The organism is Actinocorallia aurantiaca (assembly GCF_039533685.1).
GTDB lineage: Bacteria > Actinomycetota > Actinomycetes > Streptosporangiales > Streptosporangiaceae > Actinocorallia > Actinocorallia aurantiaca.
The window spans coordinates 196,096-253,356 of record NZ_BAAATZ010000013.1; the positions used below are offsets into that span (position 1 = coordinate 196,096).

Sequence of the window (57,261 nt, forward strand, 5' to 3'; positions counted from 1 at the left end):
ACCGGCGGCCGGCGGCCCGCGGCCCAGCGCGGCCCCACCGCGGACGAACTGGCCCAGCAGGCGGGCAAGGTGTTCGGCAAGGCCTGGGGCCGGGCCCGCAAGCTCGGCGGACGGCTGCTGGGCGGCGGGGAGCAGGACGACGTGCACTCCACCGGTCCGCTGGGCTTCGACCAGCCCGACGGTCCCCGCCAGCCTCCGATGCCCTCGCCCGGGGTCGAGCCCGCCGAACGCAGGCCGCCGGTGGCCGAGCACGGCACCCGGATCATGTCCGAGACGATGGTCGGCGACTTCCTGGACTACGCGCCGCTGCCCGCCCGCCCCGTCGACGACATCGCCCCGCCCGCGCAGGCGCCCGGCGAGGTGCCGACGGTGACCCGGCGCGGTGTCACGTTCGTGTACGGGCCGGAGGCGGACGCCGAGGCCTTCCTCGACGCGCTGCCCGTCCCCGGCATCGCCCTGGACGCCACCCAGGTGGCGGCGCGGCCAGGGCGGCCCCCCGTGACGGGACGGCCTCCCGCGACGATGCTGGACCAGAGCGCGGCGGCGCTGCTCGACGCCTCGGCCACGGTGCTGGACGCGTCGGGGGCCCCCGCGTCGTTCGACCCGGGGGCGACGATGCTCGACGGGCCTCCGCCCGAGGTGCCGACCAGGCCGGACCAGGGGCGGGACTTCGACCCGAACGCCACGATGATGGACCAGGGCGCCGGACGCCAGGTGGACCCGAACGCGACCGTGTTCGACCAGGGCGCCGGACGCCCCGTCGACCTGAACGCCACGATGATGGACCAGGGCGGAGCCCGTCCCGCGGGCCCTCCGGCGACCATGCTCGACCAGGGCGGCCCCGCCGGACCTTCGGGCCCGGCGGCGGTCTCGGTGCTGCTGGTCGGCGCCCCGCACACCGGGCAGCGCCGGTTCGCCCGCATGATCGCGGGGATCGTCGGCGACGGCCTGCTGCACGTCACCGACGCCGAGGAGCTGCGCGGCCTGGCGCTGGAACGGCTGGCGACGCTCTTCGACCAGCCGGGATCCGTCCAGCTGCTGGAACGGCTGGACGCCGCCGTGCTGGACGCCCAGGACCCCCGGGTCTTCCTCCGGACGCTGCGCACGGTGCGGGCCAGGGCCCGCACCCCGATGATCACCACCTGCGACCCGCGCTCGTTCCGGCGCTTCGCCAGGGAGTACCCGGAGCTGGAGCGCACGTTCCGGGTCTTCCACCTGCCGGAGCTGCGGGACGTCGAGGAGCGCACCACCCTGCTGCGGGTGCTCGCCGACGAGCGGCGGGCCTCGCTGGACACGGTCGCCTGGGACACCGCGCGCGAGGACCTCACCCGGCTGCGCGGCCCCGGCGACCTGACCGGGGCCCGGCTCGTCGAGGCCTACCTGGACCGCGCCTACCAGCGCGCGCTGGGCCGGGGCGGCGGGGCCAGGGACAGGGTCGTGCTCCAGGCGCAGGACTTCGCCGGCGTCCCCGAGACGATCGAGCCCGCGCTGCGGCCCGCGGGGGACGTGGACGGCTACCTGGAGACCCTGCACCAGATGATCGGCCTCGAGGAGGTCAAGGCCGAGGTGGACCGGCTGGCCGCCGAGGCCGACGAACCGGTCAACCTGGTCTTCGAGGGGCCGCCGGGGACGGGCAAGGCCACCGTCGCCGGGATCATCGGCGGCGTCTTCGGCGTGCTGGGCGTCCTGCCTTCAGGGCACCTCATCCAGTGCCGTCCCGAGCACCTGCTGGGACGCGACGGGCTGGAGACGGAGCTGCGCACCGCCGCGATGGTGCAGCAGGCCGAGGGCGGCGTGCTGCTGGTGCAGCAGGCCGAGAGGCTCACCCCCGAGGCGGTCGCCGAGCTGTTCCGCGGCTTCCGCGAGCACCCCTACCAGCTGGTGCTGGCCGGCCGGGACCTCGGTGACTTCCTGCGCGCCAACCCCGACATCGAGGCGACCTTCCTGAAGCTGGACTTCGCGCCGCCGACCGACCGGGAACTGGTGCAGCTGTTCACCAGGCTCGCCGAGGCCAAGCTGTACGTGGTCGAGGAGGAGCTGAGGGTGGAGCTGATGACCCGGATCGCCACGGCCAGGGAGGCCGAGGACGGGGACTTCGCGTACGGGCGGACCATCCACCGCTGGTTCGACGAGACGGTGGCGCGCCAGGCCCGGAGGCTGGCGGGGCTGGTCGGGGCGGACGCCATGACCGCGGCGCGGCTGACCAGCCGCGACCTGCCGGAATCGGGTCTGGAGCGCATCCTGGGCGAGCTCAACCAGACGCTGAGGGCCGAGCCGGAGCACTGACCCCGGGGGGGTCCTTCCGGGCCGCCGTTCCGGCCCCAGATCTGACTACCGGCACGCCAACGTGAATAGTCCTCGGGTAGCCCGCATGGGTCATGGGAACTTTTGCGACCGGCCAGTAGCCTGTACGCGGGTGTGTGGGGCCGGATGAACGGAGGTGGACGCGGTGCGCCTTTCGGAACTCGATCGACGTCTGCACGACGACGTGGCGCTGGGAGAGATCGAGCTGTACGCGGAGCTGCTGAGCGCGGTCGCGACGGCGGAGCGGCCGCTCACCGAGGCCGAGATAGACATCGTGCTCGGCGTGTGCGCCGAGCCGGTCTACGACTGACCGAGACCCTCGTCCGACACGTGAAGAAGCCCGTCCGGGAGAACCCGGGCGGGCTTCGTCGTATCCGCGGGGATCAGACCCCGAAGATCTTGAACACCGTGAAGACCAGTGCCGCCATCAGGCCGGCCGCCGGCAGCGTCAGCACCCATGCCATGAGGATGTTGCCCGCGACCCCCCAGCGCACCGCCGACAGCCGCTTGGTCGCGCCCACACCCATGATCGCCGAGGAGATCACGTGGGTGGTGGAGATCGGCGCGTGGAACCCGATGGCCGCCACGTAGAGGATGGACGCGGCGGTGGCCTCGGCCGCGAACCCCTTCGGCGGATCGAGCTCGATCACCCGGCGGCCCAGCGTGCGCATGATGCGCCAGCCGCCCGCGTAGGTGCCCAGTGACAGCGCGGACGCGCTGACGAAGATCACCCAGACCGGCACGTGGTCGGCGTGGGCCTGGTGCCCGGTGGCGACCAGCGCCAGCACGATCACGCCCATGGTCTTCTGCGCGTCCTGCAGGCCGTGCCCGAACGCCATGGCGGCGGCCGAGGCGGACTGCACGATGCGGAAGCCCCGGCTGACCCGGGCGGGCTTGGCCCGCCGGAACAGCCACAGAATGATCACCATGAAGAGGTAGCCCAGCGCGAAGCCCGCGAACGGCGAGATGATCATCGGGATGACGACCTTCTCCAGCACCTTGTCCCAGCCGACCGTGGTGGCGGCGGCCACGCCCGCTCCGACCAGCCCTCCGATCAGCGCGTGGGACGAGGAGGAGGGAAGCCCGAACCACCAGGTGATGAGGTTCCAGATGATGGCTCCGGCCAGCGCGGCGAACACCACGGCCAGGCCGCTGAGCCCCTGCAGGTCGGGCAGGATGTCGGCGATCGTCTTGGCGACTCCGACGCCGACGAACGCGCCGAGCAGGTTCATGATGGCGGCCATCATCAGTGCCGCCCGCGGTGTCAGCGCCCGGGTGGACACCGAGGTGGCGATGGCGTTGGCCGCGTCGTGGAAGCCGTTGGTGTAGTCGAAGCCCAGGGCGATGGCGACCACGGCCACCAGGGCGAAGGTCTCCACGGAGGGGCCCAGCGTCAGGATCGTGATGACACCGGCCACCAGGGCGACGAGAGCGCCGCCCATGGAGACGTAGGTGCTCAGCCGGTTCTGCTTCTGCTGAGGCTTGTCCAGATCATGACCGACCTGTACCGCGTCGATCAGTTTCTGAGGGTCCTCCACGGTCATGATTCCTTGACCGCGATGGTCTCGATGGTGTTGGCGACTTGCTCGAACGCGTCGGCCGCGTCCTCCAGGCGGTCGATGACCTCCTTGAGCTTCATCACCTCCAGGGGCTCGTACTCGCCGCCGAAGAGGTGGGCCAGCAGCTTGCGGTAGATCTGGTCGGCCTGGTTCTCCAGCCGGTTGATCTCGATCCAGTACTCGTTGAGCTCGCGCATCGCCTTGAGCCGGGGCATCGCCTCGGCGGTCAGCTCGGCGGCACGTTCCAGAACCTCCACCTGCCGGATGACGTCCGGTGGCAGCGCCTTGATCTTGTAGAGGACGACCAGGTCGGCGGCCTCCTCCATGTGGTCCATCACGTCGTCGAGGCGGGACGCCAGGTCGTAGATGTCCTCACGGTCGAACGGGGTGATGAAGCTCTCGTTGAGCCGGTGCATGATCGCGTGAGTGCACTCGTCGCCCGCGTGTTCGCAGGCGCGCATCTTCTCCGCGATGGCCCCCCGGTCTGCGCCGTCGCTGATGAGTTCCACGAGCAGCCGGGCTCCGGTGACGAGATTGTTCGCGGAGTCCGCGAACAAGTCGTAGAAGCCGTCTTCACGCGGCGTGAGACGCAATCGCACGTTTCTCTCCTAGTGCGGGAACTATCCGCAGCGATCGTAGGTGTAGTTCAACCGTATGACGAACTTTCACCTGTTTTTTTCCGGCGAGTCACCACCTCCTCTCCTGATGGTTGCCGTTGATCAACTCGCGTACACCCTTCGGGAAGGGGGTTTTCGCTGGTCATCGGACCTCCGGGACAGGCGATGAGAACCTTATGAGAACAACCCCGTACGGCGACACAGGGCCCCACCCGGAGGGGGTGGGGCCCTGTGTCGGGATCCGTGCCGGAGGGGTCAGCCGAAACGGCCGGTGATGTAATCCTCGGTCGCCTTCTCCGCGGGATTGGTGAAGATCTTCGAGGTCTCGTCCAGCTCGATGAGCTTGCCGGGCCTGCCCGTGCCCGCGATGTTGAAGAAGGCGGTGCGGTCGGAGACGCGGGCCGCCTGCTGCATGTTGTGCGTCACGATGACGATCGTGTACTGCGACTTGAGCTGGGCGATGAGGTCCTCGATCGCCAGGGTGGAGATGGGGTCGAGCGCCGAGCAGGGCTCGTCCATCAGCAGCACCTGCGGCTGGACCGCGATGGCGCGGGCGATGCACAGCCGCTGCTGCTGGCCGCCGGACAGGCCCGCTCCCGGCTTGTCCAGCCGGTCCTTCACCTCGTTCCACAGGTTGGCGCCCTTCAGGGAGGACTCGACGACCCCGTCGAGGTCGCTCTTGCGCTTGACCCCGTTGAGCTTCAGGCCCGCCGCCACGTTGTCGTAGATGGACATCGTGGGGAAGGGGTTGGGCCGCTGGAAGACCATGCCGACCACCCGGCGGACCGCCACCGGGTCGATCTTCTCCCCGTAGAGGTCCTGGTCGTCCAGCATGACCCTGCCCTCGACCCGGGCGCCCGGGATGACCTCGTGCATGCGGTTGAGCGTGCGCAGGAAGGTCGACTTGCCGCAGCCGGACGGGCCGATGAAGGCCGTGACCGAGCGGGGCTCGATGGTCATCGAGACGTTCTCGACGGCCAGGAAGCCGCCGTAGTAGGCGTTGAGGTCGGAGACCTCGATCCGCTTCGCCATGGTTCGGTGTTGCTCCGTTCTTCTCTTACCGGATCGAGGTCCTGCGGGCCAGGAGCCTGGCACCGAAGTTGAGGACCATGATGATGAAGATCAGTGCCAGGGCCGCGCCCCAGGCCCGGTCCACGGCGACCTGGTTGGGGTCGCCGGCCTGCTCCCAGATGTAGGTGGGCAGCGAGGACTGCGCGCCCTCGAACGCGTTGAAGTTGATGACCTTGGTCACCCAGATGGTCAGCAGCAGCGGGGCCGTCTCGCCCATGACGCGGGCGACGGCCAGCATGATGCCGGTGATGATGCCGGTGAACGCGGTGGGCAGCACCACCCTGGTGATGGTCCGCCAGCGCGGGACGCCCAGGGCGTAGGAGGCCTCGCGCAGGTCGTTGGGGACGAGCTTGAGCATCTCCTCGGCGGAGCGCACCACTGTCGGGATCATCAGGACGGCCAAGGCCAGCGCGCCGGCGAAGCCGGAGACCTCGAAGCCCAGCACCAGGATCCAGAAGGCGAGGACGAACAGGCCGGCCACGATGGACGGGATGCCCGTCATGACGTCGACGAAGAAGCTGATGACCTTCGACAGCCGGTTGCCCTGGCCGTACTCCACCAGGTAGACGGCGGTCAGCACCGCGATCGGGATCGACATCAGGCTGGCCAGGGCGACCTGCTCCAGGGTGCCGACCATGGCGTGGTAGATGCCGCCGCCCGCGTCCCGGCCGCCGATGCCGTTCATCGACTTGAGGAAGAAGTCGGCGCCGAGGACGCCGGCGCCCTCGCTGACGATCTTGAACAGCACGCTCGCCAGCGGGATGATCGCCAGGGCGAAGGCGACGTAGACCGCGACGAGGACGATGTTGTCCTTGAGCCTGCGGATGCCCGAGGTCTCCGGAATGGCCGGCTTGCCGGGGGTGTTGCGCTGCGGGGTCACGGTCGGGGCGCTCACACGAACTCCTTACGCCGGGCCACGATCGCGCGGGCCGCCATGTTGACCACCATCGTGATGACGAAGAGCACCAGGCCGGAGGCGATCAGGGCGCTGCGCCCGGTCGCCCCGGACTCGCCGAAGGTGCGCACGATGTTGGCGGCGAAGGTGTTGCCGCCCGGTTCCAGGATGTGCCAGTTGATGCCGGCGACCGTGGACAGCACCAGGGCGATCGCGACGGTCTCGCCCAGCGCCCGGCCCAGGCCGAGCATCATGGCGCTGATCATGCCGGACCTGCCGTAGGGCAGCACCGAGAGCCTGATGGTCTCCCAGCGGGTGGCGCCCAGGGCCTGCGCGGCCTCGATGTGGGCGGTGGGCACCTGGAGGAAGACCTCGCGGGTGATCGACGAGATGATCGGCAGGATCATGATCGCCAGGACCACCGAGCCGATGAAGATGGACTGCCCGCCGATGTTGTCGCCCGCGAACAGCGGGATCCAGCCCAGCGTGCTGTTGAGGAACCCCACCACGCCCTCGGAGTTGACCACCAGGAAGTGCAGACCCCAGAGGCCGTAGATGATGCTGGGCACCGCGGCCAGCAGGTCCACCGTGAACCCCAGGCCCTCGGCGAGCCTGCGCGGTGCGTAGAACGCGATGAACAGGGCGATGCCGATCGCGACCGGCGTCGCCATGAGCAGCGCCAGCGCGGCCGACATGACCGTGCCGAAGGCCAGTTGCGCCACGCCGAACCGCGGCGGGTCCCCGTTGGCGTTCCACTCGGTGTCGGTGAAGAAGTTCCCCTCGTTGGCCTGGAGCGCCGGGACGGCCTTCCAGACCAGGAACGCGGCGATCGCCGCCATGATCACCAGGACGAACACCCCGGAGCCCAGTGCCGCCGTGCTGAAGATCCGGTCGCCCCGCCGACCGGTGCTCATCGCACGCCTCTGCCCCTGCGCCCCGACGGCCCGAGCCCGGACCTCGTCGATGCTGGTCACCCCAGCTCCTCCCTCGGGATCTGTCATGTGAAGCCCGGAACCGGGCGTGGCCCCGCCGTCCTGCCGGACGACGGGGCTCGGGTGGTTCTCGCTGTTCAGTGCCGTTCTCGGTTCTTTACTTGATGGCGGCGACCGAGGCGCGGACCTTGGAGGCCACCTCTTCGGGCAGCGGGGCGTAGCCGAGGCCGGCGATGGCGTTCTGGCCCTCGGCCGAGGCGGTGTAGGTCAGGAAGGACTTCACGAACCTGCCCTCGTCGCCCTCGAGGCCGGACTCGCAGGCGATCTCGTAGGTCAGCATGACGATCGGGTAGGCGCCCGCGGTCTTGGTGTTGTAGTCGAGCTTCATGGCCAGGTCGTTGCCGGTGCCGACGACCTCGGCGCCCGCCAGGGCCTTGGAGGCGCTGTCGGTGGACAGCTCGGCGAACTCGCCGGCGCCGTTCTTGATCCTGGCGGTGGACAGGCCGGCGTTCTCGGCGTAGGACATCTCGATGTAGCCGATGGAGCCCTTGGACTGCTTGACCAGGGTGGTCACGCCGTCGGACTTGGTGCCGCCCTGGCCGCCGGGGGCGGTCCACAGCTTGCCGCCCTCGAACTTCCAGACGTCGGGGGCCGCCGCGGCGAGGTACTTGGTGAAGTTGTCGGTGGTGCCCGACTCGTCGGCGCGGTGGACCGTGGTGATCTTGTCGCCGGGGAGCTTGGCGTCCGGGTTGTCCTTGACGATCGCCGGGTCGTTCCAGGTGGTGATCTTGTTCGCGAAGATGCCCGCCAGCGTGGTGGGGGACAGCTGCAGGCCGTCCACGCCCTCCAGGTTGTAGGCGACCGCGACCGGGCCGACGACCATCGGCAGGTTCAGCGGAGTGCCGCCCTTGCAGCGCTGCTGGGCGGCCGCGACCTCGTCCGGCTTGAGCGCGGAGTCGGAGCCCGCGAAGGCGGCCTGACCGGAGCTGAAGGCCTCGATGCCCGCGCCCGACCCGCTGGGGTTGTAGTTCAGGGTCGCGCCGGCGCAGTTGGCCGTGTAACCCTTGATCCACTCGTCCACCGCGTTCTTCTGGGCGCTCGAACCGGCGGCGTTGACGGTGGCCTCGACGCAGTCGCCCTTGTTGGCGGTGGCCGCGGTGTTCCCGTCGGTGTTGTCGTCGGAGCCGCAAGCCGACAGCGCGAGGGCGCCAGCGAGGATGACGCCGCCCAGGGCGGAGAGCCGGATGCCGTTCTTCACGGGGTGTTCCTCCTGATCAGTGCGGTGAACCCCGTGCTAGGTCAGGGAGGTGGGGCCACCGTCTGATCCGAAGGTAGAAAGCCCAGGTGAACGGCTCGGAGCGCTCCAGGTGAACTGAGGGTGAACAGGACGGGGCGGGATCCGGAAAGGCATCTCGACCGGGAGTGGCCGGAAGGTTAACGAGGCCACACCCGGCACATTCAGGAGCGGCTGTACATGACGTCCGTCTGGTGGCGGGTGAAGCCGAGGGACTCGTACAGGCGGACGGCCGAGGTGTTGCCGCCGTCGACGTAGAGCAGCACGGTCTCCAGGCCCAGGGACTTCAGGTGGTGCAGTCCGGCCAGGGTCAGTGTGCGGCCCAGGCCGACGCCCTGGGCGGACGGGTCGACACCGACGACGTAGACCTCGCCGAGTCCGTCGGGGTGGACCTTGGTCCAGTGGAAGCCGACCACGCGGTCGCCCTTGCAGGCGAGGAAGAAGCCCTTGGGGTCGAACCAGGGCTCGTCCATGCGCTGGCGGAGGTCCTCCATCGTCCACTGGCCCTGTTCGGGGTGGTCGGAGAAGGCCAGGTGGTTGAGCCTCAGCCAGGTCTCGGCGTCCCGCGGTTCGAAGGTGCGCAGGGAGAAGCCGGCGTGGATCCGTTGGACGGGGAGCTCGTCGCCCAGGGGGCGGCGCATCTGCAGCAGGGTGCGCACCGGCGCGAGTCCCAGGGACGCGGCCAGCCGAGGGGCGCCGGGGAGGTCGCCGTGCGCCCAGATCTTGACCCGCTCGTTCCCCGCCAGCAGGGCGGAGACCAGGGCCCTGCCGATGCCCCGGCGGCGGAACCCCGGGTCCACCACGACCTCGGCGGACTCGCCGTCGGTGTAGGCGTAGCCCGCGAGCGACCCGTCCGCGTGGTGGAGGTGGTGATCGCCTCCGCCGTGCCTGACGTCGAGCAGGGTCTGCTCGGAGAGCGGAGCCACTCCGTCGCTCTCGGTGGCGCGGGACGCCAGTTCGAGAACGGAGGCTGACTGTTGGGCGGACAATTCGTGCACGGCGGCCATAGATCCCCAGCTTATGCGGACGGTCAATGGTAGGAGATCACAAGATGGGGGAGATCGTGGAGGCCGGGTTCTCACGTATCTCCAAGTGACACGTCCGATCTTCTGTCTCTAAGGTCCGGATGGATCCTCCTGCCCCCTTCGACCTGCCAAGGATGAGCGAATGCCGCGTAAAGGTACGAAGGTCGTGCTCGCAGGAGCGCTGACCACCGCGATGCTCGCGGTGGCGGCGCCCGGCGTGACGGCCGCGCCCCCGGACCGGGGGAAGAGCGTCCCCGTCCGACTGCTCGCCCTCAACGACTTCCACGGGCACCTCGAGCCGCCCACCGGGTCCTCCGGCCGCTTCGTCGACGAGAACGGCCAGACCGTGGCCGCGGGCGGTGCCGCCTACGTCGCCGCCTGGATGGAGCGGATGACCGACGAGAACACGCTGAAGGTCGCCCAGGGCGACCTGATCGGCGCCACGCCCCTGATCTCGGCCGCCTACCACGACGAGCCGAGCCTCGAGTTCCTCGGGAACCTGGGCATCACCGCCTCCTCGGTGGGCAACCACGAGTTCGACGAGGGTTACGACGAGCTCAAGCGCCTCCTCAAGGGCGGCTCCCACCCGGTCGACGGCGACTCCCCGGCCGGCCCCTGGAAGGGCACGGAGTTCGCCTACCTGGGCGCGAACGTGCTGCTGGAGGACGGGAAGAAGCTCCCCGACCTGCCCGGCAACGAGATCCTCCGGCAGGTGCCGCGCAAGAAGCTCGCCGCGCTGCTGAAGAGTCACGGGGTTCCGGCCGTGCCGCCGATCGCGGTCAGGAGGATCAACGGCCAGCGGATCGGGTTCATCGGCGCCGTCACCGAGACGACCCCGACGATCGTGACCGCCTCCGGCATCAAGGGCCTGAAGTTCGAGAGCGTCGTCAAGTCCGCGAAGTTCGGCTCGCAGCTGCTGAAGCTGCTGGGCGTGGAGTCCCAGGTCCTGCTGGTCCACGAGGGCGACAACGTCACCGCGGGCAGGTCCCCGGACGTCTGCAGCACCGCCGCCGACCCCGACGGCAGCGCGGGTTCGGGCACCGAGATCGCCACCAGGGTGGACCCGGAGATCGACCTGGTCCTGTCCGGGCACTCCCACCAGGCCTACGTCTGCGAGGTGAAGGACCCCTCGGGCGCCACCCGGCTCTACAGCCAGGGCGGATCCTTCGGCCGGGTCATCTCCCAGGTGGACCTGCGGATCGACAAGAGCTCCAAGGACGTCGTCCGCGCCTCGGTGAAGATCGACAACCAGGTCGTCACCCGTGACATCAAGCCGCACGAAAAGACCGAGGATTTCGTCCAGACCTGGAAGGACCGGGTCGCGGTGGTCGCGAACAAGAAGGTGGGCGAGATCACCGCGGACCTGGACCGGAAGGCGACCCCGACCGGCGAGACGCTGCTGGGCGACCTGATCGCCGACGCTCAGCTGGCCGCCACCAAGGACGAGGGCGGCGCGCAGATCGCGCTGATGAACCCGGGCGGGGTGCGGGATGACCTGCTGTACGCGCCCGACGGCGTGGTGACCTACGGCGAGGCGTTCGCCGTCCAGCCGTTCAACAACCTCATGCAGGTGGTGACCCTGACCGGCGCCCAGCTCGACGCCCTGCTGGAGCAGCAGTGGACGGCGGCGCGCACGGCGGTGCTCCAGCCGTCGGCGTCGCTGAGCTACACCGTGACGCCGGGCAACGCGTTCGGGGACAGGGTGTCGGGCATCGAGGTCGACGGCGCGCCGATCTCCGAGACCGCGGCCTACCGGGTCGCCGCCAACAACTTCCTGGTGGGCGGCGGTGACGGGTTCTCCGTCTTCACCCAGGGCACGAACCTGTGGAGCGGCCCGATCGACCTGGACGCCTTCACCGACTACCTCGGCGCCAACTCGCCGGTGACGCCTCCGGAGACCGGCCGGATCAAGCTCGGCTGACCGTGTCCGTCCGCGGGGCGACCCCCGGACCCCCGTGAGGGGAACAGCCGATCCTCGCTTCGCCGCGGTCGTCTGTTCCCCGCGAATCCCCGCGAACCGGGAACAGCCCCTGCGCTTCTTCGCGTGGGGGCTGTTCTCCGGGTACGGGGCGTTCCTACCGGTGGGTAGGAACGTTCCAGGCCCGCGGGGGCGCGGTCAGGGACGCGAGGCCAGGGCCTCTTCCTGATCGCCGGACCGGTGGTCGGGGACGAACCGGTAGCCGACGTTGCGCACGGTGCCGATGAGCGACTCGTACTCGGCGCCGAGCTTGGCCCGCAGGCGCCGCACGTGGACGTCCACGGTGCGGGTGCCGCCGAAGTAGTCGTAGCCCCAGACCTCCTGCAGCAGCTGGGCGCGGGTGAAGACCCGCCCCGGGTGCTGCGCGAGGTACTTCAGCAGCTCGAACTCCTTGAAGGTGAGGTCGAGCACCCGGCCGCGCAACCGGGCGGTATAGGTGGCCTCGTCGATGGTCAGGTCGCCGCTGCGGATCTCGCCGGGCTGGTCCTCGGCCTCGCCGGCCGACGAGCGGCCGATCGCGAGCCGGAGCCGGGCCTCGACCTCCGCGGGTCCGGAGGCCTGCAGCAGGACGTCGTCCAGACCCCACTCGGGGGTGAGCGCGGCCAGGCCGCCCTCGGTGACGACGGCCAGCAGCGGGCAGTCCAGGCCGGTGGTGCGCAGCAGCCGGCACAGGCTCTTGGCCTGCACCAGGTCGCGGCGCGCGTCGACGAGGATCGCGTCGGCTGGGGGTGCGTCGATCAGGGCAGATGCCTCCGCCGGAGCGACGCGAATCGAGTGCAAGAGCAAACCCAACGCCGGAAGAACCTCATCTGACGGTTCCAGCGCGTTGGTGAGCAACAACAAGCTGCTCAACGGCCGCCTCCCTCTCTTGCCCTTTCGGGGTGATACGTCCCCTTAAAGACGTCAAGGATCCGGGGGCCTCGTTGCCCGGATCCTTCGCTAGAAGCTTATACGAGGGGCGGAAAGGGGCAACGGGCACCCGACTGATTCATTACGGGCGATACATGAATGAGATCCTTGGACGATGGCCAAGGGAGTGATCAGATACTGGGCCGCGGCGAAGGCCGCGGCAGGGGTCGCCGAGGAGTCCTACCAGGCGGAGACCCTCGCGGAGGCCCTCCAGAACGCCGGTGCGGCGCGAGGCGGGGAATTCGGGAGGGTCCTGGCGCGGAGCTCGTTCCTCGTCGACGGGCTGCCCGTGGGGACCCGTCCTCATGAGGGCGTGGAACTGACGGACGGCGCGGTGGTGGAAGTATTGCCTCCGTTCGCGGGTGGCTGATCTCACATCGCGAACTTTGCCGGGTGGGTCGTTCGTCTCACACTCTGAACAGTTAAGGGGTGTCATGCGTAAATTCCTGATCGTCCTGCTCGTGCTGGCGGTGGCGGGGCTGATCGGTGCCGACCGCTTCGGCAAGGCCCGCGCGGAATCCGAGGTGGCCCGCCAGGTGGCCGCGCAGTACCGGCTGCCGGAGCAGCCGTCGGTGAAGATCGGCGGATTCCCGTTCCTCACCCAGGCGATCAACGGGCGGTACGAGCGGATCGACGTCGTGATCGGGGACTACACCCAGCAGGGGGTCACCGTCCAGGACGTGCGGATCCGGCTGAACAACCTGAAGGCGCCGCTCTCCGACCTGCTCAACGGCGACCAGAGCAACGTCCGCGCGGAGACGGCCACCGCCTCCGCCGTCATCCCCTACGACGTCCTGCAGAAGGCGGTCGCCGACAAGGGGGTGCAGAAAGTGTCACGCAAGGGTGAGGACGTCCTCCTGGAGGGCACCTTCTCCTTCGTGGGAATCAGCGCTCCCGTCGGCGTGACGGTCTCCGTCGAGCCCACCGTCAAGGGCATCGTGATCACCCCGCGGACCGTCCAGACCTCCGGGATCCAGGTGCCGCTCGACCTGGTGAAGCGGGACCTGACCTACACGGTGCCCGTCACCGGCCTGCCGATGGGCTCGCGGATCACCGCGGCCGACCCGGAGGACGCCGGCCTGCGGATCACCGGGACCGCCGAGAACGTCGACCTCAGCGGGGTCACCCAGCAGACCGCCGGCTGAGTCCGCGACGGGTGGTGCCGGTGGCGTAGTTTCGGGACATGACCGGAGTGATGGCCGTCATCGGCACGCTGGGCCTGGCCACGGTGTTCGGGCTGGTCTGGCAGCGGCGGACGGGGCGGCTGAAGGAGCAGGACGTGCGCGGAGAATGGGCCTTCGAACTGGGCGCCCTGGGCGAGCGGGCGACCCTCGTCCAGTTCTCCAGCGCCTTCTGCGCGCCCTGCCGGGCCACCAAGCGCGTCCTGGCCGAGGTCGCGGAACTGGTCGAGGGGGTCCGGCACGTGGAGATCGACGCCGAGTCGCGGCTGGATCTCGTCCGCGAACTGAACATCCTCAAGACCCCGACCGTCCTGGTGCTCGACGCCTCGGGGCGGATCGTGCAGCGGGCGGCCGGACAGCCGAGGAAAGCCGATGTCATAGCGGCGCTGGGGCGGCTTCCCGGGCTCTGACGGGCCGCCCACCAGGCCAAACGTGATCATGGGGCCCGTCTCGTCAGGCGAGACGGGGGTGACAGCTCGAGAGAAGTTCCGTAACATCGTGTCCGTGCGTTACTGGACAGAACAGATGCTGACGAAGCGACGGGCAGTCGACTACTGCCGCGTTTCGACCGCGCTCTGTCGCATGGCCTGAGAACAGCCGTAGCCGCTGTCGCGGGGACTCTTCCCCCGCACCCGCCAGGCGTCCGCACCCCCGCCCCGTAAGGGAGCGTGTTCCCCGCATGAAAGTCGACCCGCGAGGACAACGGTTCACCGCCGCCCTCACTTCGATCGTCTTGGTGGCGGTACTGCTCACCGGGAACTGGGTACTGCTCGCCGCTCAGGCCATGGTGTTCGCGATCGGAGTCTTCTTCGGGCTGCGTCGCCATCCGTACGGGCTGCTCTACGCGGGCCTCGTACGACCGCGCTTGAGCCCTCCGGCAGAACTCGAGGACGAGGCCCCTCCGCGTTTCGCGCAGGGGGTCGGTCTCGCGTTCGCGCTGGTGGGCGTGGCCGGATACAGCCTGGGGCTCGGGTGGCTGGGAATCGCGGCCACCGCCTTCGCGCTCGGGGCGGCCTTCCTGAACGCCGTGTTCGGGTTCTGCCTCGGCTGCGAGATGTTTCTGATCATCAAGCGTGTCATCCCGAAGTCATTCTCCGAGGAGGTTCCTTAAATGAGCCGTAGTGACGTCCTGGTGGACGCGGCCTGGGTCGAGGCCAACCTGGACGCCCCCGGCGTGGTGCTGGTCGAGGTGGACGAGGACGTCTCCGCCTACGACAAGGGCCACATCCGCGGCGCCGTCAAGATCGACTGGTCGAAGGACCTGCAGGACCCGGTCCGCCGCGACATGGTCGACAGGGTGGGCTTCGAGCAGCTCCTGTCCTCTCGCGGCATCGCCAACGACGACACCGTCATCCTGTACGGCGGCAACAACAACTGGTTCGCGGCCTACGCGTACTGGTACTTCAAGCTGTACGGCCACGAGAACGTCAAGCTGCTCGACGGCGGCCGCAAGAAGTGGGAGCTGGACTCCCGCGAGCTGGTCGTCGACGTGCCGACCCGCCCCGCCACCGACTACAAGGCCAAGGAGCAGGACCTCGACATCCGCGCCTTCCGCGACGAGGTCGTCGACGCGATCGGCACCAAGGTCCTCATCGACGTGCGCTCGCCCGACGAGTTCACCGGCAAGCTGATGGCCCCGGCCCACCTCCCGCAGGAGCAGGCGCAGCGGGCCGGCCACGTGCCGACCGCCCGCAGCATCCCGTGGTCCAAGGCCGCGAACGACGACGGCACCTTCAAGTCCGACGAGGACCTGAAGAAGCTCTACACCGAGGCCGGCGTGGACCTGAACAAGCCGATCATCGCCTACTGCCGCATCGGCGAGCGCTCCTCGCACACCTGGTTCGCCCTGCGCGAGCTGCTGGACCTGCCCGACGTCAAGAACTACGACGGTTCCTGGACCGAGTACGGCTCGCTGGTCGGCGTGCCGGTCGAACTCGGCGAGCCCAAGTAGCCGCAAGACCGGTACGACCAACCTCAAGGGAGAAAAGCCATGTCCCAGGGATGCGCCGCCCCGGCCCAGACCGCTCACCTTCCGGCGACCGTCGACCTCAACAACGAGGCCGTCATCCAGGGCACCGTCGCGCGTGACGGCGCCCCGGTCTCCGGCGCCTACGCCCGCCTGCTCGACTCCTCCGGCGAGTTCACCGCCGAGGTCGTCACCAGCGACGAGGGCGTGTTCCGCTTCTTCGCCGCCGACGGCGACTGGACCGTCCGCGTGCTGGCCCCCGGCGGGGTCAGCGTGGACAGCTCGGTGACCGCCAGGACCGGCGAGATCGCGGGCGTCGAGGTCTCGATCTAGCCTGGTCACGACAGGAAGGACCCTGTGGTTTATCCCACAGGGTCCTTTTTGTTTTCAACTTTTACTTTCTGGTAATGCGATGGATAGTGCAGGGTAAAGTCACCTTTCATGGCTAACTGGACGCCGCCGCCTCCGCCGCAGGAACCCGATCCCCGGAACGGGGGAGACCAGCCGGGCAACTACGACCCGTTCGCGCAGCAGCAGCCTCCGCAGCAGCCGGAGTACTCCGACCACACCAACCTGGGCACGCCGCTGATGCAGCCCGGCGCGGGGACCCCGCCGCCGTTCGCCCCGCCCCAGCAGGACGGGCAGGTCCCCGGCCAGCCGCCCTTCCAGGGCCAGGGGACGCCGCCGCCGTTCATGCCGCCGGGCCAGTTCGGTCAGCCGGGCCAGTTCGGCCAGCCTGGTCAGTTCGGTCAACCCGGCCAGTTCGGCCAGCCGGGCCAGTTCGGCCAGCCCGGTCAGTTCGGTCCGCCCGGTCACCCGATGCAGCCGCCCAAGGGCATGAACCCGCTGCCCGCCATCGTGGCGGTGCTGGTGCTGGTGGTCTGCGCCGGAGCCTTCGCCGCCGTCAAGGTGCTGGGCAAGGACGAGAAGAAGCGGACGATCGCCATCCCGACGGTCTCGGCGGACGTGCCGACCGTGGAGGTCCCGACGTTCACCCCGCCCTCGATCACCGTCCCGCCGCTGCCCTCCACCACGCCGACTCCGCCGGTGACCACCAAGCAGGTGCCGGCCAACGCGATGAAGGCGACGATGAAGACCGCCTTCGGGACGACGTTCCGCCGGGTCGGCGGGTCGTCCGGGCCGTGCGCCAAGGCCGCGCCGAGCGAACTGAAGCGGTTGCTCGTCAAGTACCCGTGCATCGGGAACTTCCGGGGCGCCGTCTACACCGACTCGAAGAAGAAGGCCGTCGTCACCGTCATCGTCATGCCGCTGAAGAGCGCGTCGGCGGTCTCGGCCGTGAAGAAGGCCAGTGCTTACCCCTACCTCATCAACCCGGACAAGGGCAGCGGGGCGCGCTCCATCGGCGACAAGAGGGTCGCCACCTGGAGCCGGATCTACGAGCAGAGCAATCTGATCGTCTTCTCCATGGCCTACCGCAGCGACCTCGCGAAGAAGGACACCGGCGAGATCGCGAGCACCGCCGCCCACCAGATCGGGGCCGAGGTCACCGGCGTGCTCATCTGGAGCTGACCCGGTTGCGGGAGGATCTGCCCGGACGGTGATCTACCTGCGGTTCCTGGTGGTTGCACCGCAAACTGTGTGATGATTTGCAATCTTTGTGCGCTTTGCCCTTTTGGACCACTCTTTCTGTGCCCAGTAGGGTCAGCCGCGTGCTTTTCGCCTTCACGGGGAGCGATGGATGAACCAGGAACCGGATCCCGCACCGCAGTTCGGTCAGGATCGGCCGCAGCAGCCGAACCAGCCGCAGCAGCAGCCGGGCCAGCCGCCGCAGGGCGTTCCCCAGTGGGGCGCGCCTCCAGGGCAGTTCGGGCCTGGTCCCGGTGCTCCGGGCGGTCCCGGCGGGCCCAACGGCCCCGGCTTCCCCGGCGGTCCCGGTTTCCAGGGCGGGCCCAACGGTCCGGGCTTCCCGGGCGGACCCGGCTTTCCCGGCGGACCCGGTTTCCCCGGCGGTCCGGGCGGGCCCGGCCTTCCGCCCCGGCAGCCGGGGGGCGTCGACAAGAAGGTGCTGGCGATCGGCGGCGCCGCGCTCGGCGTGGTGCTGCTGGTCGGCCTGGTGTTCGCGTTCGCCTCCGGCGGCTCGGACGAGCCGGTCGCCGGGCCGCCCTCGATGCCGGCCCTCTCCGACGGACCCGCCGCCCCCGACGGGCTTCCGACGGCCCCCGCCGCCCCCGCGGCCACCGGCCCGTACACCAAGGTGACCAGCCCGTGCGGCTGGGTCTCCAAGGACACGGTCTCCAAGCTGGTCCCGTACACCGAGTCCTTCTCCGGTGCCTCGAAGGACGGCGCGAGCGAGGACAACGCCTTCACCTCCTGCACCTGGCAGAGCAAGTACCAGAAGGGCTCGGCCCTGCAGATCAGCCGCGAGCTCAAGGTGCTGGTGCGGCTGCGCACCTCCTCCGAGCACAAGGACGCCGTCGGCGAGACCGCGGACGACCTGCAGTACGAGCTCGGGACGGCCAAGGACAACGAGAACAAGGACGACGGTTCCGGCTACAAGTACGGCGCCGTCACGGTCCCGCAGGTCGGTGACGAGGCGTTCACCTACTCGCGGCTGTCGAGCAAGAGAGTGCAGTACGGCGAGACCGTGTTCCGCACGGGCAACTACCTCGTGAAGGTCACCTACCACGGCTACGACCACCCGACGAAGAACTTCCTGGACGACAGCAAGGACGTCCCGCTGCCGGAGGCGAAGGCCCGCGAGGGCGCTGAGGAGGCGGCCACCCAGGTCGCGGCGGCCATCAAGGCCTGCACCGACCAGTGCACGGGAGCCCCGGCGGCCCCGCAGACCGGTCCGGAGGACGCCCCCGTGCAGGCGGCGAAGCCCTCGTGGTCCAAGGGAGTGCTGAAGGGCCTGGTCGACCCGTGCGCCCTGGTGAAGCCCGAGACGCTCGCCCGGCTGATCCCCACCGCGGGGATGCAGCGGATCGCCGACCAGGGTTACACCTCCGGCAAGGACATGAGCAACGCCACCTGCGTCTGGAGCTCCGGCAGCTCGCCCGACGCGCCGATGAGGAAGATCAGCGTGCGGCTCTGGTACCGCACGACCGTCGCGAAGGCCCAGCAGTCCTTCAAGAGCCCGAAGGAACGGGCGGAGGAACAGGCGAACAAGACCGACGTGATCGGCATCAAGTACGGCCCGGTGGAGGAACTGGTCAGCGTGGGGGACCAGGCCTACGTGCAGCCGTCCGTCACCACGACCCCGCTCGGCAAGGCGCTCCTCTCGGTGCGGGTGGGCAACGTGAACGTCGACGTCGAGTTCTCCGGCGGGGACGGCGTGAACCCGATGGTCCCGGTGCCCGCCGACACGGCCGTCGCCGAGGCGAAGGCCGTCACCCAGGACGTTCTGAGCATCCTGCGCCCGTGATCGCACCGAACATCGAAGCGCTCCTCCCCGAGGACCCCCGGGAGCTGGGGACCTACCGGACGCTCGGCCGGCTCGGCGCGGGCGGCATGGGCGTCGTCTACCTGGGCCTCGGCCCGGACGGGCGGCAGGTCGCCATCAAGGTGATCCGCCGCGAGTTCGCGGCCGACCCCGGCTACCGGGCGCGGTTCGAGAGCGAGGTCGCGAACGCCCGGCGGGTGGCGTCCTTCTGCACCGCGGCCGTCCTGGCGTACGGCGAGCAGGAGGGCATGCCCTTCCTGGTGACCGAGTTCGTCCCCGGCATGTCCCTGAAGGAGTACGTCGAGACGCAGGGGGCCTTCCCCGCCGCGCAGCTGCGCGGCCTCGTCATCGGCATCGCCACCGCGCTGCTGGCGATCCACACGGCGAGGCTCGTCCACCGCGACCTCAAGCCGCACAACGTGCTGCTCGCCGCCGACGGTCCGCGCGTCATCGACTTCGGCATCGCGCGGGCGACGGACTCGGCGAGCCAGCACACCGCGACCGGCGTGGTCGTCGGCAGCCCCGGCTGGATCGCGCCCGAGCAGCTCTTCGAGAACAGGGTCTCCACGGCGGGCGACATCTTCGCCTGGGGAAGCCTCGTCGCCTACGCCGCGACGGGGCGCCACCCGTACGGCACGGGCAACATGATGGTGCTGGCCGTCCGGGCCCAGCAGGGCGCGCACGACCTCTCGGGCGTGCCGATGGACCTGCTGCCGCTGGTGGAGGCCGCGCTCGACCCGGACCCGGACCGGCGGCCCACGGGGGAGCGGATCCTCACGGAGCTGATGGGCGTCGCGGCCGAGCAGGAGGCGCACACCCAGATCAGCTCGGTGTGGACTCCAGGCTTCCTTCCGGAGGAGCCCCGGAATCCCGTCGTTCCGGCCTCGACCCTGCCGTCGGGGGCCCAGGGACGCACCCCGCCGCCGTATCCGCAGCCGTCCGGGGCGACGTGGATGACCAGCCCGGGCGGGGCGTCCCAGCACCAGTACCAGCAACAACCCCAGTACCGGCAGCCGGACTTCGCCGCTTCGGTCGCGGCTCCGCTGTTGCAGGGCACGCGCCCCGGGGCGGGTGCGCCGCCCCATACGCCTCCTCCCATTCCGCTGCCGCCGTCGGGGCCTCCTTCACGCCGCCGCTGGATCGTCCCGGTGGCCTCGGCCGCGGCGGTCTCCCTGGTCGCCGGCCTGGGTTACCTGGGGAAGGGCCTGCTCCAGGACGAAGAGGGTTCTCCGAACCCGAACACCCCGGAGGTGGTCGTGCAGGAAGGAGCGCTGACGGCGCCCGAGGCGGCGGCCAAGGCCCTGAGCGGTGCGGTGCCGACCGTGGAGGCGCTCTACGGCTACGACCACAAGGACAAGGGCTCCTTCGCGGACCAGGGGCTGCCCGTTTCGCCGTCCTTCCTCCAGCAGTGGACCCTGGCTCACGGATCGCCGGAGACGATCGAGAACGCCAAGACCGACAAGGCGTCGGCCGTCCTGAGGCTGTCCACGCTCGGAGTGATCTCCGTGGCGGACGACAGGATCGAGGCCCTGGTGTCGGGAACGCGCCGGACGACCTCCGCGTACGGCCCGACCGAGGAGTCGGTCGAGGCCCGGGTACGACTCGTCAAGGAGGGCGCGAGCTGGCTCGTCGCGGACGTCTCGAACGTCGACGAGAACCAGGAGCCCGTCCTGGACACGGCTTCGTCCTGGCCGGGGACGGACGGGAAGGCGCTCACGCAGGACGCGTCCAACTGCCTGATGAACTACCTCGACTTCTCGTACAGCACGAAGGACACCCACAAGAGCGCCATGCGGATCTGCCTGGCGGAGCAGGCGCTGACCTCGGACCTGCCCGCCTGGCAGAACCAGATCGGCCAGGAAGTCGCGGTGCACGGCACGATCCTGGACGTCGCGTTCCAGACGTTCCCCGCTCCTTCGCGGGACCCGGTGCTGATGGTGAGTACCAGGACGTCCAAGCGCTCCGGCGCCGGCTCCGAGCAGCTCTACGGGGTGATCTGGCGGATGACGATGAAGCAGGCGGACGGGGTGTGGCGCGCCGTCCGCGTCGAGCAGCTGAGCAGGTTCGAATGAGGTCCACGGGAAGCCGGGCCGCGACGGCGGCCTTGGCGGTGCTGGTCCCGCTCCTGCCGGTCCCCGCGCACGCGGCGGCGCCGGAGCGGTGCACGGTTCCGCCCGGGCAGCCGCAGATGGGCGGGGAGCCCTGGGCGCAGCAGGTGCTCAACGTGAAGGCGGCCCACCGGTTGACGACCGGGCGCGGGGTCGTGGTGGCCGTCGTGGACAGCGGAGTGGACTTCGGGAACCCCCAGTTGAAGGGGCAGGGCGCGGGGGCGTTCGACCTCACCCGGACGGGGCCGGCGGACTGCGCCGCGCACGGGACGGGAGTCGCGGGGATCATCGCGGCGCGCCAGACGACCAGGGCGCCGTTCGTGGGCGTCGCTCCGGGAGCGCGGATCCTGTCCGTCAAGGTGGCCGCCGACGCGCAGGACAACTCCGACCTGCTGATGGCGAAGGGCATCATCACTGCCGTCAGGAAGAAGGCGCGGGTCATCAACGTCTCGGCGCAGACGGGGCAGGACAGCAAGCCGCTGCGGCAGGCCGTCGCGTACGCCGTCAAGCACGACGTGGTGGTCGTGGCGGCGGCCGGGAACGTCGACCCGGAGGACACCGGGACGGCCAGGCCCGCCTACCCCGCGCAGTACGAAGGGGTGCTGTCCGTGGGCGCGGTGGACAGCACGGGCAAGGTGACGGCCTTCTCGGACGTCGCGACGCGCGTGTCGGTCGTCGCGCCGGGGGTCGGGGTCACCAGCACGTGGCCGGGATCCGGCTGGTCGTTCGAGTACGAGGGCACCAGTTTCGCGGCGCCGTTCGTGTCGGGAGTGGTCGCGCTGGTGCGGTCGGCTTACCCCAAGATGACCGCCGCGCAGGTGATCCGGCGGGTCGAGGCGACCGCGGACGGCAGCAAGGGGATCGGCAGCGGCTACGGGCTGGTCAACCCGCTGCAGGCCGTCAGCGCCCAGGTCCCCGCCGAGCCGGTGACCGCGGACGCGCGGGCCGTGTCGATGCCCGTCCCGGTGAAGGAGGACGGGCGGCCCAGGAACATCGCGCTGGGGGTCATGGGAGCCGCGCTGGCGGCGGCGGCCGTGGCGCTCGCCGTCGGGATGACGGTGCCGCACGGCCGTCGCCGCCGCTGGGCTCCGGGCGGTCACTCGCCCCGGTAGGCGGTCTGGACGAGCCGGACGCCCGCGCGCCGGTCCACCAGCCGACCGCGGCCGGGCGGCAGCGCCTCGGGTCGGATGTTGCCCAGCAGCGCGCCTTCGTCCTTGCTGCCGGACATGATCAGGCCGGGCGAGCTCATCTCGCGCACGCGCTGCACGGCCGGGTCGTACATGGCCCGGCCCGCGCCGCCGCCCGCCCGGGCGAGAATGAGGTGCAGCCCGATGTCGCGGGCCTGCGGCAGCAGCTCCACGATCGGGCTCAGCGGGTTGCTGGAGGTGGCGACCAGCTCGTAGTCGTCGATGACGACGAACAGGTCGGCGCCAGACCACCAGGAGCGCTCCTTGAGCTGGGTGGGGGTCAGGTCGGCCGGGGGGAGCCGGTTGATCAGCGCGCCGTGGATGCCCTTGATCAGCGGTTCGGCCGCCGTCGAGGAGGCGGCGTAGCCGATCTGGTGCTCGCTGGAGGCCTCCTCCAGCAGCGAGCGCCGGTAGTCCAGGAAGATGAGCCGCGCCTCCTGGGGGGTGAACCGGCCGGTGATGCCCTCCACGACGAGGCGCAGCAGGTTGGACTTGCCGCACTCGGTGTCGCCGAAGATCAGGAAGTGCGGATCGGCGGTGAAGTCGAGCAGGACCGGAGCCAGGGAGTCCTCGTCGATCCCGATGGGGATCTTCTTGCCGGTGTCCGCGGGCATCTCGTCGACCCTCAGCAGGGACGGCAGCAGCCGCACCTTCGGCGCGGGCGGACCCTGCCAGGAGGCCGAGAGCCGGTTGACGAGGTCGCCGACGCCCGCGGCCAGGTCGTCGGCGTCCTGCACGCCGTCCAGGCGGGGGAGCGCGGTGAGGAAGTGCAGTCCCTCCCGGGTCAGGCCGCGGCCCGGGGTGTCCTCGGGGACGTTCGCGGCGAGCTTGCGGTCGATCTCGGACTCGTACGGGTCGCCGAGGCGCAGTTCGAGGCGGGTGCCGAGGAGGTCGCGGATGGACATCCGGAACTCCGACCACTTGTGGGTGGCGGCGACGACGTGGATGCCGTAGCCGAGTCCGCGTGACGCCAGCTCGGTGATGGCCTCCTCCAGCGCCTCGTAGTCCTGGCGGAGGGTGAGCCAGCCGTCCACGACGAGGAAGACGTCGCCGAACGGGTCGTCGGCGAACTCCCCGGCGGCGCGCCTGCGGCGGTAGGAGTCCATGGAGTCGACGCCGAGTTCGGCGAAGCGCCGCTCGCGTTGCTCCATGAGCGTGGTGACCTCGGCGACGGTGCGCCGGACGCGGTCGCCGTCCAGGCGGGAGGCGACACCGCCGACGTGGGGGAGCCCGGCCAGCTGCGCGAGGGAGCCGCCGCCGAAGTCCAGGCAGTAGAACTGCACTTCGCGGGGCGTGTGCTGGAGCGCGAGCGAGCAGATGAGCGTGCGCAGCGCGGTGGACTTGCCGCTGCGCGGCGAGCCCGCGATCCCGACGTGTCCGGCCGCGCCGGAGAGGTCGAGCCAGAACGGGTCGCGACGCTGGTCGAAGGGGCGGTCGACGATGCCGACGACGGTGTGCAGGGGGCGCTTGCCGTCGCGGGGGACCAGGCCGTCCAGGGTGGGGGGTTCGGCCAGCGGCGGCAGCCAGATCGGGTGGGGGGCGGGCCCGAGCCCGTTCATCTGCCTGACGATGACGTCGAACAGGGTGTCCTGCGCCTCCTTGTGCTCGGGCGCCTCCGGGGAGGACTCCCTGTTCTCCTCTTCCACCAGCGGCACGTACGCCGCGGTGTAAGGGACGATCCTGCGCGTCTGGCCGGACGCCCCCGCCATGCCGGAGGAAGCCGCGATCTCCTCGGAGACGGGCCCCGACACGTACGCCGCGCGGAACCGCGTCATCTGGTCGGTGCCGACCTTCAAGTAGCCGTGGCCCGGAGCCTGGGGCAGTTCGTAGGCGTCCGGAACGCCCAGCACGACCCGTGATTCCATCGCCGAGAACGTGCGCAGGCCGATCCGGTACGACAGATGCGTGTCCAGGCCGCGCAGCTTTCCCTCCTCCAGCCGCTGCGACGCCAGCAGCAGGTGGACGCCGAGCGAACGGCCGAGACGTCCGATCATCACGAACAGCTCGGCGAACTCCGGCTTGGCCGACAGCAGCTCGCTGAACTCGTCCAGGACGAGGAAGAGCGTGGGCATCGGCTTGAGGTTCACGCCCTGCTCGCGGGCCTTCTCGTAGTCGCGCAGCGAGGCGTAGTTGCCCGCGGCGCGCAGGAGCTCCTGGCGGCGGACCATCTCGCCGTGCAGCGCGTCGTACATGCGGTCGACGAGGGGGAGCTCGTCCTCGAGGTTGGTGATGACCGCCGACACGTGGTGCAGCTCCTCCATGCCGAGGAAGGTCGCACCGCCCTTGAAGTCGACGAGCACGAAGTTCAGGACCTCGGAGGAGTGCGTCATCGCCAGACCCAGCACCAGGGTGCGCAGGAACTCCGACTTGCCGGCGCCGGTGGCGCCGATGCACAGGCCGTGCGGGCCGAAACCGCCCTGCGCGGCCTCCTTGATGTCGAGCTCGACGGGCCGTCCGGTCGGGTCCACGCCGACGGGTACGCGCAGCCTGCTGCGCGGCGGGCGGGGACGCCAGGTGGCGGCCAGGTCCACCCGGTGGGGGTCGGTGATGCCGAACAACTGGGTCAGCGTCGTCGCCCCGGCCAGCGCGTCCTCGGCGGCCTCCTCGGCGGCGCTGGCGCGCAGCGGCGCGAGCTGCCGGGCCAGCGCCTCGGCCTGGGGGACCGACACCTGGTCGGGGACGCCGATGCGGGTGGGCGTCTCCTTGCCGGCGTGGTCGCGGACGAGCATGGCCATCTGCCGGGGCGAGACCCGCAGCCGCAGCGTCAGGTCGTCGCTGATCGCCGGCAGCGCCTCGTCCAGGTCGAAGACGGTGACGCCCTCGATGCCCTCGGCGAGCTGGGTGTCGTAGGGAACCTGGCCGCCGTCGAGGATGACGACGTGGTAGGGCAGGTCGTCCAGGGACAGACCGCGGCTGAACCGGGGGCGGTTCTGGATCTCCAGCCGCTTCTCCAGGTCGCTCAGGTCGCTGGTGATGAGCCTGACGGGACCGGCGGCGTCCAGTTCGGTGGGGTGCAGCGCGTGCGGCAGCCATTTCACCCAGTCCCAGGCGGCGAGCCGCTCGGGCGAGGCGCAGACGGAGACGCGCATGTCGTCGGGGGTGTGGAAGGCGGCGAGGTGCAGGAGCACCGCGCGGGTCAGGCCGCGGACGGTCTCGGGGTCGCCGCCGGGCACGAACCGGGCGAAGGACCGCAGGGCCACGGAGACGGGCAGGTCGGGCACGGTGGAGTGGGTGCGGGTGAACCGGCCGAGCGCGCCGGCCGTCATCGGCTCCAGGTCCTCGACGGGCTTGGTGTCCGGCGGGATGAGCTCCAGGGCGAGCCGCTGCGGGCCGCGCGCGATGCGCACGTTGGCGAAGTCCTCGTCGGCGGGGCGGCGTTCCCACAGCCGTTCGCTCAGTACCAGGGAGGGCAGCGAGGCCGGGTCGGGGCTGCCCCATTCCAGCGAGTCCCGCTGCTCCTTGGCGGCGGTGCGGACCTTGGTCCTGACCTGGCCGAGGTAGCGCAGGTAGTCGCGGCGCTCGGCGTTCAGCTTCACCTTGCGCTCGCCGCTGCCCCGGCCCATCTGGCCGAGCATCATGCCCAGCATGGAGACGGCGAACAGGCCGCTGGACACCCAGGTGAGGGGGCTGGAGCCGGGCTGGGCGACCATGAAGACCATCGCCCCGGACCCGGCCATCATCGGCAGGTACATCAGTGCCTGCCGGCCGCCTTCGGAGACCTGCTCCGGGATTTCGGGCGGGGATTCCAGCAGGATCTCCCCACGTGGCATCTGGGGTGGTTTGCGACGTTCGCCGCGACGGACCAGCTCCGTGCTCATCGCTTTGACTTTCCCCTTGTCGTCCACTTTTGGTATGAACGGTCATCCTAGAGAACCGTGATCTTATGAACGCCCCCATGACTGGAGGAAACTGGTGGATCTGTGCAGGATCACCGTCGCCGGTCCTGCCCGCCGTATCGACCTGTCCCTGCCTGCCGACGTTCCCTTCGGCTCGCTGCTTCCGGTCCTGATCCGCAATTCCGGGCCCGACCTGGCCAATTCCGGACTGGCGCACGGCGGATGGGTACTGCAACGGCTGGACGAGGCCCCGTTCGACCTCGGGACGTCACCCCAGCAGGCGGGCGTCAAGGACGGCGAGGTGCTCTACCTCCGGCCGCAGATGGCGCCCCTGCCGGAACCGGCCTTCGACGATGTCCCCGACGTCATCGCGACCGCCGTCCGGGAACGGCCCGACCGGTGGAGACCCGCGATGACCAGGGCCACCGGCCTGGGCGTCGGCACCTTCATCCTGGTACTCGGCGCTTACCTGACCGTCGCCCGCGGCGGCGCGTGGGCGCCCTTCCTGACGGGCGGGATCGCCCTCCTGCTGCTCGGCGGCGCCGCGGCGGCGTCCCGGGCCAGAGGGGACGCCGGAGCGGGCGCCGTGCTCGGCCACCTCGCGCTGCTCTACGGCTTCCTCGCCGGATTCCTGAGCCCGGGAGCCGAACTCGGCGCCGCCCAGCTGCTGGCCGGAAGCGCGGTCCTGCTGCTGGTCGCCGTCCTCGCGGGCTTCGCGGTGAACGACGGCCTGTCGGTCTTCGCCGGATACGCCCTGGCCGGACTGATCGGCGTGCTGGCGGGCGGCCTCGGGCTCGGCTTTCCGAACCTCGGCGCGGCGGGCGTCGCGTCGATCATCATCGCGCCCACCCTGGCGCTGACCCCGCTCACCCCCACCCTGGCCTTCCGGCTGTCGCGGGTGACGCTGCCGCCCGTCCCGGCCAGCGCCGAGGACCTGCGCTCGGACACCCTCATGGTGGACGGGCAGGCCGTGCTCGAACGGACCGCCGTCGCCGACCGGATCGTCACCGGCGTCAACGCCGGGATCGGCCTGTCCGCCGCCGTCGCCATGTCCCTGCTGGTGCTCGGCGACGGCTGGTCCCCGCCGACCATGGCGGGCGTCGTCGCGCTGGCCCTGCTGCTGCGCGCCCGCGTCTTCGGCGGGCGCGGCCAGCGGCTGTGGCTCATCGTTCCGGGCCTGGCCGGACTCGCCCTGCTGACCGTCACCCTCTGCGCGGACCTCGACCCGGCCGTCTTCACCGGCGCCGCCCTCGCCCCCCTGGTCCTGCTGGCCGTCGCGGTCATCGTCCTCGGGCTGTGGCTGCCCGGCGCGCACCCGTCCCCGGTCTGGGCCCGGATGCTCGACGTCTTCGACCTCCTGCTGATCGTCAGCCTGATCCCGCTGGCCTTCGGCGTGGTCGGGCTGCTGGACAAGGTGCGCGGCATGGCCGCGTCGGTGGGCTGATGCTGACCCGCAAGGACCTCGTCCAGGCGCACCGCCTGATGACCATGCGCGCCGGGCAGGCCCTGATGCTCGGCGAGCCCGACAACGCCGACCGGCCGCTGCGCCGCATCGGCATCGGCCTGTTCAGCGGCCTGATGGTCGGGGTGCTGCTCATCGCCGGCTGGGGCATCGCCGGGCTCATCACCAAGGACGGCTCGATCCGCAACATGGACGAGACGACCGTCCTCATCGCCAAGGGCACCGGCGCGAAATACGTCATGTGCCAGAAGCAGAAGGACCGGCTGTGCACGGCGGTCAACTACGCCTCGGCACGGCTGGCGATCCAGGGCTCGCAGGTGAAGGTCCGTACCGTCGCCACCAAGTCCCTGTCGAAGTTCCAGCGCGGGCCGCTGATCGGCATCCCGGGAGCGCCGGACGCGCTGCCGTCGTCGCTGGTCAGCGCGCCCTGGACGGTATGCGTCAGCACGGTCTCCCACAATGGGCTGCGCGTTCCGGCCGCGTCCATGGCCGTCGGACGGAAGCTGGGCGGCACCCCCGTGGAAGCGGGGACGGGCGTCGTCGTCGTGGCGAACAGCAAGTACTGGCTGGTCGTGGACGGGACCAAGATGGAACTGCACAAGGCGTTCCTCGGCCCCCTGGCCCGGGACCAGCAGCCGCTCACCGTGCCCGCCGTGTGGCTGAACGGGCTGGTGCCCGGCCCGCAGTTCGAGGCCCCGACCATCCCCGGGTACGGCTCCCGCCGCGCGGCCCCGACCGGGGGGAAGGGCCGGATCGGCCAGGTCTACTCCGTCGAGGCCTCCGGCGTCTCGCCGCAGCAGTGGTTCGTGCTGCTGCGCGAGGGCCTGGCCCCGCTGACGAAGACGGAGGCATGGCTGCTGGAGAACACCCCGGGCGCCCCCGAGACCGTTCCGCTCTCCCGCACCGTCGCCAACCAGGCGCAGACCGCCCGGCTCCCCGAGACCGGCCTTCCCGCCGAGCTGCCCCGCGTCGTCGCCTACGACGGCTCGCAGCCGCTGTGCGCGGTGTACGAGGACCCGGGCAAGGCCTCGGCGGGGCTGACGCTCGGCGCCTCCCTGCCCGCCATCGCCGAACCGGCCGCCGTCGGGACCCGCAAGGACCGGCTGGACCAGGTCGTCATGAGCCCCGGCACCGGGGTGCTGGCCGCCGTCACCCAGAACGAGGCGCCCACCGCCTACGTCCTCATCACCGAGGACGGGCAGAAGTTCCCCATCCCGACCCAGGAGGATCTCGGCAAGCTCGGTTACGGCGTCGCCCAGGCCCGTCCCGTCCTGTCCCACCTGATGCAGCTCATGCCGCAGGGACCGGCCTTGGACGGCCAGGCCGCGATCAACCAGATTTCGTCCTTATGCGATCTTCGTCGGCGTAAGGTGTACAACCAGATTTTCAGGGACGGAGTGCCATATGGGTTATGACCCGAATCGGGCCAAGGAGCTGGAGTCCCGCATGCTGGTCGTGCTCTTCGCGGCCCTGGGCGTGGTGAGCACCGTGATGGCGCTCGATTTCTGGTGGTCGGAAGATCTGTCCGCTCACAAACCGTCGGCGCCCGACCCCTTGATCTACCGACCGGTCCTCCTCGGCGCGCTGGCCGCGGGCGTCCTGACGATCTGCCTGGTGTTCCTCCGGGACTTCTTCACCCGCTCCGCGTCGCTCGCGGCGCTCTGGCTCTGCGTCCTGTCCGGCCTCGCGCTCCCCGCGCTCATCGTGGTCTCCGTCAACTCCGACCTCGCCGTCTACGGAACGGCCGAGACGGTCCTCGGCGTCGGCGGGGTGCTCTTCCTCCTGGCCGCGTACTGCACAGGGAAAAAACGATCCACTCTGAAGGACCAGAAATGACGACGTTTGACGGGGCGCAGCGCCTCATCGACGACCTCCAGTTCCTTCACCGGAACATGAACGCCTTCCAGAAGCTGCTGAGGGAGGGAGAGGAGCAGGCACCCGGCCCGGTGGACGCGAGCGACTCCTCCGGGCAGGTCCGGGTCTTCCTCGACGCGTCGGGGACCGCCTCGTCGATCAGGGTCAGCGCGGGCTGGAAGCAGCGGCTCGCCCCCGAAGCGCTCGCCCAGGCCGTCACGGAGGCCTCACGGCAGGCCGTGTCCGAACGGGTGGCCCTCTGGGGCGAGAACCTCGAGCGGACGGACTGGAAGGGAAAGGTGGACCGGATCGGGCAGCGCATCGAGCGCGGTCTGGGCGGGGAGGAGGCCGGTGCCCCGCCGGCCTTCCAGCGGATGCGCGGCCGGAGCGAACCGCGTCCGGTCAACGTCCTCGCCGAGGAGATGCTGAAGCTGTTCGACCGGACCCAGAACTTCACCGCCCCCTCGGCCCCCGCCGAGTTCACCGGCCGCGACCGCAGCCGGAGGGTGTCCCTGTCCGTGGCCCCCGGCGCCGGCATCACCGGCTGCGACATCGACGCCCGCTGGGCCGGCGGGCAGAACGCCACCGACCTGACCTCGGCGCTGAAGGGGGCGCTGGAGGCGGCGCTGGCCGAGGCCGCCGCGCGTCCGGCCCCGACCTCGCCCGCCGAGGGCGTCGACGGCCTGCTGGCCGAGACGCTCACGCTGCTCGACCGGCTGCCGAACACCTTCCGCTGACGAAAGGCACTCGCACATGGCTCCCAGCAAAGAAGAGATCAGGTTCTCGGTCGAAGGGCTGCGCACGCACGCCAAGGACTGGGACGCGGCCGCCGGTCAGATGGAGCAGGTCGGCACGGTCGTCGCGGGGCTCGAGTTGAACCGCGTCGAGGCGGGCCTCTTCCAGAGCCTGGTCAACCAGGTGAACAGCACTCAGCAGAAGATCGAGATGCTGGCGCGGGAGGCGGTCACCGAGATGGAGAAGGGCGGCGACGCCCTTCGCAAGGTGGCCACCACCTATGAGGCGGAAGAGGCGAAGAACGTGCACAAGATGAACAAGCTCTACTGACCAGAGGGAGATCCGGTTGTCCACGTTCAGCCTCGCCGAGTTCGAGACGGCGACCAGCAAGATCACTTCCGGGATGAAGGACATCTCCGCCAAGATCCCCGAGCTCAAGCCGGCCGCGGCCGCGACCGCCAACAAGTGGTACGTGCCGGACATCATCGGCAACGCTCTGGTGGAGATGGCGGGCTGGGCCGCGGACCTGGCCAAGACGATCCTCGACAAGATCATCGACGTGATCGAGGGCCTCTTCGCGCCGATCAAGATGTTCTACGACGCCAGTAAGTGGAGCAGCATCCAGAGCACGACCGAGACGGTGGCCTCGGACATCGGCGAGGAGCGGATCAAGCGCAAGCTCACCGAGGCGTTCTGGGAGGGCCCGGCGACCGAGGCCTACCTCACCGTCGCCAAGGCGCAGGGCACCGCCGCCACCCGGGTCTCCTCGATGGCCGACACCATCAAGACGACGCTGAACGCCAGCGCGGTGGCGGGACTGGTGTTCTACGTGGCGATCGCGGTGATCGTCATCAAGTTCCTCGCCGCGATGATCAGCATGATCGTGGAGTTCGGCATCGTCATAGCGAGCCTCTTCGGCGTGGCCACGATCATCGAGGAGGCGGGCACGGTGCCGCTGGCGATCGCCGCGGCCGTCGGCGGCCTGCTGGCGTTCCTCGGCCCGCAGATCGAGACGCTCATCAACAACAGCGCCTCGCTGGAGAGCGGCGCCGGACTCGACGGCGGCCACTGGCCGAAGCTCGCCACCGGGACGTTCAGCGACGCCACCGTCAAGGACGGCGACGCCGACTGGTCCGTCCAGGACAGGTGAGACAACAGGGATAACGATTGAATAACGCGGCGTCAGAGTTTTCTGCTGTCAAGTGGCAGATAAGAGGCTGATGTGCGTATCGTGATCATCGCTTAGCAAACCGGAAATTCCGCCGCATTTATGGAGGTGACGGGTGGCTCCCACTTCGGGTGCTGATAGGGCCAAAATGGCCCAGGCCGCCTCGCAGGTCGAAGACGCTGCGAACGACATCAGGGGCCTGCAGACCGGACTCAACGGTCGCAAGGGCGCGATGATGGAGGGCTGGGTGGGCAACGCCTCCCTCGCTTTCAACAGGGTCTTCACCGATTTCGACCAGGCCTTCCGTACCACCCTCGAACAGCTGGACAAGATCCACGAGAAGCTCGTGGACAACCGGATCCGGTACGAGGCGAACGAAGACCAGACGCAGGCGGACATCCAGCGGCTGAACGCGCTGCTCAACAACTAGGGGAACTGACGTGGCTCCCACGGACTACACAAAGGTCAACTTCGGCGCTCTCGCCGACGGCCAGGCCGACTTCCGCAAGGTGTACAACGAGCTGAACAACCGGCTCAACAGCCTCGAGAAGTACCTGGAATCCAACCTCTCCGAGTGGGAGGGCGACGCCGTCCAGGCCTACTGGGAGGCCAAGCGCGTCTGGGACAAGGCGTGCCAGGACGTCGCGAACACCATCAACGCGATGGGCGCCGCCATCGGCAACGCGAACCAGAGCTACCAGGACACCGAAAACGCCAACCGGCGTATTTGGGGCTGACGGACTCGACAGGCGCCGCCCCCTGGCCAGGGGGCGGCGTTCTGCCGCTCACTAGTCACACGAGGGCAGCACTTTGGGCGATCAGTACCACCCGAACGGCTCGGGCGTCGCGAACGACCTGAGCCGGCAACCCCGTAGCGGCGGCCCCGGATCCGCCTGGACGTCACCGCGCGCCACCGGCGACATCGACGTCGAACGCGACCGCCTCAACGACATCGCCAGGAAGCTCGACGGCGACCTCAAGAAGCTGGAAGCGGACATCGCGAGCTTCACGTCGGCCAACAAGGTCCCCGCCGCGGACCTCGGCGTCTCCCCGGCCGCGAGCACGCTCAAGATGTCGTCGGAGCGCACGCACGGCGCGCTCCTCGACGCGATGGTCCGGCTGCGCTTCGCCTACCTCGGCGTGATCGCCGGTCTGCGCGGCAGCAGCACGAACTACGAGAACGTCGAAGAAGAGATCGCGGCCTACCTCCGCAAGCTCGGCGCCTAGGAAGGGATCACGCATGGGTGACGAGATCAGAGTCCACCGGCCCCAGGCCGTCCCGACCGGCCCGCCTCCGGCGACCCCGCCGGGCGTCGACATGGAGCAGGTCAAGTCCATCATCGGCGCGGTGGACATCGGGAACGTGACGCAGACCGGCGACCTCTACCTGAAGACGGCCACCCGGTTCGACGAGCACGCCGCCAACCTCGTCGCGCACGCCGAGGCCCTCGCCGGCATCTGGCGCGGCAAGCCGGCCGACAACGCCCTCGAGGCGTTCGCCAAGCTGCACGGCACCGCCACCGCGATCAGCGCCAACACGGCCGAGGCCGGCGAGACGTACAAGTGGCTGGGCACCACCATCCTGCCCTTCTACAAGGACAGCGCCCAGAGCATGACGGACGGGTTCATCCGCACCGACGGCGACGACGAACGGGCCCGCGAGCTCCTCGACCGGATGAACGACCGGGTCGCCGAGGCGAACAACGGCCTCCCCAGCCAGCTCGTCGTCACTCTCCCGGTGGTGAACGCGATAGCTCCTCCTCTTCCCATAAAGGAGAACGGGGGAGGAGTGCCTCCGACCGGTTACTCCCCGCCCTCCGGACCCTACGGCGGAGGGAACGGGGGTTATGGAGGGTCCGGTTCCTGGAGCACCGGTCTCTACGGCAACGGGCAGTACGGCACCGGTCCGTATGACGGCGGCCCGGGTGAGATCGGCCCTGGAGGCCCCACCGGCCCCGGGAATCCGAACCAGCAGGTGCCCACCGGACCCACCGGACCGACCGGACCGACCGGACCGACCGTGCCTGGTATCGGAGGCAACGGCGGGGTCATCGGGAACGGCACGGATCTGGCAGGAACCGGGCCTAACCCGGGAACCGGTCAGAACCCCTTCAACCTGAACCCCTCCGGACCGACCCCCTCGGTGCCGAGTACAGGGCTGCCGGGCCAGCCCGGCGGGCCTTCGACGTACAACGGGTTCGGCGGCTTCAACGGACCCGGGAGCAACTCCGTGACCCGGGGCCCGTCGAGTTTCGGCGCTCCCCGGATCGGGCTCGCGCAGGGCCCCGGCAACGGCGTCATCGGCGCGATGAACGGAGAGTCCGCGCTGACGCGCGGCGCGGCCCAGCAGGCGGCAGGCCGAGGCCAGGCGGGTATGCCGATCGGCGGGTCCCGCGGCGGCGGGGGCGGTGACGGCGAGGAGCACACCCGCAGCACCTGGCTCTCGGAGGACGAGGACGTCTGGGGCGCGGAAGCCGATATCCCTCCTGCGGTGATCGGCTGACGTGTTCCGCGGAATGTTCGTGGCGGGGCTGGCGCTGGCCTCCGTGGTCGGCGCCGGTCCCGTCAGCGCTGTTCCGAAACCGCGCGGCGACCAGTGGTGGCTGTCCACGACGGGAATCCAGCAGGCGTGGAAGCAGAGCACCGGACAGGGTGTGACCGTGGCGCTCATCGACGGGAAGCCCGTCCTCGGACTGCGGGAGTTCCGCGGTGCGCGCATCCGTAAGGGACGCGATTTCCGAAGATACGGAGACGGATTCGTCAAACCGCCCGAATGGGATCAGGAGCACGGCACCGGCATGCTCAGCCTCATCGCCGCCCAGGGAGGCGGGAGCGGCTACCAGGGAGCGGCGCCGGACGCCGAGGTGCTCACCATCCCGGTGAACGGCGGCGCCGACTTCCGCGAAGCCCTGAGGTACGCGATCGACCAGGGCGCCGACGTCGTCAACATGTCGTTCGCAGGGGTGGACATCTCGACGGCCGAGCCCGTGTGCGATGCGGGGTGGCAGGAAGCGGTCGACTACGCGGCGGAACACGACGTGGTTCTGGTGGCGGGCGCGGGTAACAACCGGTCATCGGAAAACCTGCCGTACGTACCGGCCATGTGCCCTGGCGTCCTCGCGGTCGCGGGCCTGTCCAAGGAACTGACTCTGCGGAAGAAGCCGGTCCGCCAGCCCTACATCGCGATCGCCGCGCCCTCCGACGAGGTCTCCTCCCTCCGTGACTCAGGGGCTCTGTGGGTGGGAGACGGCGGCACCAGCTCCGCCGCGGCCCTCACCACCGCCGCCATCGCCCTGCTCCGCTCCGCCCATCCCGGTGAGAGCGCCCGCCAGATCGTCGCCCGTCTCCTGTACGCCGCCCAGGACGTCCACACGCCCGGCTGGGACGACCACACTGGCTACGGTCTCATCCGCCCGGACAGGGCCCTGACCGCCACCGTCCCCTCGGGCTTCGCCAACACGGTCTACGACCGCTTCGACGCCTGGCACAAGGAACAGGCCGAGCTGAAGCAGCAGCGCGAGAACCCCCCGGACTTCGCCGTGGGCGGCGACCCGAACCGCGAGCGGTCGACCTCCAGCGACTGGGAGACCTACGCCCCCTGGCTCCTCGGCGCGGGCGCCCTCTCCCTCGCCGCGGTCTTCACCGGTTTCCTCGTCTTCCGCAGAAGACGCAGGGGCGCCGCCCGGTCCCTCTGACCGGGGAGGAGGGCTTCAAGGCGGACTCCGCATCCGGTTCCTCGTTCAGCGACCTTCGGGAATCTTTATGAAAAGATTTCAGATTATCCCTGAGAGTGCGGACGGAATGGAATTCCGTTGGACGCGAGCGCGGTCCTGACGCGGAGCCGGAACTCGGCCGGTCGGCCTTCGTGCTGTTCTCCGGAATGGCGTGCGCCGTTTCGCATGAGCCTGATCCGATGAGATCGGTGAAGGAAGGCGAGAACGGCGGAGGGCGGGGAAATCCGGAGTTCGACGCCCCCGTACAGCTGATCCAGAGGCGGGCGCGGACGGGCGGTTCCAGCAGGCGCGGTCCTCTTCGTGCTCGTGGAGGGGGCCACCGTTCTGGTGGAACTCGAGGAGATGGTCGTGCGGACCTCGTGGGATTCGCCGTCCTGGCGGGAGAAGACCGGGGAGCAGAGGGACCGGATCGCGCGGGCGAGCGTGCGGGGGCTCTAGGCGTCAGGCTATGGCGCGGGTGAAGGCGGCGGTGGCGAGGTGGACGGCGGTGGCCTGGGAGGACTCGGCGAGGAGTGAGGGGTCCACGGAGGTGCCGGCGGCCAGGTGGCGGTCGTAGGGGAGGTGGATGACGGGGACGCCTTCGGCGGCGAGGAGGGCGCGGGAGCGGTTCAGGTCTCCGTCGAGGTGCGGGCTGTGGGTGACCAGGACGACGAGGGTGCGCTGGAGCAGGTGGGCGTGCGGGCTGCGCAGGAACCAGTCGAGGGCGCTGCGGGTGCTGAGGGCGCCGTCGGCGGTCGCGGGGGCGATGAGGATCTGGGCGTGGGACGAGGCCAGGATGCCCTGGTGCAGGTCCGAGGTGAGGCCGGGACCGCAGTCGACCAGGCTGATGCCGAAGTAGCGGCTGAACTCGCCCTGCGCGGTCTGGAACTCCCCGAGGCTCAGCTCGGTCGTCAGGGCGCGTGAGGACGACGCGGACGCCACCCAGAGGCGTTCGCCGGCCTGCGTCAGGTAGGACTGGGCCGCCTCCCAGTTCGGGAGCGTCGTCAGTCCCCGGTAGGTGCGCTCGGCGTTCACGCCCAGCCGCAGCGGCAGCGAGCCGAGACTCGGGTCGGCGTCCAGGACGAGCGTCCGGTCGCCCCGGTGCGCCGCGATCGTGCGGGCGACCAGAGCCGTCACGGTCGTCTTGCCGGCTCCGCCCCGAAGGCTCGTGACGGCGATCCTCCGGCAGGAGCTGACCACCTGCCCCAGGATCCCGGCTGCGGCCTCCTGCTCCCGCACCGCCTGCGCGGCCCGCGCCCCCACGGCCCGCCGCATCCCGCGCCCCACCCGCCGCGCCAGCGGATCCCCGTGCCGCATCCGCCGCATCAGATCGTCCGCGACCGGAGTCCCGGCCGGGTTCGCCCCCTGCGCCCAGGAGGCCTCTTCCACCCGCACCCCCGCATGGCCCCCGTGGGCCTCCCCCGCCGCATACGGCACACCGGGAGAGACCTCATCGCCGTACACGGACGCGGCACCGGCGCCCAGGGCCGCTTCCGAGGGCACGACCGCTTCGGGGGAGTGAGGCGCGCCGGGAGCGATCGGGTTGCCGTAGACGGACGCGGTGTTCTGGTCCGGGCGAACGCCCGTCCCGAGGGCCGCTTCGCCCGGAGGGACTCCTGGGCTGTGGGGCATCGCGGGAGCGGCCGCGTCGCCGTACACGGCGGGGTTCCGCTCTGGACGAGCGTCTGCGGGGAGGGCCCGATGGGCCCCCGGGGGAGCGTCCGTCGTCGGAGCGGCCGCGTCGCCGTACGCGGCGGGGTTCCGTTCTGGACGGGCGTCTGCGGGGAGGGCCCGATGGGCCCCTGGGGGAGCGGTCGCGTCGCCGTACGCGGCGGTCTCGTCCTGCTCGAGGGGGCCGGCCGGGGTGAAGGCGGTGGGAGCGCTTCGTTCCGGGTCGGCTGCCGGGGAAGCGGGTGGCGCGGTGCCGCCGTGCACGGGTGCGGCCAGGCTGCTCTGCCCGGCGTGGGGGTCCGCTGCGAAAGAGGTGCCGGGGGCGTGCTGCGCCGTCGGTCCGCTCTGGCCCGGGCGGGGCTCGGGGGCGCCCTGCGGCGGGGAGGGCTGCGGGCGGGCGGCCGCCGAGACCACGGAGGAGGCGGGAGCCCGGTCGCGGCGGGTGGCGAAGGGGTTCGGGGGCACGACCGGGGAGGTCAGGGGGTCGACGGGGACGGGGGGCGAGCCGCCGGCCAGGCCGCGCGAGGGCAGGCCGAGAGCGCGAAGCGTGGAGAGCTGCCAGTCGGGCACCGCGGTCCTTCCCCCAAAGGTGATGGAAGCGAGTTTAGTGGTGAGTTGCGAGAGTTGTGGGGCTAGGATCGGCGCGCTGCCGGATCGGGGAGGAGGCGTCGGGTGTCCAAGGACTTGGTGGTTCTCGGGAGAAGGGAACCCGACGTCGCGGGGGTGGCGGAGGCCTGCGGGACCATGTTCCGGGTGAACGGGGCGGGCTGGCCGGTGCAGATCTTCGACGACGCGGGCAGGCTCGTGCTGACCGTCGAGAACCCGGTGCCGGTGGAGGCGCAGGGCGAGATCGAACGGCTGCTGGGAGTGCGGGCGGACCCGCCGGTGTGGTGGATCGACGTCCGGGCCGCCGCGGACGTGGAGGAGGCCGCGGCCGTCGCGCGCGAACTCGCCTCGGAGCTGGCCGGACGGTTCAGCGGCGTGGTCTGGAGCAGCAGGTGAGCATCGCCGACGTCCTCACCGCCAAGGCGTCCGTCATCCTGCAGGACCGGGCCGTGGTGCCGCTGCTCGCCTGGATGGCGCCGGAGGGTCGGGCGCTGCAGGTCGTGACGCCGCCGACCTCGCGGTTGACGCTGCCGCTCAGCCTCGCACTGGTCGGACCGGACGACCGCTGGGTCGTCGCGGACGGCGACACCTTCTACGACGGGCTCACCGGCCACCACCTGAGATGGGACGGCGACTGCTTCGGTCCCGACCCCCGGGCGCAGGGCCACGCCGCGGGCTTCACGGTGAAGTCGGAGGCGGCCGTCGGCGGCCAGCTGTTCCTCACCCTGGAGAACCGGGTGCCGCCGGGCGAGCCGCTCGCCGGGGTGCTCTCCCAGGTCTGCCAGGCGGTCCTGGGCTACCTTCCGACGGGCTGGGGCCGCAACGAGCCGGCGGGCCTGCGCTGGGACCGGGGGCGCTTCAGCGAGGAGCTGCGCAGCCGCCCGGGCCGCGCCGTGGTGGTCTGCTCCGCGGGCATGGTCTCGACCACGTCCGTGATGCCCCTGCCGGACGGCTCCCAGCTGGAGCAGTCGACGGTCGTCATCGGTTTCGCCGATCCCTCGACGGTTCCCGTCCCGCAGATGAGCGGCATCGTCTCCAAGCTGCCGGGGGTGACGGCGGCCTCCGCCCAGGTGCGTTTCGGCCGTCCCGACCTGACCGTGGAGCCCCGCTGGGCGGGGGCTCCCGTTCCCATCCAGCTCTGAACGGCGCGCGGGGAGGCGGCCGGTTGACCGGATGAGGTCAGGGCAGTGAAGGGATTCGTGGCTGAAGGGGCGTTTTTGGGGGCTTGTCATACTTGGGGATGATGTCGGTGGCATGTGCCTTGAACTTGGGGCAGGGAGAAGGCAACCTTCTTACGCTGGTCGTGTAAGAGAACAACAGGGGAACAGAGGGCGCTGACCTTGAGCGACGTGGCGAGGCGAACGACGCGGTGATGGACCGGGTCTACGTCGGCTGGCGCTACGACCAGGCGCACCCGGATCCGGGTCCGGAGCCGCGCCCCCCGTACCCGTATGCCCGGAACGCTCCCACCTGGATGGAGGAGGCCGAGCAGTACCAGGGCGAGACCATGCGCAACCGCCCCCTGAAGTACACCGCCGTCGGAGCGGGGATCGGCGGGCTGCTCTTCCTCGCCCTGGGGTTCGGCGACTGGCTGCAGTGGGCGTTCGCGCTGGTCGGGCTGCTGGCCTGCCTCATCGTCATCGGCATCACCGGCTGGTCGGTCTGGCAGGGAGAGCAGGCCGTGCGCATCCGCAGGCGCGCCGACCGGCAGCGCCGCGAACACGCCCAGGCCCGCCTCGAACAGCGCAGGGCCGAGGCCGAGGACGGTTACGCGCTCGCCCGCCGGAAGTGGGAGGAGGCCCGCGCCGCCTACGAGAACCAGCGGGAATGGCATCCGGTGACGGTCCCGCCGGGCGTCGACCGGGTCGACATCGCCGGCGGCACCCTCGCGGGCTGGGCCGCGGCCGTCACCATGATGGGCGCCGCCCGGCTGGAGGCCGGATCCCGGGTCACGGTGCTCGACCTGTCCGAGGGGGCGGTCGCCCGGGACCTGCTGCGGCTCCCCGGTGAGGACCCCCTGGTGTGGGTGCTGCCCGACGACCTCAAACGCCTCGACCTCGGCACGAGGCTGAGCCCGTCCGCCCTGGCCGACGTGCTGTCGGTGGTGGTCGGCGCGACCGAGTCGGAGTCGTCGGTGCGGGACACCTCGATCGACAACTCCATCCTGGAGCGGCTCATCTCGGTGCTCGGCGGATCCCCGCGCATCGCCCAGATCACCGCGGCGCTGCGTGCCCTCGCGCAGGTCGGCGACCCGAGGGACGACCTGAAGGCGGGGCTGCTCACCGAGGAGCAGCTCGACCGGATCTCCACCCTCTTCGGGCGCGGCGCCGCCGACCGGGTCGTGCTGGAGCGGGCCTGGACGCTGGAGTCGCAGCTGCGCAAGCTGGAGGACCTGGGCTCCGACTCGGTGCACCTGCCGCCCGCCCCGCTGCGCGTCATCTCCCTGGACCGCAGGGCCGGCGTGCTCACCAACAAGATCCTCGCCACGTACGTCACGACCGCGCTGACCCATCTGCTCCGCCAGACCCCCGTCCACCGGCCGTGGGGGCAGACCCTGTTCCTGTGCGGGGCGGAGAAGCTCCGCGGCGACGTCCTGGACCGGCTGGCGGACGCCTGCGAGACCACCGGCACCGGCCTGGTCCTCATGTACCGCACGATCCCGGGGCCGGTACGGGAACGTCTGGGCCGGGGCAACAGCGCCGTCGGCTTCATGCGTCTGGGCAACGCCTCGGACGCGGCCGCCGCGGCCGACTACCTCGGCGCCGAACCCCACCTGCTCCTGGCCGAGGCCACGGAGAAGGCGACCCCCGAGGAACCCACCGCCCCCTACTCCAGCACCGTCGCCTACGCCCGCCGCGCCATGGGGGAGCACGCCCTCACCGCCCCCCTGACGGGCCCCGCGCCCACCCGCCACTCGCTGATCGACGTCATCTCCACCGGCCCGTGGCCCGGCACCGTCGCCGGCGCGGTCGCCCCCCAGCGCACCCGCGAGCTCCGCCCCGAACGCCGCCAGCTCCAGGACCTCCCGCCCACCGCCATGGTCTTCACCCACGCCAACACCACCTACCTGGTGGACGCCAACCCGGGCATCATGACCCTCCCCACCGCCCACCCCCTCTCCGGCGACGACACCGACGAGCGCCCCCTCCCCGCCCCCGGCAACACCCCTCCGGAACCTGACGGCCCCGAGGCCTGACCCCGTCGCGATCCGCGATGGCGGAGCCGTTCCCGTCTCCTGACCCGTCTTTCGGGAACTGATGGTCGGGCTGGTCGGGCGGCCAGGCCCGTCGCGATCCGTGATGGCGGAGCCGTTCCGTCTCCTGACCCGTTCTTCGGGAACCTGAGGGGCGGGTGGCCAGAGGCCGTGGCGGAGCCGTCCCCGCCATCGCGGGCCGGCGGGGTGGCGGTGAGTCAGGTTGGCGGCGAGTCAGGAGGGCGGTGTGTCCGAGGGCGGGTCGTCAGGGGTGGAGGCGGGGGCGATGAAACGGTCGGGCCAGGTGAGGACGGATTCCAGCCAGGGGGTCCGGAGTGCGGTGGCGAGGTGGTGGAGGCGGTCGTCGGGGGGCAGGCCGACGGAGACGTGGTCGAGGTCGTCGTCGTAGGGGTCGGGCGGGGTGCCCAGGAGGGCGTCGCGGGCTATGGGGCGGTTGGCGGGGAGCGCGGGGGACAGCGGGTGGCGGCGGAGGGCGCGGAGGCGCTGCCCGAACCTGGTGTCGGAGGACTGGCCGCGGAGGCCCGGCAGGACGTGGTCCAGCGGGGGCGCGGGAGAGCGGGGGTCGGGGGCGGGGGCGTCCAGGGGGAAGAGCTTGTCCATCTCGTGCAGCCAGCGCAGCTGGGGGATCACGAAGGCGGGGCCCGGCGGGGCGGGTTCCGCGTCCCCCGCGGAGGAGCCCGCCAGGAGGCGGGCGGCGGCCTCGGCGGCGGCGACCGTCAGGGTGGACGGGTCGAAGTCGGTGCGCAGCGCCAGCGCGCGGCGGCCGACCGAGCGGTCCAGGACGGTGGCGAGCATGCACTCGCGGGTGCGGGGAGGCAGCCGCTGCCAGGCGCGGGCCAGGTCGGGCGGGACGGCGGGCGGCACGCGGTTCACCAGATGGGACAGCACCAGGACGTCGGCCCACAGGCGCAGCCAGGAGAGCTCGGCGTCGGAGGCCAGGAGGTCGGCCTTGCGCAGCTCGCTCAGCGTGCAGGCGCGACGGGAACGGCACTCGGTGCCGCACGCCACCGAACGCCGCCCTCGGACGGGCGGAGGCGGGCCGGGCCGGGTCTCCTCGCGGTCCTCGCCCCAGGGCACGCGGACGCGCAGCGGCCGGTCCATCCCGTCGGCGAAGACCGCCGCGACCCCGGGGCGCAGCGACACCACCTCGCGGGACTGGTCGGCGTCGAGGTTCATCGCCGAGCCCACCACATGCCGGTCGTCGTACGCCGGAAGCCGGTGGACGACCTTCAGCGCGGTGTTCTTCACGACGTCGGGGATGAGCTTCACCGGGATCTGCTCGGCCACCACGATGCCCTCGCCGTAGGCGCGGATCTCGGCGAGCATCCCGGCGAACAGCTCGACCGCGTGCGCCGAGGAGCCCTCTCGGTGGCGCAGCAGCCGGTGCGCCTCCTCGATGACGATGACGTGCTGCAGGCCCCGGGTGCGGCCCGTGCGGGCCCGCATCCGCAGGTGCTCCACCACCCGGATGATGAGCGTCCCCATCAGGAACGCCTTGTCCTCGTCGTTGGCGACGTCCTCGATCGCCAGGACGACGTTCTCGCGCAGCAGCCCGCCGATGTCGGCGTCGTGCCCGCCCTCGAAGAACCGGCCGGCCGAGCCGATGCGCAGCGACCGCAGCCGCACGTCGACGAAGCCCTTCACGTCCGACATCAGCTCCCTGCCGTAGCCGACGTCGTCGATGACCTCCATCGCGGCCTGCTGGAGCTGCTCCAGCGTGGGGACGGCGGGCGGCACCCGCGCCCCCGGCCTGCCGCCGCCGGTCACCACGTCCCAGCCGCACGCCTCGTACACCCGCTGCAGCGCCTGCGCGATGATCTGCGGGAAGGGCTCCTCCGCGTCGAACGCCGCCTGGAACAGCGCCCGGATCATGTCGATGTGCGCCTGGACGGGGTAGCCGGGTTCGGGCGCCAGCGGATTGACCGACAGCGGCACCGACGACGGATCCGACGGGTTGACCACCGTCACCGGCGCGTCGATCCGCCCCGCCATCGCCGCGTACTCCGACTTGGCGGGCTCGATCGCCAGCCACGGCACCCCCGCGCGGGTGAGCTGCTCCAGCAGGTGCCGGACCGTCTGCGACTTGCCCGACCCCGTCGCCCCCGTCACGAACGCGTGCCGGTTCAGCGTCTCCAGCGGGACCGTGAACCGCCCGACCGCGCGGTCCTGCCCGTCGAGGATGGCGCCGAGCTCCAGCCCGCCGGGCGGGGTCTCGGAGGTGACGTCGAAGAATCCGGGGTCCAGCACCCGCACCCCGGGCACCTCGCGGCGAGGCAGCCCCGCGAGCGCGGCCAGCACTCCGGCGGACGAGGCGAACGGGAAGCCCTCCTCGGAGCCGCCGAGCGTCTCGGCGAGCGAACCGAAGCCCCGCCCGGTGCGCAGCCGGTACGGGTGGTGGCCCAGCTCCATCGAGCCGACCAGGACCGGCGCGACCTGCTCGAGACCGGCCGGGTCCGCCGCGCCCGCCAGCACCCGGACGTTCCACAGCCCGGCCTCCCGGTAGGCGTCGAGCTCCGCCAGCCTCCGTTCGGCCCGTCCCGCGTCGCTCTGCTCGTCGCGCCGCAGCATGCGCAGCTCGTGCCGCAGGTCGCGCAGCTCGGCGTCCAAGGCCGGCTCGGGGCACGGCTCGGCCACCAGGAGCCAGCCGAACGGCCGCCCCAGCAGGGTCGTCAGCATCGACTCGAACAGCGAGGAGTGCTCCTGGCCCGATCCGGCCAGCGGGGGCGCCTGGCGGCCCGGGCACCGCTTCCACACCATGCGCGCCGCCGTGTGCAGCCAGTCGTCACCGCACACCCTGCCCCGCGCGCCGTTGGGGAACAGCAGCGAACCGTCGCCCGAGCCCGCGTTCGTGACCAGCTCCAGCGGCGACCCGCCGCCCCTGGACAGCCAGCCCACCACGAACGGACGCCGCTGCTGCGCGGCGGACAGCACCGCGGGCAGCACCGTCACGAAATCCCACTCCGCCGAGGAGACCCGCTGCGCCGCGGGGATCGCCTCGATCCTGAACCAGGGCCCGTGCGAGGTCATCACCACCTCATCATGCCGCCGTTCGCGGACGGATCCGGGTTTTCCACAGCCCTCGCGCGGACCACGGCTCCGGCGGGAGCGGGCGGAGGGTCAGATGTTCTCGCGGGTCCAGGTCTGCAGGCCCTGCGCGGTGGCGATCGGATTCCACAGGTCGAGGAACGTCCGCTTGGTCTCGGTCGCCTCGTCGGTGACGTCCTTCAGGCGCGCGGCGGCGTCCTTGTCGCAGCCGTCCTCGTCCTCCAGCCAGGTGAGTGCCTCCTGGTTGGACTCGATGGACGCCTCGAGCGCCGCGACCAGGGCGTTCTTCACCTCGTCGCCGTTCTCCAGCGCGCCGAAGGACAGCCCCTTCACGTCTGCCAGCTGCCCCTGGCGCTCCTGGACGGCGGTCCTGAAGGCGGAGATGTCCTTGGACTTGTTCGCGCACGTGTAGGTGATGTTCGCCAGCTTCTTGCGGCTGGCCGACATGTCGTCCAGTACGGCGTCCACCGCCTCGGCCTCGGCCTGGGGGTCGCCCGAGGTGTCGGGCGCGTCGCTGTCGGGAGAATCCTGTTTCGGGGCGTTCTTCTTGGAGTCATCCCCGCTGTCCTGCGACGTGCCCGGCTGGGCGAGCGAGTCGTCGGAGCCGTCTTCCTTCGACCAGAAGACGTAGCCGACGACGAGCACGGCGGTCAGCAGCGCGGCGACCAGGCCGGCGATCAACGGCCCGCGCCAGCGCGGCGCCTCGTCGGGCAGCCACTGCTCGCCGTCGTTCCGCGAAGAGCGCTGCTGCTCTTCCGGGACGGCGTTCCAGGGCTGTTGAGCCTGCCCTCCGCTCCACTGTTGCTGCCCGGGCTCGGCGTCCCAGGGACGCTGCTGCGGCGGCTGCTCGTTCCACTGCCGCTCGCCGGGCTGCTCTCCCCAGGGCCGTTCGGGCGCAGGCCCTTCCGTCCACGGACGCTGGACGGGCTGCTCCCCCCAAGGGCGCTCCTGCGGCTGTTCGGCCCAGGGGCGTTCCCGGGGCTGCTCGGCCCAGGGACGCTCCTCGTCCTGGGCGGCCCAGGGGCGGTCGTCCTGCGACGGTTCCGCGCGCCAGCCCTGCTGGACGGGCTCGGGCTGCCAGGGCTCCGGCGGCCAGGGCTCGTTCCCGCCGGGCGGAGCGCTCCACGGGGAGGCCTCGTCGACCTGCGGGAGCACGGCATCGCAGCGGGTGCATCGGCCGAGCGAACCGGGAGTCTCACTACGGCATTCGGGACACTGCATCGGCGGCCTCGAGTCGGGGGAAACTTGCAGCCAGGACGTTCTTAGCCCCACCACACTACAGCCGTCACTCGCCCGCGGCCCCGTCCAGCACTCCGACAGGGGCCGCGGGCCGGCTCAGAAACTCTGGCGTTTCGCCAGGCCGTACCGCGGTGCGATCGGATTCCACATCTCCAGGAAGCGGTTCTTGGAGCGGGACGCCTGCGCCGAGAGCCTGTCGCCGCGCTTGTAGTTCGCGCCCTTGAGCGGGGTCTTGCCCTTGCAGCCCTGGTTGCTGCGCGCCCAGGCCAGGTAGGCCAGGTCGACGTCGAGCGACAGCTTGATGGAGCGCGCGAGGGCGGCGCGCAGCTTCACCGCCTCGGGCAGCTGGGGGATGTTCAGCTGCTGCGCACGCTTCCACTGCGCCTGCCGCTGCTGGGCGACCTGCTGCATGGTGTTGACGGAGGCGGGGATGGCGGCGCATTTGCGGGCCTTGACGAGCGCGTCGCTCAGCGCGCCCCGGCTCTTGGCGCTGGCGTTCAGCAGCGCCTGCACCTTCCGGGCCTGCTTCACCGCGGCGGGGTCCGTCGTCCTCTCCCCGGCGGGCACCTGCGCGACGGGCCGCTGCGACGGGGCGATCTTGCTCTTCGGGTCGTCGTCGCCGTCGAAGAACACGAGGCAGACGGAGACCAGGGCGACGACGACCAGCGCGGCGACCCCGATGAGAAGCGGCTTGTTCTTGGCGCCGCCGTCCGCGGACGGGGCGCGGTGTGACTGCGTCATCGGCAGCGGCCCGTTGGGGTCCCACAGGGGCTTCTCCTCCTGGGGCCCGCCCCAGGGCTGCTGCTGCCCGAACCCGCCGGACCCGCCGGACCCGCCCATCATGCCGAGCTGGGCGGCGGGGGCGAATCCCGCCTGGGGCTGCCCGTAGGGCGGCTCGCCGGGCTGCTGCGCCGCGTACGGAGGCTCTGCGGCGAGCCCGTTGGGTTGCGCGTACGGAGGTTCTGCGGCGAGCCCGTCGGGGCGCGGGTACTCCGGCCTGCCGTGCTCCGGCTGGAAGTACTCGGTTCGGCCGTATTCGGACTGCCGGCCGTACTCAGGCTGCGCGTACGGCTGCGCGGCCGTGAATCCGCCCGGCTGCGCGTACGGGTGCTCCGAGACGGGTCCCTCGGGCTGCGCGGGCTCGGGCCAACCGTAGGAAGGCGGGGACTCGAACCCGTCGGACCGGTCGTGGGGAGGCGCGGACTCGAATCCGTCCGGCTGGACGTACGGGGGCTCGGAGACCGGGCCGCCGGGCCGCGCGTACGGGTCCTGCTCCTCGGGCCGTGCGGCTCCGGGGTCGGGCGGGCCCATGGCGGCGAACGTGGAGTCGGCGGAGAAGGCGGCCGGGGGCTCGGCGGGCCGCCCCTGGCCGGCGCCGTCGAACACCGGGGTGAACGGTCCCGTCTGCACCTGCCGGAACTCGCCCGAACCGCCGGAGGCCTGCTCCTGGACCGGACCGGCGAACCAGGAGTCGGGCACGATCGGCACGGAGGGCGCTTCGGGGATCTCCGGCGCCGCGGAGAGGGCCCGCGGCGACCAGGCCTGCTGCGGAGGCAGCGGGGTGGGGCCCGACGGGGCGTCCAGGGCCGGGGTCCACCACTCGGTCGCCTCGCCCTGCCGGGGCGCCGCCGGCGCCGGGAGTTCCGGAGCCGGGAACCCGGAGGAGAAGGGGCCGGACGCCTGCTGCTCGGGCGCCGGGGCCGGGGGATCGGCCTCCCCGGGGGCGGGGACGGGCGTCCAGGACCCCGTCGGCTCCTCGGCGGGCGCGGGCGTCCAGGGGGCCTGGTCGAACATGATCGTTTTTTCGGTGCTGCTGGTGGGCGCCGCGTACGCGCCGGCGAGCGCGGACAGAGAGGTGCGGCATCGGGCGCAGTGCGATTGCCCCTCGGACGCCGGCGTGGCGCAGGACGGACACTGCATGGCACTTACCCTTCTCGCAAAGTTCTCCGGTGATTCTGCCTTGTCGTTCCCCCGGGTAGGGGCGCAAGGAAGATTCCTCGGTACAAGTGGCATTTGGTGTGCTTGTCTAGCTGGGCCATCCCAAATAATGCGGTGTTCATCACATTGATACGTTTTGTAGGCATGGCACAGCGGAACGTAGCCTGGCCGATGGTTCGGTCGAGATCAACACCGTAATGACCGGGCCACCCATTAGAGTCGAGTGCAGTCAGGCTTTAGGGAAAGAGATTCCATGAGTGATCTTCCGCTGCGGTCGCAGCTGGCGGTCGCGCTGGGCCGTACGGCGTCCAAGATGTCGAGACTGGCCGGACGCGGCGACGGATCGGTGATCGGGGGGAAGATCGGGCTCAAGCTCGACCCCGACCTGCTGACGAGGCTCGCCGCCGACCGCAAACTGGTGCTGGTGAGCGCCACCAACGGCAAGACGACCACCACCCGGCTCATCGCCAGCGCGATGAGCGGGCTCGGCGAGGTCGCCACCAACGCCTTCGGCGCGAACATGCCCACCGGCCACGTCAGCGCGCTCGCCGCCGCTCCCGACGCCCGCTACGGCGTGCTGGAGTGCGACGAGAAGTACGTGCCGCTGGTGCTGAAGGAGACCGGCGCCAACGTCGTCCTGCTGATGAACCTCAGCCGCGACCAGATGGACCGCGCGGGCGAGATCTGGCAGCTGGCGGGCAAGTGGCGCAAGGCGCTGGAGGGCGTCGACACCCATGTGGTGGCCAACTGCGACGACCCGCTGGTCACCTGGGGCGCCTCCGCCGCCAAGCGGGTGACCTGGGTCGCGGTCGGCCAGCACTGGAAAGAGGACTCCTGGTGCTGCCCCGAGTGCGGCGGCCCGCTCGACCGGGACGGCAGCCACTGGGCCTGCCGCCAGTGCCCCTTCGCCCGGCCCAAGCCGGACTGGATCCTGCACGGCGACAGGGTCACCGCCCCCGGCGGCCACACCTACGGCCTGGACCTGCAGCTCCCCGGCCGGGCCAACCGCTCCAACGGCGCGATGGCGCTGGCCGTCGTCTCCCTGTTCGGCGTTCCGCCCGAGCAGGCGCTGCCGCTGCTGGGCAAGGTCGCCTCGGTGGCCGGCCGCTACACCACCGTCCAGTTCCAGGGCCGCGACATCCGGCTGCTGCTGGCCAAGAACCCGGCCGGCTGGCTGGAGGCCTTCGACGTGCTGGAGCCCGCCCCCGGCCCGGTCGCGCTGTCGATCAACGCCCAGGGCCCCGACGGACGCGACACCTCCTGGCTGTGGGACGTCGACTACCGGGTGCTCAAGGGCCGTCCGGTCTGGGCGACGGGCGAGCGCAGGCTCGACCTCGCCGCCCGGCTGGAGGCGGCCGAGGTCGACTTCCGCGTGGTCGACGACATCGAGCAGGCGGTCATGGCGGTCCCGCCGGGCAAACTGGACGTGATCGCCAACTACACCGCCTTCCAGGACATCCGAACGAGGTACGGCCGTGCCCTCTGAGACCATCAAGATCGTCTGGGTCTACCCCGACCTGCTCAGCACCTACGGTGACCGCGGCAACTGCATCGTCCTGGAGCGGCGGGCCAAGCTGCGCGGCATCCCCACCCGCACGATCAACGTGCACTCCGACGAACCGGTGCCGGTGGACGGCGACATCTACCTGCTCGGCGGCGGCGAGGACCGGCCGCAGATCCTGGCCGCCCAGCGGCTGCGCGCCGACGGCGGGCTGCACAAGGCCGTGGAGTTCGGCGCCTCGGTGTTCGCGGTGTGCGCCGGCTACCAGCTGCTCGGCCACGAGTTCGGCGGCGAGGAGGGCCAGCCCCTCCCCGGCCTGGGCCTGCTCGACATCCGCAGCGGCAGGGGCGAGGTCCGCGCGGTCGGCGAGCTGGCCGGCGAGGTCGACCCCGAGCTCGGCGTCCCGATGATCACCGGGTTCGAGAACCACCAGGGCGTCACCCGTCTCGGCGCGGGCGCCAGGCCGCTGGCCCGGGTCGCGGTGGGCGTCGGCAACGGCGACGGCTTCGAGGGCGCCTACAGCGGCAAGGTCGTGGGCACCTACATGCACGGGCCGGCCCTGGTCCGCAACCCCGCGCTGGCCGACCTGCTGCTGGGCTGGGCGGTCGGGCGGCGGCTGGAGCAGGTGGACGACACCTGGTCGGGGCGGCTGCGCGAGGAGCGCCTGCGCGCCGTCCTGCCGGGCTGACGCGTCCCGCCTCGGCGGTCCGGCGCCGCCGAAATCCGTATGGGCAAGGAGCCGTCCCGATCTCTCGGGGCGGCTCCTTGCTTCTCCCGCTGTTCCGCCCCGCCTCCCAAGCTTCGGCATGATCTCGGCCAACCCGGGCACATAAAGGAACCGTCCGAACGTTGATCTCAGTGAACGGTCCAGCACACGGGGGAGAAGCGCAGATGCCCGACAGGCACGAACGCATTCCGGAGCACGATCCGCAGATGGGCGACGACGAGCAGGAGTTCCAGGACGAACTGGTGCGCTCCTACGAGGAGGACCCGCCGAAGGACGTGGACTTCTCCGTCGAGGACGAGGGAGAGATGGGCATCAGCCGGTGGGTGGAGCAGGAGACCCGCACCGGCGAGCGGCACTCGGAGGACCGGCCCGCCGAGGAGGCCGCGGTGCACGTGGAGAACCGCGCGCCCCGGTCGGAGCCGGCCGACCGTCAGTAGACGAGGGCCTGGACACCGTCCCGGGTGATCTCCTCGACGAAGGCCGGGGCGCCCGCGATGCGCACGCCTTCGATGAGGTCGTCCTCGGTGAGGCCGCGCCGGGCCGCGCACTGCGTGCACAGGGTGACCCGCCCCGCGGACAGGATGACCTGCAGCAGGTCCGGGATCGGGGCGGCGTGGGGGAGGGCGGGGAACTCCTCGGCCTTCCCCGGGACCGAGAACCAGGCGGCCTCGCCGGTCAGCCACAACGAGACGGTCACTCCGCTGGCGACCGCAGCCGCCGCGACGGTGAAGGCCTGGTTGGTGCGCTCGGGGGCCTCCGCGCCCGCAGTTACTTTGATCACCAATGATCGAGTCATGGAGGCAGCCTACTTTCGGGGTTTTCTCGTTCTTCCGGTGACCGTTCCGGAGGGAAATTTCCTTGATCTCACCATGAAGGATTTGCCGTTCGCAGGCACAGAAGGCAGTCTGTGACTGGTCGCGTGATATAGGCGCGGCTCAGGTAAAACACAAGGACTCGGTGCTGTAAGGAGCCTACCGATGACCGAGCAGAACGGCCCGGAGCGGCCGTTGCCGGAAGAGTCGGCGTCGGCCGACCAGCCCGCCGTCTCCGACCAGCCAGATCCGCCCATCCGACCCGCGGGGGAGCGGACCGTCGTCTTCGGCGCGCCGCAGCTCCGGCCCCAGCAGCCTCCGGCCCCGCCGCAGGCCGTCCCGGCCGAGCCCGCGCCGTCCCTGCCGCCCGTGCCGCCGCCGCAGCCTCCGGAGCAGCCCTCCTGGCAGCAGCCCCAGCCGCCCCAGCCGCCCCAGCCGCCCCAGCCCGGCTACCCGCAGCCCGGCGCCTTCGCTCCGCCGCAGCCTCCGGCGTACCCGCAGCCCGTCGAGCAGCAGCCCTTCGCGCCCCCGGCCTACCAGCCGCCCCCGGCGCCCGAGCAGCAGCCCTTCGCGCAGCCCCCGGCGGAGCAGCCCGGCGCCTTCGCTCCGCCGCAGCCTCCGGCGGAGCAGCCCGGTGCCTTCGCGCCGCCCCAGCCGGGCGCGTACCAGCCCCAGGCGCCCGAGCAGCCCGCGCCCTACCGCTCGGGCGACACCGGCGGCTTCGCCCCCGTCCAGGAGACTCCGGGCTTCCCGCCTCCGCAGCAGCACTTCCAGCCGCCCGCGCCCCAGCAGCCCGCCGCGGGAGCCCCGTCGCCGTACGAGACGGTGAAGGAGCCCCCGGCGAACGAGGACCCGTGGGGGACGGCCCCGGTCGCCCGCCCCGACCACCTCGCCGGACGGCACCACGCGCCGCCGCAGCACCAGCAGGAGGCTCCGCCCGCGGCGTTCTCCCCGCCGCAGCAGCAGCCGCAGCCCGCCCCGGTGGAGGAGGCCGCGCCGACGGTCTTCGTCCAGCAGCAGCCCTTCCCCGGGGACATCCCGCTGGTGACCAACAAGCCCGAGGCGGAGGCGCCGCAGCAGCCGCGTCCGGGTGAGGGCCAGTCCTACGGCAGGCCCCAGCAGGGCGCCCCGTCGGCAGGCCAGGTGGGCGGCGAGACCAGGCTCGACTTCAACGCCCGCGACTGGCAGCAGCCGCAGCAGCCCGAACCCCGGCAGCAGGCGCAGGACGACGACGCCACCCAGGCGTTCACTCCGGGCCAGTTCGGCGAGCAGCCGCCCCAGGAGCAGTACGGGCAGCCTCAGCAGCAGTACGGGCAGCCGCAGTCTCAGGACCAGCAGTACGGCCAGGGTCAGCAGTACGGGCAGTCTCAGCCGTCCTATGACCAGCCCGGTCAGCAGCCCTACGGGCAGCCGCAGTCTCAGGACCAGCAGTACGGCCAGCAGCCTTACGGGCAGCCTCAGCAGTACGGCCAGGCCCCTGAGCAGTACGGCCAGCCTCAGCAGCAGTACGGGCAGCCGCAGTCTCAGGACCAGCAGTACGGCCAGGGCCAGCAGTACGGGCAGCCCCAGGACCAGCAGTACGGCCAGCAGCCCTACGGGCAGCACCAGTACGGCCAGGCCCCCGAGCAGTACGGCCAGCCTCAGCAGGAGGCGGCCGAGGGCGGCTCCAACAAGATCTGGATCTGGCTCGGCCTCGTCGCCCTGGTCGCGATCATTGTGATAGTGGTCGCCTTCCTCATCTGACGGCCGGGTCCGACACGCCCGGCGCCGGACGGCGGGCGGCGGAACCGCGGGGACCCGTATGATCTGCCTGACATACGGGTCCCTTCTCTTTTCCCGGACAACCGGGAACTTTTCTGGCAAAGACCCACGTTCTTCCCCCTGTACGAGCCTTGCGCGGGTGAGACCCCGGCGGTCGGGCAGCGCGGAATACGGCTTGTGAAGGTTGCGTGGCAGGCCTTCCAGCCGGTAATGGCTCATTCGCTTTGACCTCGGGTGCAGTGGTAGGTACTCTTTCTCTTCGTGCCCGCGCTGCGTGGGCTCGCGTGCGTGCGCTTGTAAGGCCGCCTGAGGCAGCCCGGAAGCGGCGCAGATCACTCCCCCGGCTCGGCTCGGCTCCGCTATGGGGCCGGACGGGGTCACGGACGGCGCGACACGCCCGACCTCGGGGGTCGGTGAGACAAGCAAACCTGCAGGTCAGAGGCTCGCAAGAGTTGCTGATCAGGGTGATGCGCGGACGAGAAATTCCGGGTGTGACTCGCGCATACAAAACAGAGCGGGGACAGACCACGCTCACCCGGTCGCGGAGACCGGGCCCGGTACGACGAAGGAAGACGGAGAAGCGGTGCCCACAATCCAGCAGTTGGTCCGAAAGGGCCGGCAGGACAAGGTGACCAAGACGAAGACGCCCGCGCTGAAGGGGAGCCCCCAGCGCCGCGGTGTCTGCACTCGCGTTTACACGACGACGCCCAAGAAGCCGAACTCGGCTCTGCGCAAGGTCGCCCGTGTCCGCCTGACCAGTGGCATCGAGGTCACCGCCTACATCCCCGGTGTCGGACACAACCTGCAGGAGCACTCCATCGTGCTCGTGCGCGGCGGTCGTGTTAAGGACCTGCCCGGTGTTCGCTACAAGATCATCCGCGGTTCGCTGGACACCCAGGGCGTCCGCAACCGCAAGCAGGCGCGCAGCCGCTACGGCGCGAAGAAGGAGAAGAGCTAATGCCGCGTAAGGGCCCTGCGGGCAAGCGCGTACTGGTCGCTGACCCGGTGTACAACTCCCCGCTGGTCACCAGCCTGGTCAACAAGATCCTGCTGGACGGCAAGCGCTCCATCGCCGAGCGCATCGTCTACAACGCGCTCGAAGGCTGCCGCGAGAAGACCGGCAACGACCCGGTCGTCACGCTCAAGCGCGCTCTCGACAACGTCAAGCCGACCATCGAGGTCAAGTCCCGCCGTGTCGGTGGCGCGACCTACCAGGTTCCGGTCGAGGTCCGTCCGGCCCGCAGCACCACTCTGGCGCTGCGCTGGCTGGTCACCTACTCCCGCGCCCGCCGCGAGAAGACCATGACCGAGCGCCTGATGAACGAGCTGCTCGACGCCTCCAACGGCCTCGGCGCCTCGGTCAAGAAGCGCGAGGACACCCACAAGATGGCCGAGTCCAACAAGGCCTTCGCCCACTACCGCTGGTAGCAGCGGCCGGCCGAACCCACGAGAGCAAGGACGCGAGCACCATGGCTGCTAAGACCGGTGTGGACCTCTCCAAGGTCCGCAACATCGGGATCATGGCCCACATCGACGCCGGCAAGACCACGACGACGGAGCGCATTCTCTACTACACGGGGATGAGCTACAAGATCGGCGAGGTCCACGACGGCGCTGCCACCACCGACTGGATGGAGCAGGAGCAGGAGCGGGGCATCACCATCACCTCCGCTGCCGTGACCTGCAAGTGGCCCGTCGAAGACGTCGAACACACCATCAACATCATCGACACCCCGGGCCACGTCGACTTCACCGTCGAGGTGGAGCGCTCGCTGCGCGTGCTCGACGGCGCCGTGACCGTCTTCGACGGTGTGGCCGGTGTCGAGCCGCAGTCCGAGACCGTGTGGCGTCAGGCCGACCGCTACGGCGTTCCGCGCATCTGCTTCGTCAACAAGCTGGACCGCACGGGCGCCAACCACCAGCGCTGCGTCGACATGATCGTGAGTCGCCTCAACGCGATTCCGCTGGTCATGCAGCTGCCGATCGGCGCCGAGGCGGACTTCCAGGGCGTCATCGACCTGGTGAAGATGAAGGCCCTCCTGTGGAACGCCGAGGCGAAGCTCGGCGAGATGTACAACGAGGCCGACATCCCCGCCGACATGGTCGACGAGGCCGAGATGGCGCAGGCCCAGCTCATCGAGACGCTCTCCGAGAACGACGACGAGCTGATGGAGCTGTACCTCGAGGGTGGCACCCCCACCGTCGAGCAGCTGATGGCCGGCGTTCGCCGGGCGACCCTCGCCGCCAAGCTGACCCCCGTGTTCTGTGGCACCGCCTTCAAGAACAAGGGTGTGCAGCCGCTGCTGGACGCCATCGTGCGCTACCTGCCGTCGCCGCTGGACATCGAGGCGATCGAGGGCCACAAGATGGACGACGAGGAGACCGTCATCGCTCGCAAGCCGAGCGAGGACGAGCCCTTCTCCGGTCTGGCCTTCAAGATCATGTCCGACCCGCACCTGGGCAAGCTGACCTTCGTCCGCGTCTACTCCGGCGTGCTCGAGTCCGGCTCCTCGGTTCTGAACTCCGTTCGGAACAAGAAGGAGCGGATCGGCAAGATCTACCGGATGCACGCGAACAAGCGCGAGGAGATCGACCGCGTGGGCGCCGGCGACATCGTCGCCGTCATGGGTCTCAAGCAGACCACCACCGGTGAGACGCTCTGCGACGACAAGAACCCCGTCGTCCTGGAGTCGATGACCTTCCCCGCGCCGGTCATCCACGTGGCCGTCGAGCCGAAGACCAAGGCCGACCAGCAGAAGCTGGGCACCGCGATCCAGCGGCTGGCCGAGGAGGACCCGTCCTTCCAGGTCCGCACGGACGAGGAGACCGGTCAGACGATCATCTCCGGCATGGGCGAGCTCCACCTGGAGATCCTCGTCGACCGGATGAAGCGCGAGTTCAAGGTCGACGCCAACGTGGGTCGCCCGCAGGTCGCCTACCGTGAGTCGATCACCAAGAAGGTCGAGAAGGTCGAGTACACCCACAAGAAGCAGACGGGTGGCTCGGGCCAGTTCGGCCGCGTGATCATCACGCTGGAGCCGCTGGGCGGCGGCAGCGACGGCTACGAGTTCGAGAACAAGGTCACCGGTGGCCGCATCCCCCGGGAGTACATCCCGTCGGTGGACGCCGGCTGCCAGGAGGCCGCCGAGTTCGGTGTGCTCGCGGGCTTCCCGATGGTGGGTGTGAAGGTCACCCTCCTCGACGGCGCCTACCACGAGGTGGACTCCTCGGAAATGGCGTTCAAGGTCGCCGGTTCGATGGCGTTCAAGGAGGCCGCGCGTCGCGCCGGCGCCACGCTGCTCGAGCCGATGATGGCCGTCGAGGTCACCACGCCCGAGGAGAACATGGGCGACGTGATCGGTGACCTCAACAGCCGCCGCGGCCAGATCCAGGCCATGGACGAGGCTTACGGCGCCCGGATCGTCAAGGCGCTCGTACCCCTCTCCGAGATGTTCGGCTACGTGGGTGACCTGCGCAGCAAGACCCAGGGCCGAGCTGTTTTCACGCAGCAGTTCGATTCCTACGCGGAGGTTCCCTCGAGCGTCGCGCAGGAGATCATCGCCAAGGCCAAGGGCGAGTAGCTCCGGGCTCCGGCACCACATAGCCAACTGTCAACACGTACGTCAGAATCACTGAGGAGAACCTCGTGGCGAAGGCCAAGTTCGAGCGGACGAAGCCGCACGTAAACATCGGCACCATCGGTCACATCGACCACGGTAAGACCACCCTTACCGCGGCGATCACCAAGGTGCTGCACGACGCCTACCCGGACGTCAACCCGTTCACGCCGTTCGAGGACATCGACAAGGCTCCCGAGGAGCGCGAGCGCGGCATCACCATCTCGATCGCGCACGTCGAGTACCAGACCGAGTCCCGGCACTACGCCCACGTCGACTGCCCGGGTCACGCGGACTACGTCAAGAACATGATCACCGGTGCCGCCCAGATGGACGGCGCGATCCTGGTCGTGGCCGCCACCGACGGCCCGATGCCGCAGACCCGCGAGCACGTGCTGCTCGCCCGCCAGGTCGGCGTGCCCTACATCGTCGTCGCCCTGAACAAGTGCGACATGGTGGACGACGAGGAGATCCTGGAGCTCGTCGAGCTCGAGGTCCGCGAGCTGCTGAGCGACCAGGAGTTCCCGGGCGACGACCTGCCGGTCGTGCGCATCTCCGCCTACCAGGCGCTGCAGGGCGACGAGAAGTGGGCCAACTCCATCCTCGAGCTCATGAAGGCCGTGGACGAGAACGTCCCGCAGCCCGAGCGCGACACCGAGAAGCCGTTCCTGATGCCGATCGAGGACGTCTTCTCGATCACCGGCCGCGGCACCGTCGTCACCGGCCGCATCGAGCGCGGTGTCGTCAACGTCAACGAGGTCGTCGACATCATCGGCATCAAGGAGAAGAGCACCTCCACCACCGTCACCGGTGTGGAGATGTTCCGCAAGCTCCTCGACCAGGGCCAGGCGGGCGACAACGTCGGCCTCCTGCTGCGCGGCATCAAGCGCGAGGACGTCGAGCGCGGCCAGTGTGTCATCAAGCCGGGCACCAACACCCCGCACACCGAGTTCGAGGCCCAGGTCTACATCCTGGGCAAGGACGAGGGCGGCCGCCACACCCCGTTCTTCAACAACTACCGCCCGCAGTTCTACTTCCGCACCACCGACGTGACCGGTGTCGTCAACCTCCCCGAGGGTGTCGAGATGGTCATGCCGGGCGACAACACTGAGATGCGCGTCGAGCTCATCCAGCCCATCGCCATGGAAGAGGGCCTGAAGTTCGCCATCCGCGAGGGTGGCCGGACGGTCGGCGCGGGTCGCGTCGTCAAGATCCTCAAGTAAGCGGAAACACGTATGTGACCGCGGGGGAGTGCCCCGTTCGGCGGAAGGTACCCCCGCGGTTGCATATCATTGAACCTTGCCCCTGGCAGGGGTACGCGCGAGTGCGTGAGCACTCGCTTTGACACGTCAGCCCGCCTCTCGAGTGCGGGAGGTATAAGCGGGGAGCGCACGCTCCCTGCTTGAGCAGCAAAGGATACCGAGGGCACCATGGCGGGACAGAAGATCCGCATCCGGCTCAAGGCCTACGACCACGAGGTCATTGACAGCTCGGCGAAGAAGATCGTTGAGACGGTGACGCGGACGGGCGCCAAGGTCGCCGGCCCGGTACCGCTGCCGACCGAGAAGAACGTGTACTGCGTCATCCGCTCGCCGCACAAGTACAAGGACAGCCGCGAGCACTTCGAGATGCGCACGCACAAGCGGCTGATCGACATCATCGACCCCACTCCCAAGACGGTTGACTCGCTGATGCGGCTCGACCTCCCCGCGGGCGTGGACATCGAGATCAAGCTCTGAGGATCGACATCACATGAGCACCAACAGGAAGGGCGTCCTGGGCGAGAAGCTCGGGATGACCCAGGTCTACGACGATGAGGGCCGGATCGTTCCGGTGACCGTCGTCCTCGCCGGACCGAACGTCGTCACGCAGGTCCGCTCGACCGAGAAGGACGGCTACAACGCCGTGCAGCTCGGCTTCGGGCAGATCGACC

General features: G+C 70.5%; 52 protein-coding genes and 1 pseudogene (1 of these 53 only partly in view). 39 read left to right on the top strand and 14 right to left on the bottom strand.

Going from position 1 to position 57,261, the window contains the following annotated elements:
• Together ABD327_RS18900 and ABD327_RS18905 are read left to right on the top strand one after the other, a co-directional pair.
• A pseudogene (locus ABD327_RS18900) lies at nucleotides 1-2,286 on the top strand (hypothetical protein); the annotation flags it as partial.
• Between the two features lie 163 nt (nucleotides 2,287-2,449).
• Entirely contained in the window at nucleotides 2,450-2,614 is a 165-nt protein-coding gene (locus ABD327_RS18905) for a hypothetical protein (RefSeq protein ID WP_344451800.1), read from the top strand.
• 73 nt (nucleotides 2,615-2,687) lie between these two features.
• Here ABD327_RS18905 and ABD327_RS18910 read toward each other — a convergent pair whose 3' ends face one another.
• The 7 genes from ABD327_RS18910 to mshD all read right to left on the bottom strand — a co-directional run bounded on the left by ABD327_RS18910 (nucleotide 2,688) and on the right by mshD (nucleotide 9,679).
• Complete coding sequence (locus ABD327_RS18910) at nucleotides 2,688-3,848, bottom strand: inorganic phosphate transporter (protein ID WP_344451801.1); 1,161 nt, start codon at nucleotides 3,846-3,848, stop codon at nucleotides 2,688-2,690.
• Nucleotides 3,845-4,462: a DUF47 domain-containing protein gene (locus ABD327_RS18915; RefSeq protein ID WP_344451802.1), complete on the bottom strand. Its 618-nt coding sequence runs from the start codon at nucleotides 4,460-4,462 to the stop codon at nucleotides 3,845-3,847. The genes ABD327_RS18910 and ABD327_RS18915 overlap by 4 nt, the downstream gene beginning before the upstream one ends.
• Before the next feature lie 273 nt (nucleotides 4,463-4,735).
• Nucleotides 4,736-5,512 (bottom strand): phosphate ABC transporter ATP-binding protein PstB, encoded by a 777-nt coding sequence (gene pstB / locus ABD327_RS18920; RefSeq protein ID WP_344451803.1) that lies wholly within the window; start codon nucleotides 5,510-5,512, stop codon nucleotides 4,736-4,738.
• Nucleotides 5,513-5,537: 25 nt separating this feature from the next.
• The gene (gene pstA, locus ABD327_RS18925; protein WP_344451804.1) at nucleotides 5,538-6,446 is read right to left on the bottom strand and encodes a phosphate ABC transporter permease PstA; all 909 of its coding nucleotides are present in this window, start codon (nucleotides 6,444-6,446) and stop codon (nucleotides 5,538-5,540) included.
• The gene (pstC, locus tag ABD327_RS18930; RefSeq protein ID WP_344451864.1) at nucleotides 6,443-7,360 is read right to left on the bottom strand and encodes a phosphate ABC transporter permease subunit PstC; all 918 of its coding nucleotides are present in this window, start codon (nucleotides 7,358-7,360) and stop codon (nucleotides 6,443-6,445) included. The genes pstA and pstC overlap by 4 nt, the downstream gene beginning before the upstream one ends.
• A 175-nt stretch (nucleotides 7,361-7,535) precedes the next feature.
• The gene (pstS, locus tag ABD327_RS18935) at nucleotides 7,536-8,636 is read right to left on the bottom strand and encodes a phosphate ABC transporter substrate-binding protein PstS (RefSeq protein ID WP_344451805.1); all 1,101 of its coding nucleotides are present in this window, start codon (nucleotides 8,634-8,636) and stop codon (nucleotides 7,536-7,538) included.
• 200 nt (nucleotides 8,637-8,836) lie between these two features.
• Nucleotides 8,837-9,679 carry a mycothiol synthase gene (gene mshD, locus ABD327_RS18940; RefSeq protein WP_344451806.1) on the bottom strand — a complete coding sequence of 281 codons (843 nt, stop codon included), beginning with the start codon at nucleotides 9,677-9,679 and terminating at the stop codon, nucleotides 8,837-8,839.
• Nucleotides 9,680-9,839: 160 nt separating this feature from the next.
• On the opposite strand from mshD, the gene ABD327_RS18945 reads away from it, so the two are divergent.
• Nucleotides 9,840-11,618, top strand: a complete 1,779-nt coding sequence (locus ABD327_RS18945) for a bifunctional metallophosphatase/5'-nucleotidase (RefSeq protein ID WP_344451807.1) — start codon at nucleotides 9,840-9,842, stop codon at nucleotides 11,616-11,618.
• Between the two features lie 195 nt (nucleotides 11,619-11,813).
• Here the strand turns inward: ABD327_RS18945 and ABD327_RS18950 are convergent, their stop codons facing one another.
• Nucleotides 11,814-12,527 (bottom strand): winged helix-turn-helix transcriptional regulator, encoded by a 714-nt coding sequence (locus tag ABD327_RS18950; RefSeq protein ID WP_344451808.1) that lies wholly within the window; start codon nucleotides 12,525-12,527, stop codon nucleotides 11,814-11,816.
• Nucleotides 12,528-12,699: 172 nt separating this feature from the next.
• On the opposite strand from ABD327_RS18950, the gene ABD327_RS18955 reads away from it, so the two are divergent.
• From ABD327_RS18955 to ABD327_RS19000, 11 genes are all read left to right on the top strand, one after another.
• On the top strand, nucleotides 12,700-12,954 hold the full coding sequence (locus ABD327_RS18955) for a MoaD/ThiS family protein (protein WP_344451809.1): 255 nt from the start codon (nucleotides 12,700-12,702) through the stop codon (nucleotides 12,952-12,954).
• Between the two features lie 64 nt (nucleotides 12,955-13,018).
• On the top strand, nucleotides 13,019-13,729 hold the full coding sequence (locus ABD327_RS18960) for an LmeA family phospholipid-binding protein (protein ID WP_344451810.1): 711 nt from the start codon (nucleotides 13,019-13,021) through the stop codon (nucleotides 13,727-13,729).
• Between the two features lie 38 nt (nucleotides 13,730-13,767).
• Entirely contained in the window at nucleotides 13,768-14,175 is a 408-nt protein-coding gene (locus ABD327_RS18965) for a TlpA family protein disulfide reductase (RefSeq protein ID WP_344451811.1), read from the top strand.
• A gap of 115 nt (nucleotides 14,176-14,290) precedes the next feature.
• Entirely contained in the window at nucleotides 14,291-14,356 is a 66-nt protein-coding gene (locus tag ABD327_RS37485) for a putative leader peptide (RefSeq protein WP_408608342.1), read from the top strand.
• 88 nt (nucleotides 14,357-14,444) lie between these two features.
• Nucleotides 14,445-14,876, top strand: a complete 432-nt coding sequence (locus ABD327_RS18970) for a DUF4395 domain-containing protein (protein WP_344451812.1) — start codon at nucleotides 14,445-14,447, stop codon at nucleotides 14,874-14,876.
• Entirely contained in the window at nucleotides 14,877-15,716 is an 840-nt protein-coding gene (locus ABD327_RS18975) for a sulfurtransferase (RefSeq protein ID WP_344451813.1), read from the top strand.
• A 39-nt stretch (nucleotides 15,717-15,755) separates the two neighbouring features.
• On the top strand, nucleotides 15,756-16,064 hold the full coding sequence (locus tag ABD327_RS18980) for a DUF1416 domain-containing protein (protein WP_344451814.1): 309 nt from the start codon (nucleotides 15,756-15,758) through the stop codon (nucleotides 16,062-16,064).
• A 108-nt stretch (nucleotides 16,065-16,172) separates the two neighbouring features.
• Entirely contained in the window at nucleotides 16,173-17,261 is a 1,089-nt protein-coding gene (locus ABD327_RS18985) for a hypothetical protein (protein ID WP_344451815.1), read from the top strand.
• Nucleotides 17,262-17,430: 169 nt separating this feature from the next.
• Nucleotides 17,431-19,116 (top strand): hypothetical protein, encoded by a 1,686-nt coding sequence (locus tag ABD327_RS18990; RefSeq protein ID WP_344451816.1) that lies wholly within the window; start codon nucleotides 17,431-17,433, stop codon nucleotides 19,114-19,116.
• Entirely contained in the window at nucleotides 19,113-21,206 is a 2,094-nt protein-coding gene (locus ABD327_RS18995) for a serine/threonine-protein kinase (protein ID WP_344451817.1), read from the top strand. Before ABD327_RS18990 ends, ABD327_RS18995 begins: the two co-directional genes overlap by 4 nt.
• Nucleotides 21,203-22,354, top strand: coding sequence for a S8 family serine peptidase (locus ABD327_RS19000; protein ID WP_344451818.1), 1,152 nt, complete (start codon nucleotides 21,203-21,205; stop codon nucleotides 22,352-22,354). Before ABD327_RS18995 ends, ABD327_RS19000 begins: the two co-directional genes overlap by 4 nt.
• Here ABD327_RS19000 and eccCa read toward each other — a convergent pair.
• Nucleotides 22,339-26,199, bottom strand: coding sequence for a type VII secretion protein EccCa (gene eccCa, locus ABD327_RS19005; protein ID WP_425547152.1), 3,861 nt, complete (start codon nucleotides 26,197-26,199; stop codon nucleotides 22,339-22,341). The two genes, ABD327_RS19000 and eccCa, sit on opposite strands and share 16 nt — an antisense overlap.
• A 142-nt stretch (nucleotides 26,200-26,341) precedes the next feature.
• Here eccCa and eccD point away from each other — a divergent pair, with 142 nt between their 5' ends.
• The 12 genes from eccD to ABD327_RS19065 all read left to right on the top strand — a co-directional run bounded on the left by eccD (nucleotide 26,342) and on the right by ABD327_RS19065 (nucleotide 35,656).
• Entirely contained in the window at nucleotides 26,342-27,709 is a 1,368-nt protein-coding gene (gene eccD / locus ABD327_RS19010) for a type VII secretion integral membrane protein EccD (RefSeq protein ID WP_344451820.1), read from the top strand.
• A complete protein-coding gene (gene eccB / locus ABD327_RS19015) occupies nucleotides 27,709-29,142 on the top strand; it encodes a type VII secretion protein EccB (protein ID WP_344451821.1) in 1,434 nt (477 codons plus the stop codon). Before eccD ends, eccB begins: the two co-directional genes overlap by 1 nt.
• Nucleotides 29,132-29,563: a hypothetical protein gene (locus ABD327_RS19020; protein WP_344451822.1), complete on the top strand. Its 432-nt coding sequence runs from the start codon at nucleotides 29,132-29,134 to the stop codon at nucleotides 29,561-29,563. The genes eccB and ABD327_RS19020 overlap by 11 nt, the downstream gene beginning before the upstream one ends.
• Nucleotides 29,560-30,318, top strand: a complete 759-nt coding sequence (locus ABD327_RS19025; RefSeq protein WP_344451823.1) for a hypothetical protein — start codon at nucleotides 29,560-29,562, stop codon at nucleotides 30,316-30,318. The genes ABD327_RS19020 and ABD327_RS19025 overlap by 4 nt, the downstream gene beginning before the upstream one ends.
• Nucleotides 30,319-30,334: 16 nt before the next feature.
• Nucleotides 30,335-30,646: a hypothetical protein gene (locus tag ABD327_RS19030; protein WP_344451824.1), complete on the top strand. Its 312-nt coding sequence runs from the start codon at nucleotides 30,335-30,337 to the stop codon at nucleotides 30,644-30,646.
• Nucleotides 30,647-30,662: 16 nt separating this feature from the next.
• On the top strand, nucleotides 30,663-31,466 hold the full coding sequence (locus ABD327_RS19035) for a hypothetical protein (RefSeq protein ID WP_344451825.1): 804 nt from the start codon (nucleotides 30,663-30,665) through the stop codon (nucleotides 31,464-31,466).
• A 133-nt stretch (nucleotides 31,467-31,599) separates the two neighbouring features.
• Nucleotides 31,600-31,914, top strand: a complete 315-nt coding sequence (locus tag ABD327_RS19040) for a WXG100 family type VII secretion target (RefSeq protein ID WP_344451826.1) — start codon at nucleotides 31,600-31,602, stop codon at nucleotides 31,912-31,914.
• A 10-nt stretch (nucleotides 31,915-31,924) separates the two neighbouring features.
• Nucleotides 31,925-32,221 (top strand): WXG100 family type VII secretion target, encoded by a 297-nt coding sequence (locus ABD327_RS19045; protein ID WP_344451827.1) that lies wholly within the window; start codon nucleotides 31,925-31,927, stop codon nucleotides 32,219-32,221.
• A gap of 73 nt (nucleotides 32,222-32,294) precedes the next feature.
• Nucleotides 32,295-32,711, top strand: coding sequence for a hypothetical protein (locus ABD327_RS19050; protein WP_344451828.1), 417 nt, complete (start codon nucleotides 32,295-32,297; stop codon nucleotides 32,709-32,711).
• Between the two features lie 13 nt (nucleotides 32,712-32,724).
• Nucleotides 32,725-33,987: a hypothetical protein gene (locus ABD327_RS19055; RefSeq protein ID WP_344451829.1), complete on the top strand. Its 1,263-nt coding sequence runs from the start codon at nucleotides 32,725-32,727 to the stop codon at nucleotides 33,985-33,987.
• 1 nt (nucleotide 33,988) lies between these two features.
• Nucleotides 33,989-35,179, top strand: coding sequence for a S8 family serine peptidase (locus ABD327_RS19060; RefSeq protein WP_344451830.1), 1,191 nt, complete (start codon nucleotides 33,989-33,991; stop codon nucleotides 35,177-35,179).
• A 339-nt stretch (nucleotides 35,180-35,518) separates the two neighbouring features.
• Nucleotides 35,519-35,656 (top strand): hypothetical protein, encoded by a 138-nt coding sequence (locus ABD327_RS19065; RefSeq protein WP_344451831.1) that lies wholly within the window; start codon nucleotides 35,519-35,521, stop codon nucleotides 35,654-35,656.
• 3 nt (nucleotides 35,657-35,659) lie between these two features.
• Here ABD327_RS19065 and ABD327_RS19070 read toward each other — a convergent pair whose 3' ends face one another.
• Nucleotides 35,660-37,438, bottom strand: coding sequence for a nucleotide-binding protein (locus tag ABD327_RS19070; RefSeq protein ID WP_344451832.1), 1,779 nt, complete (start codon nucleotides 37,436-37,438; stop codon nucleotides 35,660-35,662).
• Nucleotides 37,439-37,540: 102 nt separating this feature from the next.
• Between ABD327_RS19070 and ABD327_RS19075 the strand changes: the two genes are divergently transcribed.
• From ABD327_RS19075 to ABD327_RS19085, 3 genes are all read left to right on the top strand, one after another.
• Nucleotides 37,541-37,870 (top strand): hypothetical protein, encoded by a 330-nt coding sequence (locus ABD327_RS19075; protein WP_344451834.1) that lies wholly within the window; start codon nucleotides 37,541-37,543, stop codon nucleotides 37,868-37,870.
• Entirely contained in the window at nucleotides 37,867-38,616 is a 750-nt protein-coding gene (locus ABD327_RS19080) for a DUF6177 family protein (RefSeq protein ID WP_344451836.1), read from the top strand. The genes ABD327_RS19075 and ABD327_RS19080 overlap by 4 nt, the downstream gene beginning before the upstream one ends.
• A 230-nt stretch (nucleotides 38,617-38,846) precedes the next feature.
• Complete coding sequence (locus ABD327_RS19085; RefSeq protein WP_344451837.1) at nucleotides 38,847-40,670, top strand: hypothetical protein; 1,824 nt, start codon at nucleotides 38,847-38,849, stop codon at nucleotides 40,668-40,670.
• Between the two features lie 231 nt (nucleotides 40,671-40,901).
• Here the strand turns inward: ABD327_RS19085 and ABD327_RS19090 are convergent, their stop codons facing one another.
• The 3 genes from ABD327_RS19090 to ABD327_RS19100 form a co-directional block, all read right to left on the bottom strand.
• Complete coding sequence (locus ABD327_RS19090) at nucleotides 40,902-43,715, bottom strand: ATP-binding protein (RefSeq protein WP_344451838.1); 2,814 nt, start codon at nucleotides 43,713-43,715, stop codon at nucleotides 40,902-40,904.
• A gap of 90 nt (nucleotides 43,716-43,805) precedes the next feature.
• Complete coding sequence (locus ABD327_RS19095) at nucleotides 43,806-44,888, bottom strand: hypothetical protein (protein WP_344451840.1); 1,083 nt, start codon at nucleotides 44,886-44,888, stop codon at nucleotides 43,806-43,808.
• 180 nt (nucleotides 44,889-45,068) lie between these two features.
• On the bottom strand, nucleotides 45,069-46,766 hold the full coding sequence (locus tag ABD327_RS19100) for a hypothetical protein (protein WP_344451841.1): 1,698 nt from the start codon (nucleotides 46,764-46,766) through the stop codon (nucleotides 45,069-45,071).
• Between the two features lie 397 nt (nucleotides 46,767-47,163).
• Here ABD327_RS19100 and ABD327_RS19105 point away from each other — a divergent pair, with 397 nt between their 5' ends.
• From ABD327_RS19105 to ABD327_RS19115, 3 genes are all read left to right on the top strand, one after another.
• Entirely contained in the window at nucleotides 47,164-48,396 is a 1,233-nt protein-coding gene (locus ABD327_RS19105) for a Mur ligase family protein (protein ID WP_344451842.1), read from the top strand.
• The gene (locus tag ABD327_RS19110; protein ID WP_344451843.1) at nucleotides 48,386-49,099 is read left to right on the top strand and encodes a type 1 glutamine amidotransferase; all 714 of its coding nucleotides are present in this window, start codon (nucleotides 48,386-48,388) and stop codon (nucleotides 49,097-49,099) included. The genes ABD327_RS19105 and ABD327_RS19110 overlap by 11 nt, the downstream gene beginning before the upstream one ends.
• A 203-nt stretch (nucleotides 49,100-49,302) precedes the next feature.
• Complete coding sequence (locus tag ABD327_RS19115) at nucleotides 49,303-49,575, top strand: hypothetical protein (RefSeq protein WP_344451844.1); 273 nt, start codon at nucleotides 49,303-49,305, stop codon at nucleotides 49,573-49,575.
• Here ABD327_RS19115 and ABD327_RS19120 read toward each other — a convergent pair.
• The gene (locus ABD327_RS19120) at nucleotides 49,569-49,934 is read right to left on the bottom strand and encodes a DsrE family protein (protein ID WP_344451846.1); all 366 of its coding nucleotides are present in this window, start codon (nucleotides 49,932-49,934) and stop codon (nucleotides 49,569-49,571) included. The two genes, ABD327_RS19115 and ABD327_RS19120, sit on opposite strands and share 7 nt — an antisense overlap.
• A 181-nt stretch (nucleotides 49,935-50,115) precedes the next feature.
• Here ABD327_RS19120 and ABD327_RS19125 point away from each other — a divergent pair, with 181 nt between their 5' ends.
• From ABD327_RS19125 to rplC, 7 genes are all read left to right on the top strand, one after another.
• Complete coding sequence (locus ABD327_RS19125; protein WP_344451847.1) at nucleotides 50,116-51,693, top strand: hypothetical protein; 1,578 nt, start codon at nucleotides 50,116-50,118, stop codon at nucleotides 51,691-51,693.
• Nucleotides 51,694-52,294: 601 nt separating this feature from the next.
• On the top strand, nucleotides 52,295-52,669 hold the full coding sequence (gene rpsL / locus ABD327_RS19130; RefSeq protein WP_344451848.1) for a 30S ribosomal protein S12: 375 nt from the start codon (nucleotides 52,295-52,297) through the stop codon (nucleotides 52,667-52,669).
• Nucleotides 52,669-53,139: a 30S ribosomal protein S7 gene (gene rpsG, locus ABD327_RS19135; RefSeq protein WP_344451849.1), complete on the top strand. Its 471-nt coding sequence runs from the start codon at nucleotides 52,669-52,671 to the stop codon at nucleotides 53,137-53,139. Before rpsL ends, rpsG begins: the two co-directional genes overlap by 1 nt.
• A 41-nt stretch (nucleotides 53,140-53,180) precedes the next feature.
• Nucleotides 53,181-55,292: an elongation factor G gene (gene fusA, locus ABD327_RS19140; RefSeq protein ID WP_344451851.1), complete on the top strand. Its 2,112-nt coding sequence runs from the start codon at nucleotides 53,181-53,183 to the stop codon at nucleotides 55,290-55,292.
• A gap of 65 nt (nucleotides 55,293-55,357) precedes the next feature.
• On the top strand, nucleotides 55,358-56,551 hold the full coding sequence (gene tuf / locus ABD327_RS19145) for an elongation factor Tu (protein ID WP_344451852.1): 1,194 nt from the start codon (nucleotides 55,358-55,360) through the stop codon (nucleotides 56,549-56,551).
• A 207-nt stretch (nucleotides 56,552-56,758) separates the two neighbouring features.
• A complete protein-coding gene (rpsJ, locus tag ABD327_RS19150; protein ID WP_012854632.1) occupies nucleotides 56,759-57,067 on the top strand; it encodes a 30S ribosomal protein S10 in 309 nt (102 codons plus the stop codon).
• 13 nt (nucleotides 57,068-57,080) lie between these two features.
• Nucleotides 57,081-57,261: the 5' end (the start) of a 50S ribosomal protein L3 gene (gene rplC, locus ABD327_RS19155; protein WP_344451853.1), read on the top strand. It continues 476 nt past the right edge of the window; the window shows 181 of its 657 coding nt (coding positions 1-181); its start codon is at nucleotides 57,081-57,083; its stop codon lies beyond the right edge, outside the window.

What these genes read in the sequence shown, in the direction of transcription:
- ABD327_RS18910 (WP_344451801.1), bottom strand. Translation starts at nt 3,848, where the DNA reads ATGACCGTGGAGGACCCTCAGAAACTGATCGACGCGGTACAGGTCGGT.
- pstB (WP_344451803.1), bottom strand. Translation starts at nt 5,512, where the DNA reads ATGGCGAAGCGGATCGAGGTCTCCGACCTCAACGCCTACTACGGCGGC.
- pstC (WP_344451864.1), bottom strand. Translation starts at nt 7,360, where the DNA reads ATGAGCACCGGTCGGCGGGGCGACCGGATCTTCAGCACGGCGGCACTG.
- mshD (WP_344451806.1), bottom strand. Translation starts at nt 9,679, where the DNA reads ATGGCCGCCGTGCACGAATTGTCCGCCCAACAGTCAGCCTCCGTTCTC.
- ABD327_RS18945 (WP_344451807.1), top strand. Translation starts at nt 9,840, where the DNA reads ATGCCGCGTAAAGGTACGAAGGTCGTGCTCGCAGGAGCGCTGACCACC.
- ABD327_RS18955 (WP_344451809.1), top strand. Translation starts at nt 12,700, where the DNA reads ATGGCCAAGGGAGTGATCAGATACTGGGCCGCGGCGAAGGCCGCGGCA.
- ABD327_RS18960 (WP_344451810.1), top strand. Translation starts at nt 13,019, where the DNA reads ATGCGTAAATTCCTGATCGTCCTGCTCGTGCTGGCGGTGGCGGGGCTG.
- ABD327_RS18965 (WP_344451811.1), top strand. Translation starts at nt 13,768, where the DNA reads ATGACCGGAGTGATGGCCGTCATCGGCACGCTGGGCCTGGCCACGGTG.
- ABD327_RS18970 (WP_344451812.1), top strand. Translation starts at nt 14,445, where the DNA reads ATGAAAGTCGACCCGCGAGGACAACGGTTCACCGCCGCCCTCACTTCG.
- ABD327_RS18975 (WP_344451813.1), top strand. Translation starts at nt 14,877, where the DNA reads ATGAGCCGTAGTGACGTCCTGGTGGACGCGGCCTGGGTCGAGGCCAAC.
- ABD327_RS18980 (WP_344451814.1), top strand. Translation starts at nt 15,756, where the DNA reads ATGTCCCAGGGATGCGCCGCCCCGGCCCAGACCGCTCACCTTCCGGCG.
- ABD327_RS18985 (WP_344451815.1), top strand. Translation starts at nt 16,173, where the DNA reads ATGGCTAACTGGACGCCGCCGCCTCCGCCGCAGGAACCCGATCCCCGG.
- ABD327_RS18990 (WP_344451816.1), top strand. Translation starts at nt 17,431, where the DNA reads ATGAACCAGGAACCGGATCCCGCACCGCAGTTCGGTCAGGATCGGCCG.
- ABD327_RS19000 (WP_344451818.1), top strand. Translation starts at nt 21,203, where the DNA reads ATGAGGTCCACGGGAAGCCGGGCCGCGACGGCGGCCTTGGCGGTGCTG.
- eccCa (WP_425547152.1), bottom strand. Translation starts at nt 26,199, where the DNA reads ATGCCACGTGGGGAGATCCTGCTGGAATCCCCGCCCGAAATCCCGGAG.
- eccB (WP_344451821.1), top strand. Translation starts at nt 27,709, where the DNA reads ATGCTGACCCGCAAGGACCTCGTCCAGGCGCACCGCCTGATGACCATG.
- ABD327_RS19020 (WP_344451822.1), top strand. Translation starts at nt 29,132, where the DNA reads ATGGGTTATGACCCGAATCGGGCCAAGGAGCTGGAGTCCCGCATGCTG.
- ABD327_RS19025 (WP_344451823.1), top strand. Translation starts at nt 29,560, where the DNA reads ATGACGACGTTTGACGGGGCGCAGCGCCTCATCGACGACCTCCAGTTC.
- ABD327_RS19030 (WP_344451824.1), top strand. Translation starts at nt 30,335, where the DNA reads ATGGCTCCCAGCAAAGAAGAGATCAGGTTCTCGGTCGAAGGGCTGCGC.
- ABD327_RS19055 (WP_344451829.1), top strand. Translation starts at nt 32,725, where the DNA reads ATGGGTGACGAGATCAGAGTCCACCGGCCCCAGGCCGTCCCGACCGGC.
- ABD327_RS19085 (WP_344451837.1), top strand. Translation starts at nt 38,847, where the DNA reads ATGGACCGGGTCTACGTCGGCTGGCGCTACGACCAGGCGCACCCGGAT.
- ABD327_RS19090 (WP_344451838.1), bottom strand. Translation starts at nt 43,715, where the DNA reads ATGACCTCGCACGGGCCCTGGTTCAGGATCGAGGCGATCCCCGCGGCG.
- ABD327_RS19100 (WP_344451841.1), bottom strand. Translation starts at nt 46,766, where the DNA reads ATGTTCGACCAGGCCCCCTGGACGCCCGCGCCCGCCGAGGAGCCGACG.
- ABD327_RS19105 (WP_344451842.1), top strand. Translation starts at nt 47,164, where the DNA reads ATGAGTGATCTTCCGCTGCGGTCGCAGCTGGCGGTCGCGCTGGGCCGT.
- ABD327_RS19115 (WP_344451844.1), top strand. Translation starts at nt 49,303, where the DNA reads ATGCCCGACAGGCACGAACGCATTCCGGAGCACGATCCGCAGATGGGC.
- ABD327_RS19120 (WP_344451846.1), bottom strand. Translation starts at nt 49,934, where the DNA reads ATGACTCGATCATTGGTGATCAAAGTAACTGCGGGCGCGGAGGCCCCC.
- ABD327_RS19125 (WP_344451847.1), top strand. Translation starts at nt 50,116, where the DNA reads ATGACCGAGCAGAACGGCCCGGAGCGGCCGTTGCCGGAAGAGTCGGCG.
- rpsG (WP_344451849.1), top strand. Translation starts at nt 52,669, where the DNA reads ATGCCGCGTAAGGGCCCTGCGGGCAAGCGCGTACTGGTCGCTGACCCG.
- fusA (WP_344451851.1), top strand. Translation starts at nt 53,181, where the DNA reads ATGGCTGCTAAGACCGGTGTGGACCTCTCCAAGGTCCGCAACATCGGG.
- rpsJ (WP_012854632.1), top strand. Translation starts at nt 56,759, where the DNA reads ATGGCGGGACAGAAGATCCGCATCCGGCTCAAGGCCTACGACCACGAG.